Genomic DNA, 57,671 nt, shown 5'->3' on the forward strand with positions numbered 1-57,671 from the left:
CCCAGGGTGGTGTTGTCGATCACCGAGCGCCACGGGAACAGCAGATCCCTCTGCGGCATGTGGGCGCACGTCGGCGCTGCCACGGTCCCGGAGTCCGGGGGCTCGAGGCCCGCGACGATCGAGAACACGGTGCTCTTGCCGCACCCGCTGGGACCGATCACCGACACGAATTCGCCGGGACGGACCGCGAACTCGATGCCGTCGAGGACGCGGCGTGTGCCGAACGACTTGGTGACGTCCGACAGTTCGACGATCGGCCGCTCAGCCACGACGCGACTCCTGGGACCAGCTCGGCTGTGCGATCCACGGCGCCACGACACGTTCGATCGCGAACGTGCACAGGTACAGCGCGACGCTGATCGCCGCCGTCACCAGGACGGCGGCGAGCACCAGGTCGGTGCGGAACGAGTTCTTCTGGATGCTCATGTAGATGCCCAGACCGGAAGTGGCGCCGACGTATTCGGCGAACACCGCACCCACCACGGCGTAGGTGACGCCGATGCGCAGCGCCGTGAAGAACCGGGGGAGGGCGGACGGTAGCCGCACGTAGCGGAACTGCTGCCACCGGGAGGCACCCATGCTGCGCAGCAGCGCACCGGCCTCCCGGTCGGTCGAGGCGAACCCCTCGATCAACCCGATCGCCATGGGAAAGAACGTGGCCAGCGCGATCACCAGGATCTTCGGCAGCAGGCCGAACCCGAACCAGATGATCATCAGAGGCGCGATCGCGATGATCGGGAGGGTCTGCGAGATCACGAACAGGGGAACGAAAGCCCTGCGCAGCCACGGCGAGAAGTCGACGACGATCGCGAGCGCCCACGCCACCGCGAGGGACACCGCGAACCCGACGAGCGTCACCTGCAGCGTGGACCACGCGTGGACGGCGATGTCGTCGCGGTGCGCCCAGCCCTGTTCGAGGACCCGCGCCGGTGACGGCAGCACCTGCGGGCGGATCCCGCTCGCCGCGACATAGGCCTGCCATGCCGCGACGAGCGCGATCACCACGACGATCGCCGGCAGTAGCCGGCGCACCGCACCGTACATCGTGTGCGCTCCGTGACGGCGCCCATCGAGCGCTCCGCGCTTACGGCGCTGCGAGGTACTCATCGGTGAAGTACGTCGACCAGTCCGGCTCGGTGGTGAGTGGCTTGCCGTCGGGGCCTGCGAGCAGACCGTGCTCGAACAGGAAGCGGGAGTACCCCGACCACTGCTCGAGCGTCTGCGTGCCGACGCGCCCCGATGCGTCCTTCATGTAGTTGGCGGCCAGCATCCGCTGGCTCTCGAACACCAACTCCTCGTCGCTGAACACGCCCGGATTCGCGGCGATCAGTGCCTTGGCGCCACGGTCCGGATCGTCGGCGGCCACCTGGTAGCCGCGCTGCAGCGCCTGCACGAACTTGCGGGCCTGCTCGGGATGTGCGGCCAGCCACTCCTCGTTCCCGTTCACCACGATCGCGTACGCGTCCGGGAAGCCGTAGTCGGTGTAGTGGAAGTAGCGCATCGGGGTGCCGCGGCGGGCGGCCTCGACGCCCTCCCACGCGAAGTACGACACCGTGAAGTCGGCCTGCCCGCCGTACACCGCCTCGTACGCCGATGTTCCCAGCACGACCGTCTCGAAATCACCTGTTCCGCCGTCGTTTCGAATGACCTGACGGAGGATCTCGCGTTCGCCGGGGTCGCCGAACCCGGCGTAGGTCTTCCCGTCGAGGTCCTTCGGGCCGGCGAGATCGGCGCGGTCCGCCTTCACGCCGATGCCCGTCGCCCAGTGCTGCAACGGCGCCAGCACGGAGACGGTCTGCGCGCCCGCGGCACGCGAGAACGTCGCAGAATCCTGGAAGCTGGAACCGAATTCGGCGTTGCCCGAGTCGACGAGCGTGTCGGGGGACGTGTTGTTGTACGGCAGCACCTGGACGTCGAGTCCCGCGTCCGCGAAGAACCCCTCCTGCAACGCGACGTACAACCCGGTGTGGTTGGTGTTCGGTGTCCAGTCGAGGGCGAAGCGGATGGTGTCTCCGGAGTCGTCGCTGCCGCACCCGGTGAGGACGCTCAGTGCCGACGCGACGATCGCGGACGTCGCGAGGACCCTGCGCAGCCGGGACATCGACGTCACGACGCGGGCCAGGGCTGCGGGTTCAGGGCGGTGTCCCAGAACATGAACTCGTAGCGCGTGGCGATCACGAACGCGCGCGCCATCGCCTCCCGCTGCGCGGACGTCGTTGCCGCTGCCGCGACGTCGACCAGTCGGCGCGCGGTCTCGACGGACTCCTGGAACTCGGGGGCGTCGTACGTGGTGACCCACTGGGCGTACGGATGCGACGGGTCCGCCGCCAGCACCTCCGCGGCGCTCGCGGCGAGCTTGCGGCCCACCTCGCCGTAGATCCAGAAGCACGGCAACACCGCGGCGGCGGCCACGGCATACGACTCGGTGGCGGCGGTGGCCGTCAGGTACGACACATACCCGAGGCAGGCCTGCGAGTGTTCCGGCGTGGAGTCGCTCGCGGGCAGGACGCCGCCGGCGAGCAGGCTCTCGTGGAGTTCGGTCTCGACCACCGCGGCCGTCGACGCCGATGTGGCCCAGAACGCCGCGGTGTGCGGATCGGGGGACTTGGCGGCGAGCAGCGCGAGTGCCTTCGCGTACTCGGCCAGGTAGAGAGCGTCCTGTTCGACGTACGTGCGGAACACGTCGAGCGGCAGTGTGCCGTCGCCGAGACGACGCAGGAACTCCATGTCGTCGATCGCGCCGCGCAGGACCGCGGTGCGATCCCACAGGTGATCGGTGAAGCGCGCGTCGGCCGGTGCGGCGTCGTCGCTGGTGTGGACAGATTTGTCGTGGACAGGCGTGGTCATCGCCGTGACATCCCTTCGTCAGCATTACCTGATGCAGGTTCCCGGGTGTGATCTCAGCCCCGCCCGTGCGGAGCACCCCGTGTCAATGAACGAGCCGACCTTAGCACCGCCGGATTGGTACGTTGGCAGTCGGCTGTCAGCCTCGGTCGGCTGGCGGTCGAAGGTGAGGAGGGCCGCGTGATGGAAGCCGTGGAGATCGTCGAGACACAGGCACCCGACACACTCGTGGTGGAGACGCCGCTCGGTCCGATACGCGGATATGCCGACGGCTCGGTTTTCTCGTGGAAGGGGATTCCGTATTCGGCGCCGCCGACCGGTGAGCGCCGCTTCCGGCGCCCGAGTGCGCCGCAGCCGTGGACCGAGATCCGCGACGGCAGGGTGTTCGGTCCCATGGCGCCGCAGGGCCACGACACGTCGGTGCCGATCGACCCGGACCTGCGGATCGACGAGGACTGCCTGACCGTCAACGTGTGGGCGCCGCGGCCGGATGGGACGCCGCGGCCGGTGATGGTGTGGATCCACGGCGGCGCGTACTGCCTGGGGTCGTCGGCCCAGCCCATCTACGACGGCCGCCTGCTCGCCGAGCGTGGCGACGTCGTCCTGGTGACCTTCAACTACCGGTTGGGCACTCTCGGCTTCCTGGATCTGTCGTCGTTCACCACTCCCGAGCGGACGTTCGAGTCGAACCTGGGTCTCCGCGACCAGATTGCTGCCCTCGAGTGGGTGCGCGACAACATCCAGGCCTTCGGGGGTGACCCCGGTGAGGTGACGTTGTTCGGCGAGTCCTCCGGTGGCGGTTCGATCACGACACTGATGACGGTGCCCCGCGCGGAAGGCCTGTTCCACCGCGCGATCGCGCAGAGCCCGCCGTCGACGTCGGTGTACGGCGCGGAGCGGGCCGCGTCCGTCGCGGCACGGTTCCTCGAGATCCTCGATCTGCCGGCGGAACGGGTCGCCGAGCTCTGCGACATGCCGTTCGAACGCTTGGTGAAGGCGGGCGACCTCCTCGTCAACGAGGTGCCGACGAAGGTGCCGGGCACGCTGGCGATGGCGCCGGTCGTGGACCGCGACCTGGTCCCGCACTACCCGGTCGCCGCCTTCCAGAAGGGGTACTCGCACCGGATCCCGCTCATCATCGGCTCCAACAAGGACGAGGCGTCGATCTTCAAGTTCATGCGCTCACCGCTGCTGCCGGTCAGCGCCGAGGCGGTCCAGCAGATGTTCGCCGGACTCGCGCAGGACAATCCGGGCCTGTCGGCGCTGCGGCTCGCCGAGATCGTCGCCGCCTACCCGGACGGCGCGAAACCGCGGGGCGCCCTGGCAATCTCACGGGACGCGGCGTTCCGGATGCCCGCGCTGTGGGTCGCCGACGCGCACAGCCGCCACTCGCCCACGTGGGTCTACCGGTTCGATCACGCCGCTCCGATGCTCAAGGCGGCCCGCGTGGGCGCCGGGCACGCCACCGAATTGCCCTACGTGTTCGGCAATTTCGGGACACTCAACCCGGACCCGACCTTCTGGCTCGGCGGCCGCAAGACGGCGCTCGAGGTGGCGGGGCGGGTGCAGCGACGCTGGTTGGCCTTCGCGCGCCACGCGGTGCCGGCGGCCCTCGACGGTTCCAAGCACTGGGCGCCGTACATCGAGGAGACCCGATCCACCCTGCTGATCGACAGCCACGACAGCCTGGTGGCGGATCCCGACCACGCGATGCGCATCGCGTGGGGTGACGAGGTGATGGGGTTCAGCTAGTCGGGCTGGGTCACGCCTTCTTGACGACGCTCGACTTGAGCTGCATGGGGCCGATCCCGTCGACCTTGCAGTCGATGTCGTGGTCGCCGACGCCCTGGACCAGTCGGATGTTGCGGACCTTCGTGCCGGCCTTGATACCGGTGGGGCTGCCCTTGACCTTGAGGCTCTTGATCACCGTGACGGTGTCACCGTCGGCGAGGACGTTGCCGACGGAGTCCCGGACAACCCCGTCCGCGACGTCGTCCGATCCACCGTCGGAGGGGGTCCATTCGTGTGCGCACTCCGGGCAGATCAGGAGGGCGCCCATCTCGTAGGTGTACTCACACGAGCAGTTGGGGCAGGGCGGCAGGGGAGTGTCCACGTCGCGATCGTAGTGGGTGGGAGCGGATCAGCGGTGGTCTGGTTCGACGTCCGACAGGAAGCAGGCCGGGGTCGCCCGGGCTACGAACTCGTCGGCTGCGCGAGCATCCTGCCGAGCTTGCGCAGCTGCGATGTTGCGCCCCCGAGTGCGAACTCCGCCCGCTTGGCCGCGACGAAGTACCGATGAACTGGGTAGTCGAGAAAGATCCCGATGCTCGCGTGCACGTGAACCACAGTGTGAGCGAGGCGATGGCCAGCCTCCGCAGCCCAGAACTTGGCAGCGGCGATTTCGGCGTCTGCGGACAACTCCTCGGATTCGCGCCACGCTGCCTGCCACAGTGTCATCCGAATCGCCTCGACATCGATGTAGGCATCCGCCAGCCTCTGCCGGACGGCCTGGAACGAGCCGATCGGCTTGTCGAACTGCTTTCGGGTACAGGCGTAGTCGCTCGTCAGCTCCAGTGCCTGTTCGACGACACCGAGCTGGTAGGCGCATGTGGCGATGGTCGCGCGTCGGTGTGCCCACTGTGCGCCGCCGTCGCCCGGTGTACCGATGACAGCCGTGTGGTCGACAGTCACATCCTCCATTTCGAGCAGGGCGGCATCGGTGCCGTCGACCACGTGCTGCGCGCTGACCCGGACTCCGTCGATGTCGTGATCGACGACCACCAACATCGAGCCGTCTTCGGTGGTTGCCTCAACCAGAAAGGCATCGGCGAATGAACCTGAAGGAACAACGCTTCGTGATCCTCTCAGACACCAGCCGGCAGCCTTCTTCTCGGCGACGAACCTGTCATCCTCGGTGGCCAATGCCGGCGCGATGACCACGCTGCCGTCCGCGACCGCGCCTACCCACCGCTGGACTTGGGCGCTGTCACCGAACTGTGCGATTGCGGACGCCGCGACCGCGACGCTGGACAAGTATGGAACCGCAGCGACCGCCCGGCCGATCTCGATCAGTATCGAGCACTGTTCTAGCAGCCCGAATCCACCACCGACCGGAGCGGGTAGTGCTGCATCGAGCAACCCGGCCCGCATCATCGCCTGCCACAGTGGCCGGTCGAAACTGTTGCGGTCGACGGCACTTGTGGTGGCCGAACTCGTCAGCAGGTCACGAGTCAGACGCGACAGGTCGTTCTGCGCTTCGGTGAGACTGAAGTCCATGGATATCACACTCCTCGAGTAGGTCAGCGAGTGATGGGGAGTCCGAGCGCAGCTTTGGCGATGATGTCGCGCTGGACTTCATTCGTGCCGCCGCCGAAAGTCAGGATGAGCGACGAGCGGTGGAACCGTTCGATCCGGCCACGCAGCAACGCCGCAGGGGAGTTCGTCCGCACGATCGCGGAGTCGCCCAGTACCTCCATGAGTAGCCGGTATGCCTCGGTTGCGAGTTCTGTACCGAATATCTTTGTCGCCGAGGCCTCCGCGGGTCCGAGTTCGCCAGAGTCGGCTGCCCATGCGATTCGCCAGTTGCGAAGCTTGAGGTACTCGACGTGTGCGTGAACACGCGCCAGATGCAGTTGTGCCCACTCCGCATCGATCACCCGCGAGCCGTCGGCACGTTTGGTGTGGCGTGCCCACTCCAATACCTGGCGCAGCGACTCCTGAAGGGGAGCGGCCGATGTCAGCGCCACTCGCTCGTGGTTGAGCTGATTGGTGATCAACGGCCAGCCACCGTGTAGGTCGCCGACGACGTTGGACGCGGGCACCCGCACGTCGGAGTAGAAGGTCGCGCTCGTTCCCGGTCCCGCCATAGTACGAATCTTCGTCCAGGAGAAGCCCTCCGCCGAGGCAGGGACGATCAAGATCGACAGCCCGCGATGCTTGGTGGCCTCCTGATCGGTACGTGCCGCCAGCCACACATAGTCGGCGTACTCGATCAGGCTGGTCCAGGCCTTCTCGCCATTGATGACGTAACTGTCTCCGTCCTGACGGGCCGTGGTCCGCAACGATGCCAAGTCGGTGCCGGCCTCCGGCTCGGAATATCCAATCGAAAAGTGCAATTCGCCCTTCGCGATCTTTGGAAGGAAGAACGCCTTCTGCTCGTCGGTTCCGAATCGCATGATGGTCGGACCTACGGTGTTCACCGTCAGAAATGGGAAGGGGACCCCGGCCGCGGCAGCCTCATCGGTGAAGATCAGTTGATCCAGCATCGGGCGGTCCCGACCGCCGAACTCTTCCGGCCAGCCGACCGTCAGCCACCCGTCGTGTCCCAGCCGGCGAACAACCTCCTTGTAGGCGCTCGCATCACCGTATTCACCGCCCGGTCCGGCCAGGGCCTCCCGCAGTTCGGCGGTCATGAGTTCGGAGAAGTACCCACGAAGTTGCTTACGCAACTGTCCCTGCTCTTCGGTGAAGCTTATGTGCATCGGACCCTCGGCTCCTCCGTTGATTGGTCTCCGCATGCACCACGGCCAAACCCGGTGATGCGGCTTTCGAGACCAAAACTAGGACAGGTTGCAGGTATTGGTGAAGGCTTGTGCGGGGCAGGAAGATGCCGATCTCTTGGCAGCGAATTACCAGCGCGAAGGTTCGCCTGTGAGGCGTATCACTTGCGTTGACTTCGTCTCGGGTGGATCGCACTCTGTCAACTGGGGCGATCCGCGCGAATTCCGGGGGTGGGGAAATGACACACGACGGCATGATTGGTTCTTTCCATACAGAGAATCGCGAAGCGGGTGAGACGCAGGTTGACGTCAGTTGGTTACTCGCTGAGTCGCGCAGGTTGCTCGATCGCGCGATCGTCGAACACGACACGCGGAGGCAGGGTGGCTTCATTCGCATCTGTCCGGACGACCGTTGGGAACGCAACCTGCAGCATCTACTTCAGCGTGTCCGTGAGGAAGCCGTTCTGGCAGTGGCCTGCCCCCTACGAATGAAACCCAGCTACCAGGCGAGTCATCAGCTCGTCTCGGAGCATCTGGAAGCAGGCAAGCAGATTCGGCTGCTGTACTCGCCGGGTTATGCCGAAACACGTGACCATCGGTCGCTGGTTCAACAGACCACGCTCGAAGCGCAGATCAAGGTGGCCAATGCCGACTTTCACAACATGGTCATCGTCGACAGGAAGATTGCGGCAATCTGGGGCGATGAAGGTCGACAGCACCCCTATGGGTTCGTGATCAGCGATCCGGATCTGCTCAGGGCGATTCACCAGTTCGCAACTCTCATTTGGGCCTCGGCGCCTAGGTTGTCGGCGCATCTGGGCTTGCGTCGCGAGGGGTTCGACGAAATGTCACTGGCCGTATTGCGTGCGCTCAACCTGGGTCTCAAAGACGAAGTAGCGGCGCGCCGGCTGTTGGTGTCGCTGCGTACTTATCGTCGACATGTCGCCGGCATCATGGTCAGGCTCGGCGTCACCACCCGATTTCAAATCGGAGCCCGAGCGGCCGAACTCGGTCTTCTGTCATCGGGCGCAACCGCTTTCGACCCCAGTCGGACGTAGAGCGTGTGTTCGTGATCGGCCTCAGCGCGGCACCCGTGGCAGGCCTAGCCCATTCACGGCGATCAACTCGCGCTGGACCTCGTTCACCCCGCCGCCGAAGGTCAGAACCAGATTGCGCTTCGCCTGGACGTCAAGCCAGGTTGCCAACTCTGCTGTCGCCGGATCGGCGAGATCCCCATGCAGGGCAACGATCTGCTCGAGCTGATCGTAGAGTCGCTGAATTCGCTCGGACCCGAACACTTTCGTCGCCGAAGCATCGGCCGCACCGATCGGTGCGTTCGCCTCCGCGGCGGCGACCTGCCAGTTCAGTAGCTCATTGATCCGCTCGGTGGCCCGAGTCTCGATCAATGCCGAACGCACGTCCGGAATGTCGAGCCGGTCGTGTTGGGCGGCCCAAGCGTGGACCTGGTCGAACAGTCCACCGATCCTTCCCGCGGGACCGAGCATCACCCGTTCGTAGTTGAGCTGTGTGACGATCAATTGCCATCCCTGATTCTCCTCGCCGACAATCATTTGCGCTGGAACACGAACGTCGGAGTAATACGTCACATCGACGTGGTGTGCACCATCGGCAGTGATGATCGGTGTCCAGGTGAAGCCCGGATCGCGTGTGTCGACGATGAGTATCGAGATGCCTTTGTGCTTGGGCGCGTCGGGATCGGTTCGAACCGCGAGCCAGATGTAGTCAGCCGCATGGCCTCCCGTGGTGAACGTCTTCTGGCCGTTGACGACGTAGTGGTCGCCCACTCGAACCGCGGTGGTGCGAAGTGACGCGAGATCGGTCCCGTAGTCGGGTTCGGAGTATCCGATTGCAAAGTGGAGATCGCCGGACAAGATCTTGGGCAGGAAGAACGCCTTCTGCTCGTCGGTCCCGAACGCCTGCAGCGTCGGCCCGACGGTCTGCAATGTGACAGACGGTAGTTGAACGTCGGCGCGGTGAGCCTCGTTGACGAAGATGTGTTGCTCGATCGAACCGAAGCCGCGACCGCCGAATTCCTTTGGCCAGCCGACTCCGAGCCAGCCGTCGCGACCCATCCGACGGACCACGTCTCGGTAGACGGGGCCGTGCCGGTCGACAAGTGTCGTTGCCCGCTCATCGGGCGTCATCAACTGCTGGAAGTAGCGGCGCAACTCGTCCTGCAACGCGCGCTGAGGTGGTGTGAGTTCGATGAACGTTCCCTGGGCTGTGGCCTTCTCCGCGGGCTCTCGCTCGCTATCCGTGTCCAACCCGAGGACGTGGCGCGTATGTTCCGACCCGCCCAAGAATCGGCTCAGATCCTTGAGCGTGGAGTAGTGCCTATGCAGGGGGTAGGTGATGTCTGCCCCCATCCCTCCATGCAGGTGGTGACAAGTCCGAAGGGCGCTCAGCGCCTCGGAGGTCAACCAGTGACAAGCGAGTGCGAGGCTCTGATCGGAACTCAAACCGGCGGTGACGCGCCATGCGCCGGCCGAGGCCGCCAGATGCATGGTGCGCGCGGCAATGTACACATCGGCGATCTGCTGCGATACAGCTTGGAAGCTGGCGAGTGGCTTGCCGAACTGATGGCGTGTCCGGACGTGCCTGGTGGTCAATGTGAGCGCGCCGGTCAGTGCACCGTCTCCGATCGCGACCGCGCCTACAAGAGCGAAGGTACGCAGCGAGGCCACGGAGGCTCCGCTGAAGTCGTTGCCCAGTACCGCCGAATCATCGACCTGCACACCGGACAATCGAATCGTGTAGTCGGGTTGTCCGGATGCAGTGGGAGTCGGTACGAGCTCGACGCCATGGGCTGCCGGGTCGACGAGGAACACTGCAGTGCCGTCGGGGGTTGTGGCCGGTATCAGCACTCGTGTGGCTTGTGCGGCGAATGGTACCGCGATCTTCAGCCCATCGAGTTCCCAACCGCTGGTGGTGCGGATCGCCGTGGTCCGGGGTGTGTCGGTCAGGGGATCGCTCAGTTCGCTCGGGGCTCCGGTGATCAGGCTGTCGCCGGTGGCCAGGGCCGGCAACAATTCGGCCCGCTGCGCAACGGTGCCGTGGGTGGCGAGGGGCAGTACTCCGAGCGCGAGAGCTGCGAAGGCGGGAACACGAGCACCGTGGGCTGAGACTTCGTGTAAGACGGCAGCCACCTCGGCGGCACCCAATCCGTCACCACCGAGGTCTACCGGAAGTGCCAACGACAGCAGACCGACGTCGGCGAGCGAGGCCCACACCCGCGGGTCGTAGCCGAGCTGCGGATCCAGGTCGACTCGGCTCAGAGGGTTGGTCTTCTCCAGCACCTCGTTCGTCAGCTCGGCTATATCTCGATGAACGTCGTTCGGGGTGAAATCCACGCCAGCTCCTCGGTGGGAATTGCAACTGACCCCGTTCTACTTCCGCATCAGCCGGCGTCTGGCGATCTGGCAGGAAGATGCCAGTTTCCGATGCTCTCCTTTGAGCGACTGCAGATTACGAACGCAGAAATCACCGTGACGAATTACCGTGCTATCGGTCAGTGAGAATCCGGTTCGACGCCCAGCTTCTCGCACGCGGCCTGGTACAGCGCGACCACCTCGGTGCGGATCGAGGCGCGGTCGGTGACCGTGCCGACCCAGGGCACCCGCACGGTGCGCTCGGTGCCGTCGACGTCGGCGGACCATTCGCCGGCCTCGGTGTCCAGCCCGGTCATGCGGGCACCGGTGGCGGCGGGTTCCGCGAACGCGCGGACGATCATCAGGTTGTCGGCGGCGTGATCGCCGTTCATGTGGCCGGTCACGGCGGCGACGACGGCGGCGTCGAAGGAGGTCATGGGCGCGATCCTAGCTCCACCGTCGGAGGCTGCCGGTCGGCGTCCAACTCACGCAGGACCGGCAGCGTGAAGCACACGAGCGCCACCACGAGCACCGGTACCGCCAGGACGAAGAACGTGGTCTGGACGCCGACCTGATCGATCAGCGGGCCGGCCAACAGGAAGCCGAGCGGCCCGGCGGCGTACGCGGTGGAGGTCATCACTCCGACGACGCGGCCACGCATGTGCTCGGGACTGCGGGTCTGCATGGCCCAGTTGGCGATCGGACCCACCGGCCCGTACACCAGGCCGATCACGACGGACAGGCCGAGCAGCACCCACAGCGGTGGCAGGAACGCCATGCCGAGCATCGACAATCCGAGGCCGCTGACCGCGATCAGCATCAGGTTCCGGCGTTTCAGGTACGGCGCGAGCGCCCCGTAGGCGAGGGCGCCGACCAGTCCGCCGATGCTCATCGCCATCAACACCCAGCCCAATTGGGCGGGCTGGCCCTGATCAGTGAAGTACTTGGGGAACAACACCGACTCGATCGGCAGATACAGCGCCACGATCACCATGTCGACCAGTGCGAGCGTGCGCAGCAGGCGGTCGTTCCACACGAACCGCAGCCCCTCGAGCGTGCCCGTCCACATCGACGCAGGCCGGGTGGCGTGGTCGGGGCGGCCGGCGTGCTCGAGGCGCAGGAACGCGATCGTCACGATCGACAGGACGAAGCAGACCGCGGTGACCCACAGGGTGCTCTCCGGGCCGACCAACGCGATCAGGACACCGCCGATGCCGGGACCGACGAGGTAGGCGACGTTGTAGTTGGCCTCGTACAGGCTGTTGACGCGGTCGAGTTTCCATCCCGCCGCCCTCGTCGCGGCCGGCAGCATCGATTCGCGCGCCGAGATCCCGGCCGGGTCGAACGTCGCACCGAGCGCGGCCAGCAGCGCGAGCACCGGCACCGACAGACCGATGGTGCCCGCGACGACCGGGATCGCGGCCACCGACAGCGCGGAGAGTGCGTCCGACACCAGCGACGTGGGGCGGCGGCCGAACCGGTCGACGACGGTGCCCGAGAACAGGCTCGCCAGCAGCAGCGGAACGGTTGCCGCGCCCGCCACGATCGCGGCGTCGGTGGCCCGGCCGGTCTGCTCGAGCACCAGCCACGGCAGCGCGACGATGACGATGCCGTTGCCGGTCGCCGACAGCAGCGTTGCGATGTTGAGCAGAATCAACGGCCCGAATCGTCGGGTGGTGGTCACGTTCGGGGCGGTCACGTCGGCAGGCCTCTGCTTGCGGGGGCGGGGTGGTTCGAAGCTAACAGTGCGGCCGGGGACCGCGCGAACGGTTTTCAAGCGGCACCAGCCCCGGCCGCACCACGTCGCTACTCGCGGGTGCCGATGGCCTCGACCGGGTCCTGGCGCAGCGCGGTCCGCGTCGGAAGCGCGATCGCGCACAGCCCCAGCAGGACGGTGACCGCGATGATGCCGCCGTAGACGACGGGGGAGACACTCGGGATCGGCGTACCCGATACGGCCGCCGCGATGCCGGCGAGCGGGGGGATCGCGATGAGCGTGCCGACCACCGCGGCGACCGACACCACGATCACCGACTCCGTCCGCATCATCCGGTGCACCTGCCGCTTGCTCGCGCCGACCAGGCGCAGCAGCGCGAACTCCCGGCCGCGTTCGGCGGTCGCCAGCACGAGCGTGTTGACGACGGCGACCGCGAGGTAGCCGAGCAGGACCGCCAGGGCCACGATGCTCACCCACGACTGGGTGCGCCGCTGGTCCTGACCGGCGGCGGCGAACTCGGCGCGGTCCGCGACGGCGATCCCGGGCGTCATCTGCAGCGCCTGACGAAGTTCGTCGACCCGACCGGGCTCCGCGGTGACCAGGACGACGTCGGCGGTGCCCGCGGTGGTGTGCTCCCGAACCTGCGCGGCCGGCAGCGTGACATCACCGAATCCGAGACCGCGGCCGTACGTCGCCACGACGGTCGGGGTGATCAGCGTCCCGTCGCCGAGTCGCAGCGGCACCACCTCGCCCACGCCGGCGCCCATGTCGAAGGCGGCGTCGAGACTGAGCGCGACGGTGCCGTCCCGCAGCTGTCCCAGATCACCTTCGCGCACATCGAGATCGAGCGTCGACGATGTGGCGGCGGGATCGATGCCCTGCACCGCGTGGGGCTCGGTGGTGGGGGCCTCGCTGTCGGCGCTGGTGAACAGTGCCTGACTGCGGGTGATCGGATTTGCCGCGCGCACAGCCGGTTCGGCGGCGATGGCGTCGACCAGTCCCGGCGCCAGCCCCGCGGCACCGCTCACGACGAGGTCGGCGGTGATGCCGCTGCGGGACTGGTCGTCGGCCGCCGCGGAGATGGTGCTCTGGGTGAACAGCTGCACCGACCCGATCGCGATGGCCAGGGCCAGCGGGGTGATCGCCGCGGCCAGCCGCCGCGCCCGCGCTCCGGTGTTGGCGGCCGCGAGGACGAGGGCCGGTGACGAACTGCGTCGCATCGGTCCGCCGAAGCGGGCGATCGCGGTCGATACCAGGGCGGGGCCGAGGAGTGCCGCCGAGATCACCAGCAGCACAGCCGAACTCCCCGCGCCGGCGAGAGCGGCCTGACCCGGCAGGACGGCGGGCAGCAGCGACGTCGCCAGACCGCCGGCGGCGAACACGAGTCCGGTCACGAGCCGGCCGCGCCCGATGGTGGCGGGTTCGACCGCGGACTCGCGCAGCGCCTCGGTGGGATCGAGCCGGGCCGGACGGCGGGCGGCGATCGCGGCCGCGATCCGCGCGGTGCCGACGGCCAGTAGCACGCCCACCACGGCCGGCAGCGGTCCGTACGCCAGCGCGAAGTCCGACGGGAGCACCCCGGCCTCGGTGAACTGCGCCCGCAGCATGCCGGCGACGGCGAACCCCGGCCACACGCCGAGCACCGCGGCGAGCCCGGCCACCAGCAGTACCTCGCTGCCGACCAGGCGGTGGATCTGGCCGGGGGTCGCGCCCATCGCGCGCAGCAACGCGAACTCGCGGCGGCGCTGCCGGATCGACAGCGACAGCGTGCTCGCGACCACGAACATCGCGATCAGGATCGCCAGGCCGGCGAACGACCCGCACAGCATGATCAGTTCGCTGCGGGCCGCGCCCGCGTCCAGGTACTCGACGTCGCCGCGGGCGTCGCCGGTGTAGGTGCGCACATCGCCGTCGGCGAGCGCGCCGCGGGCGCGGGCGGCCAGTGACGATGCGTCGAACCCCTGCTCGGCGAGCAGCCCCACCGTCGCGACGCGATCGGCGTGCGGCCACAGTTCCTGCGCCCGGGCGTCGGAGAGGAACACCGCCGCCGGGCGTTCGGTCGGTTCGGACGTCGGCGCGGCCGCCACGCCCACGACGGTGTAGGTGTCACCGATGCCGCCGTGCCGCAACGTGATCCGATCGCCCGGGGCCGCGCCACCGGTGACGACCGCCTCCGTCGCGGACGCGGGGGCGCGTCCGGCGGTGAGGGAATACGGCGCGAGGACGGCCGATCCCCAGCCGTGACCGTCGAGCAGCGTGCCGTCGTCGGTGGTCAGTGGCACGCTCACATCGCCCACCGCGGTACGCACGCCCGGGAGCGCGGCCAACTCGTCGACGGCCGCGGCCGGCAACAGTGCACGCTCGGCGAACGGCTGGTCGATGTCCTCCTTCACCTCGAGTGTCTGGGGCGCACCGACGACGACGTCGGCCCCGGCGTACCGGTGCGGGGTGACGCCGCCGCGGATCCCGGACTCGAACAGCACCCCGAGCGCGCAGGTGAGCAGTGCCGCGCAGAACACCGCGACGAACATCGCCGCGAAGCCGCCGCGTTGTGCGCGGATGTTGGCGCGGGCGAGGGCCCGCAGTCTCGACCTGCGCATCGTCACCACTCCCCGAGGTGGGTCATGTGGTCGGCGACCGCGGCCGCGGTGGGGGAGTCCATCCGGCCGACGAGGCGTCCGTCGGCGAGGAACAACACCCGGTCGGCGTGCGCGGCGGCGACCGGATCGTGGGTCACCATGACGATGGTCTGCCCCAGTTCGGTGGTGGTGCGGCGCAACAGGTCGAGCACCTGGCGGCCGGTGCGGCTGTCGAGTGCTCCGGTGGGCTCGTCCGCGAACACCGCGTGGGGCTGCGTGATGAGCGCGCGGGCGATCGCGACGCGCTGCTGTTGGCCGCCCGACATCTCGGCCGGGCGACGGTCGCGCTTGCCGTCGAGCCCGACCGCGTTCAGGACGTAGTCGAGGTGCGCCCGGTCGGCGGCGCGGCCGGCCAGCAGCAGCGGCAGCGTTACGTTCTGCTCCACCGTCAGCGCCGACATGAGGTTGTACGCCTGGAACACGAAGCCGATGTGGTCGCGCCGGAACACCGTGCGGGCCTTGGGCTCGAGTGAGCTGAGCTCGGTGTCGCCCAGCCACACCGAACCCCGCGTCGGCTGATCCAGCCCGGCGGCGCAGTGCAGGAACGTGCTCTTGCCCGAGCCGGACGGCCCCATGACGGCGGTGAAACTGCCGGGCGCGAGTGTGAGGCTGACGTTGTCGAGCGCGGTGACCTCGGCCCGGCCGGAGCCGTACGACTTGGTGACGGCGTCGAGTCGGACGGCGGCCCGAGGCGGGCTCTCGATGAGCGGGGGCGTTGCGGTGAAGGAGGACATGCCCGAAACGCTATGGACGGTGGCGTGCGCGAACCATCCCGTGCGGTACCCGATCGATGGTGTAGCGGGCTATACCGACAGCGGCCCGGTCGTGCGGCATGCTGGAGCGGTGCAGTGGACCGAACGCCTGAACGAGCGGTGGCGCGCCGTCCGCTTCCTCGCGGTCGAGGCCGGCGCCGCCGTCGTCTCGCTCTGCTTCCTCGTGGTCGGGCTGGTGATCGGGGCGATGCTGATCCTGATCGTCGGCTGGCTCGCGGTGCCCGCGTACGTGCGCGCGCTGCGGTGGTGGGCGGGCCGGGCGCGGGTGCGGGCCGGGCGGTACACGGGGACCGTGGTGGGCGAGCGGTATCCGCAGATCACGGACCATCCGGGCTTCGACGATCTACGGCGGCTGCTGACCGCACAGTCCACGCGACGCGACTTTGCGTGGGTCGCCGTGCACTCGATCGCGGCGCTCACGGCGGGTCTGCTGGCGATAGGACTGCCGGCGGCGGCGCTGAATTCGCTGGCGATCCCGTTCTACTGGTGGGCGCTGCCGCCCGACGAGCCGGTGAGCAGCATCTATCCGGTCACGTCGTGGTGGGGTGCGGCGCCGATGCCGCTCGTCGCCGTCGGCTACGTGCTGCTGGGGTGGTGGACGATCCCCGCGATGGCCCGGGGCATCAGCGGGCTCGCGTCCCGGCTGCTCGCGCCGCGGCGGGAAACCGAACTGTCCGAACGGGTCTCGGCCCTGACCGCGAGCCGTGCCGCCGCCCTCGACGCGCACGCCGCGGAGCTGCGGCGGATCGAACGGGACCTGCACGACGGTGCCCAGAATCGGTTGGTCGCGGTGGTGATGATGCTCGGTCTCGCCGAACGCTCGCTGCGGGTGGACCCGGATCAGGCTCTGCCGCAGCTGCTTCGGGCGCAGGACGCCGCGTCGGACGCGCTGTCGGAGCTGCGGACGCTGGTCCACGACATCTATCCGCCGATCCTCGACGAGCTCGGGCTGGGCGGTGCCGTGTCGGCGCTGGCGGGACGCTGCACGGTGCCGTGCGTGCTCGACGTCGACGGCCTGCGCCGGGCGCCCGCCGCGGTGGAGGCGGCCGCGTACTTCGTCGTCGCCGAGGCCCTCACCAACGTCGTCAAGCACAGCGGTGCCGAGCGCGTGCAGCTCACGATCGGCACCCGCGACGACGCGGCGGGGGCGACCATGGTGATCGACGTCCTCGACGACGGGCACGGCGGTGCGGTGGAGACCGCGGGCAGCGGATTGGCCGGGATCCGGCGCCGCGTGGCAGCGTTCGAGGGAACTATGACCGTGCAGAGCCCGCTCGGCGGGCCGACGAGACTCGAGGTGACACTGCCGTGCGGATTCTGATCGCCGAGGACGACGCTCTGCTCCGGGAGGGGCTCGCGCTCCTGCTGCGCAGCGTCGGGATCGAGGTGACGGCTGCGGTCGACGACGCCGAGAAGTTCCTCGCGGCGTTCGAGGCGGATCCGCCGGACGGTGCCGTGCTGGACGTGCGCATGCCGCCGACGTTCACCAACGAGGGCCTGAAGGCGGCGATCGAGGCGCGGCGGCGTCGGCCCGGATTCCCGGTCCTGGTGCTCTCGGCATACGTCGAGGACCGGTACGCGGGGGAGCTGCTGTCGGGTGGCGCGTCCGGCGTCGGCTACCTGCTCAAGGAGCGGGTCGGCAAGGTCGAGGAGTTCGTCGACGCGCTGCGCCGGGTGGTCGACGGCGGGACGGTGATGGATCCCGAGGTGATCTCGCAGCTCATGAGCCGGCGCCGGGCCGACGATCCCATCCGCACCCTCACCCCGCGCGAATCGGAGGTGTTGGGACTGATGGCGGAGGGGCTCGGCAACGCGGACATCGCCCGCAAACTCGTGGTCAGCGACACCGCGGTGAGCAAGCACATCGGTAACATCTTCGCGAAGCTCGGACTGTCAGCGTCGGATACCGGACACCGGCGGGTGCTCGCGGTGCTCGCCCACCTGCGCTCCTGATCAGGCGCTCTCGAGCGCCTCGCCGACCTCCTGCAGCGCGCGGTGGTGCTGATCGGCGGCCAGCGCGTGCCCGGCGGCGATCGCGAGAGCCACGGGCCAGTCGATCAGCTCGAACGCCGCGAGCAGCCCGAGGGCGGCGAAATATGCCAGCTGTTCGGGCCGGGGCACCCCGATGTCCCCGACGAGCGGGAGCCGGATCGCGAAGCGCGAGCCCTGGTCGATCTGTTCGAGCGCGGCCTGGTGCGAATCGAGTCGGTGCTGAAGGTCCATGGTTGTTTCGGTCATCGTTCGCCCTGCCCATCCTCGTCGTTCACCTGCCGGACACCTACGGCCGCCATCGTGGGAGCCGTGATCGTTTCGTTACCTGCACTGTCTGCGTTCGCATCGGCTCTCGCTCCCTCGCGGACCGATCCGTTGACCGGTGCCGTCGCCGCAGTTCTGACCCCGCCGCTGCGCCACACGTACGCCGTGCTGCTGCGCGCGGGAGTGCTGATCGTCGACTGATTCGGCGCGGTGCTGCGTGTCTGCCACCATGTGAGTACCCGGGGTGCCACCGCGGCGGCCGCGGTGGCACCGGCGGCGGACCCGAGGGCCTGCGTCCATCCGACGGGGCCGAGTGGGGTGCAACCGAGGAACTGGCTGACCCCGGGCGTGCTGACCACCGCGCCGAGCACCGCCAGCGAGCCCACGGCCGTCGTCACGACCAGCGGGCTGCGGGAATCGATCAGCGTCTGCCCCAACTGGGCCCCGACGAGCGCGACGAGTCCCACCGTCGACGCCCTGCGCGGGCGGCCGGTGACCGAGGCCAGACCCCACGCGACGCCCGCACCGGCCGCGGTCGCCGCGCCCCGCACGGCGACCGTCCGCCACAGTGCGGCCGTGTCCGGCCCGCGGCCGTCGTAGGCGCGGTCCGGGTTGGGTGGGCTCACCGCGAGCGCCGCCGCCGGTAGCGCGTCGGTGAGCAGATTGACTAGCAGCAGTTGTCTCGCATTGAGGGGGGCGCGCCCGCTGATCGCGCTCCCGATCAGCGCGAACGCAACCTCGCCGGCGTTGCCACCGAGCAGCACCGACACCGCCGACTGCACCCGCTGCCACAGCTGCCGTCCCTCGTCGATCGCGTCCAGGATCGCGTCGACGTGGCCGTCGAGCAGCAGGATGTCGGCCGCGCTGCGGGCCGGGTGGCTGCCGTGCGACGCGACGCCGATCCCGATGCTCGCGGCCCGGATCGCGGCGGCGTCGTTCGCGCCGTCCCCGACCATCGCGCAGACGTGCCCGGTGCGTTCGAGGGTCTGCACGATCTGTACCTTCTGCTCCGGCGACATCCGCGCGAACACCTGGCGCTCGCGCACCGCGGTCTCCTGCCGCCGGTGCGACAGCGCCTCCCATTCGGTGCCGGTCAGCACGTCGCCCGCGTCGAGTTCGAGGCCCAGGTCCCGGGCGATCGCGGCGGCGGTGACGGGGTGATCGCCGGTGATCAGCCGCACCGAGACGTCCCGCTCCTCGAGGGCGGGGAGCAGCCCGGCGGCCTCGGGTCGGGCGGTGTCGGACAGCCCCAGCAGGCCGAGCGGCTCCAGCCCCCGGCGGCACAGGGATTCGATCGCGTCGGGATCGTCCGCGGCCCGCGCCGCCTGGTCCGCGGTGAGGGTGCGGCGGGCCACCGCGATCACGCGCAGGCCCTGCTCGGCCATCGTCTGCACCTCGTCGACGATCGTCTCGAGCGGTGCGGGCGAGGTGCCGGTGCAGGCGGCCAGCATTACCTCGGGTGCGCCCTTGACCACCAGGTCGGTGCCGGTGATCGCGGCGGCGTACGGGCGGCCGGACCGGAACGGAAGCAGCAGGTCGGCGGTGTCGACGCTGCCCGACCTCTCCCTGGCCTCCACCACGGCGCGGTCGGTGGCGTGCGCGGCCGCCTTCCCGTCCGCGGTGATCGATGTCCGTGCTGCGGCGTCGACGACGTCGTCGTGGTCGTGCGAGCCGAGGGGCCGGACCGCGGTGACCCGCAGGCGGTCCTCGCTGAGCGTGCCCGTCTTGTCGAAGCACACGACGTCGACCCGGCCGAGTGCCTCGACCGAACGGGGCGCGCGTACCAGCGCCGACGAATGCGTGAGCCGGCGCGCTGCGGCTTGCTGGGCGAGGGTCGCGACGAGGGGCAGGCCCTCGGGCACGGCCGCCACCGCCACGGCGACGCCGCTCGTGATCGCGGCCTGGAGCCCTCCGCCGCGCAGCATCGAGGTGAGGGTGACCAGCGCACCACCGCCGACGCTGACCGGCAGAACCCGCCGGGTCAACTCGCCCAGCTGGGCCTGCAGCCCTGTCCGGCCGACCGGTGTCGGCGACAGCGCGGATGCGCGGCCCGTCTCGGTGGCGGCGCCGACGGCGGTCACCACGGCGGTTGCGGTGCCGGTCAGGACGGTGGTGCCCGAGTAGAGCATGCAGCTGCGTTCGGCGAGGGGGACGCCCGGCGTCGCCTCGGTCTGCTTGTCGACCGGGAGGGATTCCCCGGTCAGGGAGGACTCGTCCGCCTCGACGCCGTCCGCCTCGATCAGGCGGCCGTCGGCAGGCACCACCTCACCCGGCCGTACCTCGATCACCTCGCCCGCGCGGAGCAGTCCGGCGGCCACGGCCTCGTGTCCGCCCTGTCCGCCGCCGACCACGCGAGCCGGGGTGTCCTGCACCGCGAGGAGCCGCCGCAGCAGCCGCTCCGCGTGCAGGCGCTGGACGGCGGACAGTGCGGCGTTGCCGACGAGGACGGATCCGACGAGGATCGCGTCGACGGGGGAGCCGAGCACGGCACTCGCGGCCGAGCCCGTGGCGAGGATCGGCGTCAGCGGGTCGGACAGCTCGGTCCGCAGCGAGCGCCCGAAATCCCAGGTGGCCTCCACGGGACGCCGCATCCAGGTCGCCGTCGCGATCAGGCGGCCCGCCCCGGCCGTCTCCGACCGCGGTCCGGGCGTGCCGAGCATGGCGCGGACACGGTCGACGGGCATCGAATGCCAGTCGTGCTGTGGATCCGGCAGGGGTGTCGCGGCGCGCAGAACCTGTCGAGCCAGCCGGTGGCCGGTCCACAGTGCGGCGCCGGCCCCGGCGCTGACGGGTCCCGGGCCGCGGCCGTGCGTCCCGGGCAGCATCAGGAGCGATCCGAGAAGTGAAGCGCCGGTGGCAATCTCGATACCGCGGCGACTGGCGGTCCGGGCCGCCGGGACGGCGCGCACCACCCGCCATGCGGCCGCCAGGTCGGGGACGAGGAGGTCGCAGTCGGTGGGCGGCGGGGCGCCGCTGCGCACGAGCCCGATCCCGACGTCCGCGGTCGCGAGTGCCCGCGGACAGTCCGCGGCGAGAACCGCCACCGACGCGCCACCGTCCCGCAGGTTCAGTGCCATCTCCAGAAGGTCGGAATCGACTGCGCCGGTGGGCTTCCGGAGCTCGTCGAACGCCGAGCGCAGGGTTCCGAGGGCGTCGTCGTCGATCGAGTGGACGGTCATGGCGGACCGTCGAATCTGTTCGAGCAGGCCACCGGCCAGGGGATCGCGAACGGGCGCGACCAGCACCGCGGCGTCGGGGTCGTCGGCGACGTCTGCCACCTCCGACAGTTCCGCGAGTCGATGCCAGCCCTGCCCGAGCACTCCGTCGTCGACGGCGGTGCGGGCCACGTCCCAGACGCGCGCCCGACGGTCCTCCGCAACGCCCCGGATCCGGCTCACCCGCAGATCAGTGGTCAACAGCGCACGCGGGTCGACGACCAGCGCGGTCACGCAGTCGATCCGACGCAGCACGTCAGGGCCGCGGCACAGCACGCGGTGATCGGTGACCAGTCCGCGACCGAGCGCGCTCGCGAAGGACTCACGTGCGGTGCGGGCCGCCTTCGGGGCCGTCACCAGAGCCGTCGTCCCGGCCGTGCGGAGACTGCCGGTGGCGGCACCGACGGCCACCGAGCCCGCGAGCTGTACCCACGCGGCCCGCTCGAGATGGCGATCGACCGCGCCGCTGGGGGGAGCGGTGTCGGCGGGCGTGCTCCGGGGGAGGGGACTGCGCTGCCACGCGCGCCGGTTGGCGACCACCTCGCCCACCACCGACGCCCGCAGCAGCGCCTCGACCGCGAGAGGGGCCGGCGCCTGCGCGGCCGCGAAGCCGGCGGCCGTCGCGGTCGACAGGACCAGGTCGGTGCCGACGCGACCGAGCCCGGCCTCCAGGAGCCGGCGCAGCCGCGGTTGGTAGTCGAGGACCGTCACCGGCGCGGCCAGCGCGAGGGGAAGCCGCGGCAACGTCAGGATCCGTCCCGCCGTCGCGAATCCGAACCCGACGGAGTGGGCGGCGAGCGCGGCCACACGGGCGCGGAGCACGGCATCGTCCCAGGCCGGCGGCGGTGGACGATCGGTGCCGGGGGAGTCGGCCTGTCGAGGCGCGAGCAGCGCGGTCAGCACACCCGCGGTCGCGGCGGTGCCGACGACCGCCGTCGTCAGTGCCGTGTCCAGGCTCCGGCGGGGCAGTGCGCGTGCCTGCCCCAGTAGTGCCCCGACCCCCGCGATCCTCACCGAGTGGTACGCCCCCGTGGCCGGGAGGTCGTGCTCTTCTTCGTCGTCTTCTTCGCAGTTGCCTTCTTGGTGTTCGCGGTGCGGTCGGGACCCGCTCGGGTGGGCTTGGCGGGCGCGCTCGCGGGGGCGGCGGCCATCGCAGCCTCCGGGTGCGCGCCGCGCTCGTGGAGTTGCCTCAACACGAGCGCGGCGCCCCCGACGGTCAGGACCACCGGCCATTCGACGAGCCCCACCGCGCCCGCGGCGGCCATGGTCAGTACGGCGGCCGGTGTGGAGTGGCTCCCGGTTTCGACGCCTCTGCGCATTCCGTCGGCTATTCCGCCGACCGCGCCCCGGACGCCCCCGACGACGGTCCCGACAGCCGCGCCGCCGACCGCGCCGATCGAGGCGGTGGTCACCTCCGCGATCCCGGAGACGGTCCGCACGGCTCCGTCGGCGAACGACATTCGGCCGTTGCCGGATCTGTGACCGTTGTGCGAGGTGTTCCCTGTCTGTTCCATCGAACGCCCATCGTCGGATTCGCAGTCGCAGTGGGGCTGCAGTCGTCGGGGATCGGGTTACCACTCGCAGCCGAGTCTAAACCCGACCACCTGCCTTGTGAACCTTTCGGACGTTCGATCGGCACGAATCACCCGGTGTGTCAAGCGTTGTATTCAGCCAAACGGCAACCCGTGGCATTGCGACCGTCCGGTCCTAACGTTGTTCTCTGTCACCCCATCCCGTTGCGCCCCCGATCCGAGTGCGGCGCACGGATTTTCCGTCCCATTGCAACCCAGGAGTCCTCGATGTTCCGTATGCGCCGTCTGCCCCGAGCTGCTCTCGCTCTCGCGCTCGTTCCCCTGGCAGGGCTGGCGGTTGCATGTGGCGGTTCGGACGCCGCGGCGTCCGACGCCGCGACCGATCAGTTCACCCTCAAGGTCTACGACCCGGGCAACTCCGGAGCGATTGCGGTCGGGAAGCGTGACGGTGACTTCGACCGAGCGCTCGCACCGCTCGGAGCGAAGATCGAATGGGTCAAGACCACACCGGGATTCAGTTCCAACCTCAAACTGTTCAACACCGGGGAACTGGATATCCAGACTGGCGCCTACAGCCCCGTCGTGGGCGCGCTGTCGAAGGACGTCGGCGTCCGGATCTTCGCGACGTCCGACCCGTACAACAAGGACCAGAGTGGCATCATCGCCACACCCGGGTCGGGCATCGAGAAGCTCGAGGACCTCGCGGGCAAGCGGGTCGCCGTCAATCCGGCGGCCAAGGGCGAGTACATCGTCCTCAAGGCGCTGACCGCGGCGCGCATCCCTATCGATTCGGTGGCGCGGGTACCGCTGCAGCAGACCGATGCGGCGTCCGCGTTCTCCACCGGGCAGGTGGATGCGTGGGCCTCCTTCCTTGCTCCTTACCAGGAGGCGAAAGTGAAGGGTGCCAAGGAGATCGCCACCGAGGGCAGCATCGACTCGGTCGATAACACGATCATCGCCGGCCGCACCGCGGTGCTGCAGGAACATCCCGAGGCGGTGCAGAAGTTCCTCGAGGTCACCCAGGACCTCACTCGCCGGCAGTGGGAGAATCCGGCCGCGTTCGAGAACGTCTTCGAACAGGCCGGTCCGCGGGCGCTGACCGGGCAGCGGCTCGACGACGCGATCGCGCTCGGCGGCAAGGTCACCGACTTCCGCTACCCGACCGCCGCCGACGAGGCGGATCTGCAGTCCGTGGCCGACCTGTTCTACGACAACGGCGTCATCCAGCGGCAGATCGCGGCCTCCGACCTCACGTTCGACCTGCAGGGCGCGGTGGCCGACAAGCAGGCGGCACGGCGATGACGGTCACCGCACAACCTGCCGCCGACATCAGGGTGACGGAGTCCCTGGCGCTCGAGGAGCCCCGCTACCGGAGGACGCGCAGCAGGCCGGCGTGGCTGTCGCTGCCGCTGCGACTGCTCGCGAGGTGCTCTCCGGCCACGGGATCTGCCGGCTTCGTCACCGGCTACGCCGAGGTCTTCCGCCGGCACCCCGAGATCACGTCCATCGTGCACGTGCACACGCCGTGGCTCGGTGGCTGGGCGCAGACCCACCGCACGTTGCGGATCAAGTACGCCGCCTCGCAGCGCCTGACGCTGTCCCGGGACATCCCGCCGCACATCGACCGCAGCCAGTCACCGGGCAACTTCATCCTCGATCGCCTGGTCGACGACCCGGACCTCGTCGCGACCTTCGAGGCGAACGGCGGTGTCAACGTCATCGGCCGCGACGGGCTGCTCGAGCTCGCCAAGTTCGTCGTCCTGCTCGAGGAGGGCGCCCAGTACCAGGCGCTCGGCGAGCTCGTCGGCGGCACCGTCGACTTCGACAAGACCAACCTCGTCGCCCAGTGGGGCCGCAGCGGCCTGCTCGACGAGGCCCGCCGCCGCGGACTCGTCTGAGCCCGAACCGATTTCAGGAGGACTTCCGTGACCATCCGTGTCGGGTACTTCCCGAACAACAACTCCCTGTTCGCGCTGCGCCACAACGGCCTGCTCGAACTCCGTCTCCCCGACGTCGAGTGGGTCGACCTGCGCGACCTGCCGTCGACGCGACGGGTCGATCCCCGGCACGGGTTGCCGACGCTGCACTCGGACTGGCTGTTCGAGGACGGCGGCTACGACGTCATCGGGACCGGGTTCACCCCGCCGATCACCGCCCTCGGTCAGGGCCGCGACCTGGTCTACGTCGGCATCTCCGGCCCTCGGGTGGAGAACGGCCGGCTGGTGACCCTCGCCGACTCGGGTATCCGCACCGCCGCGGACCTGCGCGGCAAGCGGATCGGGATCACGCACGGGTCGTGGCAGACCACGCTCGCGCTGCTCGCCCTCGACCGCGAGGGCCTGACGTGGTCGGATGTCGTGCCGGTGGATGTCGATGTGAACGAGGGCGGCGGGGCACTGCTGCGCGGTGACCTCGACGCCTGGGTAGGCGCCTATCCGGGGCTGGCCGACGTGGAGGCTGCCGCCCGGCTGCACACCCTCGTCGACACCGACGGGCTGTTCAGTCATCCGTCACTGTGGTTCGTGCGCCGCGACTTCGCCGAGAACCACCGCGCCGAGCTCGAGGCGGTCATCGCCGCGCTGCAGGAATCCGACGCGTGGATCGTCGCGAATCCTCGTGAAGCGGCGAGATTCTTCGTCGAGGACGCCGAAAGGCGCGGGGGCACCGCAGATCTGAACCGTTAGGAGGAGGCACTGCGCAGCCGGCCATTCGGGATCGGTCCGGTCACCGAGGAGTTCCTCGACGAGCAGCAGCGCGCCGCGGACCTGCTGTATGCCAACGGTCTGCTGCCGAAGCCGGTGGCGGTGCGCGGCGCGGTCCTGCCGTGGATCGGCGGGGTGGTCGAGACGACCCGGCCCGGCGCCGCGGTGTGATCGGTCGGCCGGCACCGGCTACCCTGGTCGTCGAGTGTTCGCGTTCGTGGCGGCACACGTGAGCAGCAGGGATGGCGTCGATGGGCAGGCAGCGGGGCGGCCGCAGAACCGAGGGGCGCACTCCTCGCGGTGACGAGGGAAGACCCGTCGCAGGGGCCTACGAGATCGACACCGGGATGTGCGAACTCGAGGAGGATCCGTTCGATCCGCAGAGCTGGATCGTGAAGATCAACGGTGAACCGAGTTCGCACATCGACCTCGCCGATCCGCAGACCCTCGCTTTCGACTACATGCGGTGGATATCCGAACTGTCTCGTTCCCAATGGGATTCGCAGACCAAGCTGCGGGTGCTCCACCTCGGCGGCGGCGCCTGCACGCTGGCCCGCAGCTTCGCATCCGTGTACTCGGAGGCGCGTCAGGTGGTCGTCGAGCTGGACGGCCGCCTCGCCGTGCTGGTCCGCGAGTGGTTCGACCTGCCGCGCGCGCCGCTACTGCGGGTTCGGGTGGGGGAGGCGCGCGCGGTCACCGAGACGCTCACCGACGACAGCCGGGACCTGATCATCCGGGACGTGTTCGCCGGACGCAGCACGCCTCGGCCGCTCACCACGCTCGAGTTCACCAGGCAGGCACGCCGCGTGCTGTCCCCGGGCGGCATCTACTTGGTGAACTGCGGCGATACCCCGGATCTGCGCGGCGCGCGCGCCGAGGCGGCGACGATCGGCGCGGTGTTCGAGCACACCGCGATCATCGCGGACCCCGCGATGCTCAAGGGCAAGCGTGACGGCAACATCGTCATCGCCGGCAGCGATGTCCCGATCGGAACGTCCCCGACACTTGCCAGTCGCGTCCTCGGAGGCGGCACCCCGGCCCACGTGTGGCAGGACGCCCAGGTCCGGCGGTTCGCCGAGTCGGCGAAGGTACTGCGCGACAAGGGCACGCCGACCGAGGGGTGACAAGGATGCTTGACATCTGGGTGTCAAGCATCTTTAACTCTTCCTGTGACCGGTACACCACGCGGCAACCGGGTGCGCGAGCATCGCAAACAGGCCGGGATAACGCAGGCCGAACTGGCACGTGCGGGCGGTGTGAGCCGTCAGAGCATCGTGTCGGTGGAGGGCGGCGACTACGCGCCGAGCGTCTATCTCGCGCTGCGTCTGGCGCGGGCGCTGGACGCGAGTGTCGAGACGCTGTTCCCGTTGGACGAGGAGGGGTGACGATGAGTGTCTTCGTGAACGCCATGCGGGTCGTGGGAGATCGCCGTCGCGGTCTACGTGATCGGCGCGGCCGGAATTGTCGCCCGCCTGCTGGTGTCGAACAGCGACAGCGCGTCGTCGACGTGGGCGGGCGTGATTGTCGGGGCGGCGATCGGCGGCGCCGCTGCCGTCGTCGGCGTCCGGAACAAGCGGCGGCGCCGGGCGCGGTTCGAGGCGGCCGACGACTAGGGCGTGGCGCGCCACTGTCAACCGGTGGCGTCACAGCAGTTCCCGGTTCCGGTTCGGTGCGCGGATGCCCTTCGGCTTCCGTTGTCCTGCAGGGCGATCAATGCGCACATCGCCGCGCAATGTGCTGCTGCGCGAACAGTAGGGTGCATGGCTATCGCCCATGCTCGTCGGGCTGTCGATGACATCTTGCCTTCCATTTCGTCGGTGGGGTTGTTCGTCTACGTCGTTGCTGTGGAACAGATTCGGCGTCGTCGGGTCAGTGGCTGTGGTGACCGGATGCCTGCTCGGGTACCGGTGTAGTCGCGTTGTCGGCAGTCACGGTGAACTCGGCGGTACGCACCACTCCCTCGTGTCGGAAGTCCAAGAACAAGCGGTAGGCCCCGACGCTCGGCATGCCGGCGTAGAAGTTGATGGCGGGCCCAGCCGGTGTAACGCCGTCACCGGGATGGCCGTCCGGGTGGACGTGGAGATACGTGAGGTCGGAGGCGTGTAACGCGACCAGATGGCCGTACGCGCCCAGATAGGGCTGCAGGTCCGTTACGGGTTGCTTGTCGCGGCTGACCGAGAGCGTGAGCTTCGATGTTCGGCCTGCGTGGGCCGCCCCGTCGAGGGAGACGGTGTAACTGTCGACCGTCGCAGTGGCGGTCGCGAGGGGCAATGGCCGCGGCTCGTAGGTGCCTGCGACGTGCACGTCCGCACCCAGCGTGATTCCGTCGCCGCCGTCCGGGGTGAAGTCGGCGAAGATTCGATAGTCGCCGGCGTGATCGAAATCGACTGGCACATGCCAGGTTCCGGACGAATCCAGTTCGGGGTGCACGTGCTGGAATCCGGTCAGGTCGTGGCCGACCACGATCAGATGCAGTTGCTTCTCGTGGGCGTCGGTGTACCGGGTCAGTGGGATTCCGGTCGAATCGACGATCCGGAACTGCAGGGGTACCCGGCTCCCGACGGTCGTCTCCGACGCTGCCAGTTCCAGTGTGTAGCCGCTCTCGCTGAACATCAGTCCTCCAAGTGGTAGGGCGGTGGCAGCTTCCGTATCGGAAGGGCTGCGGTTGTCGTGCGTCTCGGGGTTGCGTACTGCGATGCCGCAGGCCGCATTGCAATTTGTACTATACCCCCCTAGGGTATCGATCGGTGAGACAATCACCGACGGGAGATCTGATGTGCCCCTGTGGTGGGCGCCGATCGAGGATGTTCGAGTATTGCCTGTTTGGCGGGCATTTCGCGTCCGTGCGGGCCAGTGTTCGCCGTGGCTTGATCGTCCAGATCGCCCTTGATCGTCCGTTTCATCGCCCATACCCCGTACAGGTAAGGAAGGGGCAGTATGTCCACGCAAGCACAATCCACCCGAAAGTGGTGGGCGTTGGCGTTGATAGCCGCCGCGCAGTTCATGGTCATCATGGACACCTCCATCATCGGTGTCGCTCTTCCCCAGATGCAGAGTGATCTGGGCTTCTCCCAGGAGGGCCTGACGTGGGTGTTCAACGCCTACGTCATCGCATTCGGTGGGCTGCTCCTACTCGGTGGGCGCCTCTCGGATCTGTTCGGTGCCCGCCGAGTGTTCACCGCCGGCTGGCTGATCCTGCTGGCCGGTTCCGTCGTCGCCGGTGCCGCCGGCAACGTCGCCGTCGAGCTCACGGGCCGCGCAGTCCAGGGCGCCGGTGCGGCACTCATCGCGCCGTCGGCCCTCACCCTGTTGATGATGCTGTTCGGCAGCACGCAGAAGGAGATGACCAAGGTGCTGTCCATCTACGGTGCTGCGGCCCCGGCCGGCGGCACCGCCGGGGTGTTCCTCGGCGGCGTCATCACCCAGTACGCCAGCTGGCCGTGGGTCTTCTATCTCAACATCCCCATCGCCGTCATCGCACTGATCGCCACGCCCTTCCTGATGCCGAACGCACCGGCGCGCACCGGATCGATCGATCTTCTCGGTGCACTCGCGGTCACGGCAGGCCTCGCCGTCGGAGTCTTCGGCATCGTCAGGGCACCCGACGTCGGCTGGGGATCGGGGCAGACGTGGCTTGCGCTCGCGGTATCGGCCGCATTGTTGGGCGCCTTCGTGATGATCCAGTCCAAGCGCCGCGAACCATTGGTACGACTCGGAATCTTCAAGGCACCCAACCTCGCCCCCGCCAACATCGCTCAGCTGGTCCTCGGTGCGGCGTGGATACCGATGTGGTTCTTCCTGAACCTGTACCTGCAGCAAGTGCTCGGTTACAGCGCCTTCCCGGCCGGTGCGGCTCTGCTGCCGATGACAATGCTCGTCATGCTCGGCATGATCGTTGTCGCTCCCAGGGCCATGCAGCGGTTCGGGGCCAAGACGATGATCGTGGCAGGGTTGCTGGTTCTCGGAATCGGGTTGGGGTGGATGTCGTTGGTGCGGCCCACCGGCAACTTCTGGGTCGATGTGCTGCCGGCGTCGCTGGTGGCAGCGGCAGGCATGACGCTGGCGTTCATTCCCTCACTGGGGACGGCGATTTCGGCCGCACGCCCCGAGGAGGGCGGATTGGCGTCCGGCATCGTCAATGTCAGTTACCAGGTCGGCTCTGCTGTCGGGCTGGCCGTGATGACGGCAATCGCAACCGTGTTCGGTGCTGACCAGCTCGGTGACCTGACGGAGCTGACGAACGGGTTCTCCGCAGTCTTCATCGGTGCGGCAGTCATTGCGCTGGTGGGCGCGGGTATCACCGCGGTAGCGATGCGATCGACCAAGGTTGCCCCGGAGCCTGTGAACGCCTGACCCGCAAAGCTTCGAATCGAACAGGAAGGCTCAACCCATGCCCACCGATCGCACCTACCTCGTCGCCGGAATGACCTGCGGAAGCTGCGCGGGAAAGGTCACCAGGCACGTCGAGCGGATTCCCGGAATCATCGGCGTCGACATCGACCTCGCCACCGGCGGAATCACTCTCACCAGCGAGGGTCCGGTCAGCGACGCCGATGTCCGGCAGGCCGTCGAGAACGCCGGGTACAAGCTCACCACCAACTGAGCAACCGCACATACAGGTCGACTTCGCCGCCCGTCCCGGCCACCCCCACCGGCGGTAAGCCGGGACGGGCGGGGAGCCGACCGCTCACGAAACCACAGAGGACTGCTATGCCTCGTTTCACACCTCTCACCCCGGACACCGCTGTCGGTGCATCACGGGATCTTCTCTCCGACCTGGTCTCCCGTCATGGACAGGTTGGCGACATGGTCTCCACGATGGCGCACTCGCCCGCCGTGCTGGGCGGCTATCTGCAGCTCAGTCGGGCCATGAAGCGCGCGAAACTGAGCCGCAGGATCGGCGAGCGAATCTCGATCGCGGTCCAGGCCCGGCAGGGTTGCGCCGCCTGCCTCGAAGCCCACATCGCCGCCGCGCACGCCCACGGTGTCGAGACCGCCGAGATCGACCGTGCCCGAGAGGGCACCTCGGCCGATCTCGCCATCGCGGCGATGATCGATCTCGGCCTTCGCGTCTACCGGGAACCGACCTCGATCACCGATGAACACGTCGCGGACCTTCGCGGGCACGGCTACAGCGACCGCGAGATCGCCGATGTCGTCGGCATCGTCGCCCTCAACCTCCTGACCGGCGCCTTCAACGTCCTCGCGGGAGTGAAGACTACCGACGGCTAGGCCGGTTCGGGTTCGGAGTCCAGCGGGACCTCCCGTGCGGCGCGGATGCCGATCCAGGCGCCGATGAGGGTGAAGCCCAGCAGGCAGCCGGCCCCCACACTGCCGAGCACCGTCAGCCAGGTCTCCGACAGCGGGGCGAGGGCGCCGAATCCGGTGAGGATCGAGCAGTAGCCACCGATCTGCATCGTGCGGCTCCCGGCTCGGTGGGCGGTGGTCCACGCCTCGTCGCTCACCATCGTCGACGGTGTCCGAATGCCGGCGTACGGGTTTCGCTTCAGACGGCCGCTGGCCGCGGCCCGCGACGCCCACACGACCGCGACCCCCGCGATGGTGAAAGTCAGCCACAGCAGCACCCGCAACCCGATCGACTCCATGGGACTCACGCTAGATCATGAGCACGACACACACTCATGCTCCGGCGGGCAACGTGCTGAAGTCGGCCGGTCGGCCCTCCGCGAAGGCGGCCAGCGCCTCCCTGTTCGCGGGCCCGCCCAGCATCTCGCGGAAGCACGCGTTCTCCCGTTCGCGCGCGGCGGCGATCTCGGCGCGCAGCGGCTCGGTCATCGTCCGTTTGACAGCGATCAGGCTCGAGATCGGCTTGGCTGCCAGGGTTTCGGCGTGGGCACGGGCAACGTTCATGAGCTCGTCCGGCGCGCACACCCGCCACACCAGGCCCATCTCCTGGGCTTGGTCCGCGTCGATCCACTCCGAACTCATCAGCACCCATGCCGCGTTCTGCCGGCCGATCAGCTTCGGCATCAGGTAGCTCGACGCGGCCTCCGGTGCCACGCCGAGATCGGTGAACGGGCACTTGAGCCGCGCCTGGCTGGACATGAACGTTAGATCCGCGAACCCGAGGATGGTGGCACCGGCACCCAGCCCGAGTCCGTTCACCGCGCAGATCAGCGGCTTGGGAAAGTTCACGAGTGCGTCGATCAGGCCATTGAAGCCGTGCTTGCCGCGCTGGTAGTTCGGATCGGTTGTGAGCGCCTGCATCTCGCGCAGATCGGTACCCGCGCTGAACGCGCGTCCGTTGCCGGTGAGCAGCACCACCGCGACTTCCGGGTCGTCGGCGGCGGCCAGCAGCGCCTCGGTGGTGGCGTCGTACAGCGCCTCGCTGAACGCGTTGAGTGCGTCGGGCCGATCGAGCGTCAGTGTCCGTACGCGGGCGCGGTCGTCGATGAGAATGCTCATGCCAGCACAGTAGAACGTGTTGCAGCTTCAGGGGTGCGTATCCCGTTCAGGAGGACGCAGGGTGCCGCCGATTCACCGTTTGCTTAAAAACTGATATCACTTTAATATCTGTTTTGATGGTGCGCGACGGACTGCGCCACGCTGACGAGAGGGCACCCATGACTGCCGGGACATCCGGGACATCCGCAATCGAATCCGTTCCGATCGAGGCCACGGGGGTGGAGGAGCGTCCCGGCTGGTCCGCGAACGGCTGGCCCTTCGCGATCGGCGGGCTGCTGGCGATCGTCGCCGGCGCCGGTCTGATCGCCGCCGGGATCCTGCTCGGGTCGGGGATCAACATTCCGCTCGTCGTCGCCGGGGGAGTGTTCCTCTTCGGCGCGCTCGACGCCCTGGTGGGGCTCGTGCTCGTCGAGCCGGGGCAGGCACGGGTGCTTCAGCTGCTGCAGGGCTCCTACTCGGGGACGCTGCGGCAGGACGGACTGCGCTGGGTCAACCCGCTGAACACACGCCGGGCCATCTCCACCAGGATTCGCAACCACGACACCGGGAAGGCGAAGGTCAACGACGCGGACGGCAATCCGATCGAGATCTCCGCCGTGATCGTCTGGCAGGTCCGCGACACCGCTCGCGCCATGTTCGACGTCGACGATTTCGAGGAGTTCGTGGCGGTCCAGACCGAGGCCGCAGTGCGGCACATCGCCGGCAGCTACCCCTACGACGGCGGCGGGGAGTCGATCTCTTTGCGGCAGAACGCGGACGAGATCACCTCGAAGCTGTCCGACGAGGTGGGTGAGCGTGTTCGGTCCGCGGGCGTGCAGGTGATCGAGTCGCGCATCAATCAGCTCGCGTACGCCCCGGAGATCGCGCAGGCGATGCTGCGGCGCCAGCAGGCCGGTGCCGTCATTGCGGCGCGCGAGCAGATCGTGCAGGGTGCGGTCGGCATGGTCGCCTCCGCGCTGGACCGGCTCGAGCGCGAGCACACCGTCGAACTCGACGAGGAGCGCAAGGCGGCGATGGTCTCGAATCTGCTGGTGGTGCTCTGTGGCGACCAGGGCGCCCAGCCGGTCGTCAACACCGGAACCCTCTACCAGTAGGCTGCGCCGTCATGGTCGAACGCAAGAAGGTGCTGTTGCGCCTCGACCCGGCCGTGCACGACGCCCTCGCGCGATGGGCCGCCGACGACCTGCGCAGTACCAACGCGCAGATCGAGTTCCTGCTGCGACGTGCGCTGGACGACGCGGGACGGGCGCCCTCGAACGCCGAGAAGATGCGGCGACCGGGACGCCCGCGCAAGGACGACGAGTGATGCGGCGCGGGCCGGGTGGATCTCCACCCGGCCCGCGCCGCATGTAGCTCAGTTCCGGGCGAACCGCGCCGGCTCGGTGTTCGGCACCCGCGAGACCTGCCCGCGCGCCACCAGGTGGCGCAGGTGCGCGGCGGCCTCGGACAGCGCCATCCCCTTGGCCATCGGGTGGAACTTCCCCCACGGCCGGTACCACTTCATCCGCTCGGCCACCTGCCACACGGTGATCTCGTCGGTGCCGAACGCCTCGTACAGGTGGTCGAGGCGTTCCTCGTGGTGATCGATCAACTCACCGGCACGGCCCGCCACATCGACGATCGGAAGACCGTGCGCGCCGAGCCCGCGGGTGACGTCCATCTTCTGCACGCGGCGCAGCGACTCCATGAACTCGGCGAGCGCGTCACGCTCCTCGAGCGGGTACACGAAGTTGCCGATGTGCGGGGTGGTCTTCTGCAACACGTGGTCGCCGGTGAACATGACGTCGGCATCCTCGAGATAGAAGCACACGTGGCCGGGGGTGTGACCCGGAGTGAACACCGCCCGCAGGTTCCGTCCGCTCAGTCCGATCAGCTCGTCGTCGACCAGGACGCGGTCGGGTGCCGATTCCGGACCCACCGGGGGATCGCCCTGCGCTGCCTTCTCGAACGCCTCCCGGTCGGTCAACGACGCGCCGGCGCGCTCGAGGTTGGACAGCTGGAAGTCCATCCACTCCTCGTTGCGGCCCGACGACATCTTCTCGAACATGTCGTGGTCGGCCTCGTGCATCGCGATCCACGCGCCTGACGCCTCACGCACCCGGCCGCACAGGCCCGTGTGGTCGGGGTGGAAGTGCGTGAGCACGACGCCCTCGACCTCGGACACCGAATGCCCGATCGACTCGAGGCCCGACGTCAATCCCTCCCAGCCCTCGTCGCCGTCCCAGCCGGCGTCGACGAGGATCACCCCGCCCGGCGACTCCATCGCGTAGACGAGGGTGCTGCCCAGCGGATTGTGGGACATGGGAACAGAAATCTGGAAGATGCCATCACCGATGGCAGAAGCACCTGACATTTGCGCAACCTCGTTGGCTAGATGAAGAACCCGCTCTACCTATGCCTTCATAGTTACTCTTCGGGTTTCGGGGCGGCGTGACCGGTCCCACTTAGCGGAAAATGGCGGCTATGCAACCAGGTCTGCGTACTCGGGGTGCGACGCGACGTACTTCTCGACGTACGAGCACGACGGCACGATCTTGAAGCCCTGTTCGCGGGAGGTGTCGAGGGCGGCCTTGACCACCTGGCCGGCCAGGCCCTGGCCGCGGAAGTCCGGGTTGGTGACGGTATGTCCGAAGTCGCGGACGCCGTTCGTCTCGATGTAGTCGGCATAGCCGGCGAGGGCGTCGTCGACGTAGATCTCGAAGCGGTTCTCTCCCGCGTTGTGCTCGATCCTGTTCGCCACGGCCGGGCTCCTTTCGTTTGCTTACGAACGCACGTTACCCGGGTACAGCGCCGGATCGAGGGCGTGTATTCCGTGCCGGTCTGGATCCGGAGCGGTTCCCGGACGACAGCGAGCCGACGACCGCGTTCGGCCGCGGCGCCGTCTACACCCGCACCTGCGCTGGTTCGCGGCTGCGTGCCGAGCCGTACCCGCACGCCGGCGTCCCGTGGGGTGGTGAACACGCGGCTAGCGATTTCCTTGCTGCTTGATCTCTTCAAATCTCGCTCTGAGCAACGGAATGAAGGCAACGGCATCAAAGTCTTGGAAGCGGTCCCTGTACCTCATGAGGACTTGCTCGAGATGGCTCACGATATCGGCGCAAAGCTGTGTCCTCGTCTCCCCTTCCGATAGGTCCTCATACTCGTCTACGACGAGCATCTGATCGACCAGGAGCTTGTCGTCCTTCTTGATGTACCGAACAAGCGACCTCAGGTTGCCCTTCTCGACATTGGTCTTGTGATAGAACCGCAGGATCAGGCCGAGCGCAATGTGGCTGAACTGGGCATCAAGGTTCCGCAATTGGGAAGCAATTCGATCCTGCCAGGCGTAGTCATTCAGGCTATTGAGAATGTCGTCCAGGATGTCCTGGTTTGTAGTGGCCTTTTCCGCCGTTTTCCCTCCTTGTGAATCATAAGTGATCTTCAGGAAGATACCCATAATCAAGACGCCATTCTTCTTCTTCTTCTTCTTCTTCTTCGCGGCCTACTACGAACCGCGCGCAGAAACGCGGTGAACCCTGTCGACCACTCCAGCACCTCTGACTGCGCAGAGAATCAAATACCACAACAGTCGTTGTAGTAGTCGTTGCAGTACTAGATCAGGTCCAGGGGCTCCCCGAACCGGTCGTAGTAGACCTCGTAAGCGAGCCCGCCAAGATTGGCTGGATCACCGACGTCGATGTGTGCCGGCATCCGGCTCGGCTCTGTGAGAACCGCTTCGTATCTCACCCGCCCCTGGCTGACGACCCACTGCGCTGCATCTTCCAGGCCATCCTCGGACTCATCGGGCCCCAGATAGGACCGATATGGCTCGTCCTGCAGCTCGGCGGCGAAGTCCAAGAACAGATCTTGGAACTTGTAGACGGCGTCCTTCGGCAGTCGTCCAAGAATTTCGCGAAGGCGTTCACGGCTCCTCGCGGACTCCTCTACAACGTCCCAGAACCAGTCGACGTCCGGACCCTCGTCGTGACGAACAGCGTCAGCCAAAGCCTCTCCCAATCTTGCAGACGAGCAGACCTACCGGCATCCCATCGGCGATGAGGCCGGCCCGACCGCAACCGCGCGCGATCACTTCATCCCAGCACACGCTTGGAGACCATGCCTTGTCGGAGACGCCCTAACGGGATGTCGACCCTTCCGGCTCCTCTGGCTTCTCCGTGTCCGCGGTGTCCTCCGCCTCCTCCGGGCCCTCTGGGGCGCCGGCGGCGTCCTCCACCTGTGGAGTGCGGGTCGGCCGGATGAGGATCTCCAGTGCGAGAAGCGCGACCAGGGCAATGACGACGATCCAGAACACGACCAGTCCGGTCGGGTACCGCCAGAACACCAACAGCAGGGCGGCGACCCCGATGATGAAGCACCGCAATGGCACTCGAGCCTGACCTGCCCACCGTTCCACGTTGGTGGGGGTCCGGTCGGTGCGTGGGTGTCGCACGAGGTCCAACGACTTCCCGTATCCGCGGCGTATGGCCATGGCCGAGGACGAGCCACCGATCAGGTACGCGCCGAGCGCGATAACCAGGCCCACCACCGCGACGGCACGCAGACTCGTCCGCAGTGGCACGGCGACGGTGTCGATGACGGCGGTCGCCGCGTCCGGGGACAGCACGTCTGCCGGAACCGCGTCGAGGTAGAACGCGCGTCCGACCAGGATTCCCACTGCCAGAACGAACATTCCGACGGCGACGGCCAGACCCGCGAGGGACAGGGTGTGCAGCCGTCGGCCGCGGGGCGCGATGCCGACCGCAGCGGCGGCGCAGGCGATCCCCAGCCACGGAAGTATCGCCGAGGCCTTGTCGAGCGCGTTGACCGCGCGCTGGGCCTTGACCAGGTCGGGGGATTGGAACAGCACGAACTGCTTGTCCACCGTCGGGATGTTCTCGGCGAAGGAGAATCCCCGATCCGTCAGTTCGGTGCGCACGTTGTCGATGATCGTCGCCAAGGAGATGCTGACGGTGCCGCTCTGATCGACCTCCACGGAGTTGGGGCCGTAGTTTCCGGTCACGACCGCCACGAGCGCGTTGTGCGCGGTTCGGTTCGCCTGGATCCAGAGGTCCTGGAACTGTTGGGATTCGACGAAGGACAGCACGGTCTCGTGGACGAAGCTCTTCGCCTGTCCCGCGATCACCGGCGCCAGGCCGACGACTGCCTGATCGACGCGGGGTGCCTTCTCGTTCAGGTTCGAGACATCGACCAGCGCGTTCAGTGCGTCGGCGGTGAGTGCCTCGATGTCGACCCGCGAGAAGATCTCGTCGGTGACCTGATTGGTGATCTCCGATTGGACGGCAGGGTCCTCGGCCAGCGGTGCGACGGTGGTGACGTAGCGATCGGTATCGAGGATCTGACTGCGGGTGAATCGGGAGGTCACCGACACGATGGCGAGGAGGGCGACCAGGATCAGCAGGATCGTGACCGCCGTCCAACGCAGCCAGTGATGCGGAGTCCGCGGCGCCGCTCCGGCAGCGCCAGCGGTGTCGGATTCCCGAGCACGCAAAGTCGCGACCTCGGAGCGCAATCGGAGTAGTTCCGAACGCTCGTCGCTGTCGAGGGGGCGGTCGTTCGTGCCCTCGTCCATCACGCTCCAATCCGATACGGGCGGTCGTCGTGCGAGTCAGGCCTCCCGGGGGTTCCAGGTGGCCACCGCCCAGATCACGACTGTGTTGAGCGCGACCAGCAGGATGGCCCACAGCGGGTAGTAGGGCAACCACATGAAGTTGACGAGAATCGACAGCGAGCAGATCACCATCGCGGCGACCCGAGCCCAGGTCGCACCGGTGAAGAGGACGGCGCCGACCAGCGCGATGATCACGCCGAGCACGAGATGGATCCATCCCCAAGTGGTGACGTTGAACTTGTAGACGTACTCGAGTCCGACGACGAACACCTCGTCCTTCGCCACCGCGGAAATCCCTTGGAGGAACTCGAGCACACCGATGGTGACCAGCAGGACTGCCGCCCCCATCGACGTCCCTTTTGCTACACCCTGCTTGACCACATCGTCGGACATGACCTCGTCCCTTCACTGGAGGGTGAAACCGGCCTGGTGCGACTTATTCTCCTCCGAGAGGACGCATCACGGCACCGATTTCATCTTCCCTTTTCCTCGGGGCTCACCATGCGGACAGAATGGGCGCTCCATGGTCGTGATCCGCGCCCGCGAGACGGTCATTCACTACCTGTCGCGCGGTGATCCGGCAGTTCGATCGCGGTCGCTTCGTCGAACAGCGTCGGTTCGGTGGGGTTGCCGAACAGTTCCATCTGACGCGGCTTGATGGCGTGCGGTATCGGTCGACCAGGATCGGGCAGCGCGACGACGCGCAGTGCCGATCGCAGCGCCTCGTGGGTCTGCGCCCACGCCCTCGCCTCGTGGTCGCACACGTCGGCCTCCTCCGAATCACCATCGGCACGGGCCTGTTCCGCGGACTCGCGCCAGCTGATCTCCTGCTCCGACGTGGTTCGCAGATAGTCGAGGAGCGCGTCGCGGTCGTGACCGCACACCTCCGCGACCTCCTCCGCGGTGAGGACACCGGCGCCGTGTGGATCGAGATGGAGCAGCGTCAACAGCGCCGCAGGCAGGTCGTCGTCGGTGTCCACGGAATCGAGGGGATCCGGGTTCTCGGCGTCGGGGGACTCGACACCCGAGTGGTCGTCCGCGAACCGCGACCCGTCGAATCGGGCCGCGAATCGTGCATCGACGGTGGGCAGGAACTTCCCGATCACGTCGATCGCGTCGACGAGATGACGCGGAACGAAGGGATTGCCGGAGATGTCGATCGACGCGTTCAGCCGATCCTCGTCGAGGGTGAACCGGATACCGGGCCACTGTTTGGTGAGGTCGCAGATGTTCTCGGCCGCCCGCGTGCGTCCCGCGACCGCGTGCAGCAGCGGAATCCACAGTCGCACGAGGGGCTTGTCCGGGTGGGCGATGACGAACACGGGCTGACTGCCGAGGGTGAGGACGACGTCGCCGTCATCGTCGAGCTGCGGCACGAAGCCCAGCGCCTGATCGACCGTGCGCGAGATCAGTTCCCGGAGTTCGGACGGGTCGCGGGGTGCCACCGCGGCGGTCTCGTCGAGCGTCGACGATGCCGGTCGCGCTCCGTCGGGGGCGTCGGGTGTATCGGCACCGAGGAGATCGGTGCCCTCGAGTGTGCCGATGATCTCGGGGTTCAGAAAACTCGGATGGGGGACGCTCCAGACCTCTCGCAGCGTGGTGACGGTCATCGCGGCGAGCTGGTCGGCCCAGCGCTGTTCCTTGTCGACGAAGAACGCGGGCGATCCCTCGTCGGGTTCCTCGTCCGGCAGGCGGGTGGGCCGCTCCCATCCCAGCGCACACAGGCGGTCCTCGGACTCCGGCGACAGCGTGTGTCGCGGCGCGAGATACGCGTTGGACGACACCTCGCTCCGCACGTACTCGTCGTCCCACACCAGGAACTGCACCCACGGTGTGAATCCGTCCACCGTGGTCTCCTCGATCCAGTCGAGAATCAGGATGTCGTCGTTCCGCATCGCGGAGAGATGGTCGGCGAGTCGACTCTGGAATCGCGTCCAGGACCGGTCGATCGCGTGGTCGAAGCTGTCGAAATCGAACATGAGCCCCCCTGTCCTTCGGGATGGAGCGTCACTCGGGAGGCGCCCCGCGGGGCCCTCCGTGTCGTGCTGTCATCAAGGTAGCGCGGACCTCCGACAAGTTCGGGAACGGCCGGTCCGGCGCGTGTTCGTCAGTTCGCGAGCAGTGCCGCGGCGCCGGCGGGCAGCTCGGATCCGGGGCGGCGTCGGAAGAGCTCCGCGGGCCGGCCGGTCCCGCTGCTCGACATCCGCCCGGTCGTCTCGAGCGAGTCGATGACCGTCCGCCGGAACGAGTCCTTCGGCAGTGCGTGCCCGTGGATCGCCTCGTACAGGCGCCTCAGTTCGAGGACGGTGAACACCTCGGGCAGCAGTCCGGACGGGTCGACGCGGTGCGCGTAGCGGGTGCGCAGATCGTCGACCGCGTGCGACACCATTTCCGTGTGGTCGAACGCGAGTGGTTCGGTGACCACGCGGCCCTCGATGCGAACGAGTCTCGCGCCGTGTGGAAGTCGGCCCAGCGGGAGGGCCGCGCCGTGCGCCATCGACAGCACCCATCCGCGGTCGTCGCGATCGGGGGCGTCGAACATCGCGAGCTGATGGAAGTCGGTGCCGGTGAGACCCGCTTTGGTCTGCAGCGCGCGCTCGGCGGCGTCGGACAACCGCTCGGCCGGGCGCAGGAACGAACCGGGCAGGGCGAGTCCGCGCGGGCCCTCGACCACCAGGACGTTCAGCTCCCCGGCGTCGACGGTGAGCACCGCGACGTCGACGGCGACGGACGGACGGGGATAGTCGGTGAGGGCCTTGCCGGCCGTGTCGGACCACGTCGTCTTCGCTGCTCGTTTCGTCACCCTTGCAGATTAGCGCAGTGATGATCTAATGTTTAGCGCAGAATCGATCTAAAAGGGGGTTCGGGTGGAGCTGAACGAACGGACGGCCGACCGCGCGGCGGGCGTGCTGCTCGCGACCGCGGCCGGCGACGCACTCGGTGCGGGATACGAATTCACCACTCCCGGAACGGGAACGGTGATCGACATGATCGGCGGGGGGATCGGCGCGTTCGCGCCCGGCGAGTGGACCGACGACACCTCGATGGCGCTCGCGATCGCGGAGGTCGCGGCCTCGGGTCTCGACATCGGCAGTGGCCCCGGGCTGGATGCCGTTGCTGCACAGTTCGTCCGGTGGTTCGACTCCGATCCGGCGGACATCGGGAACCAGACGTCCGCGGTGCTGTCCCGGCGGCCGGTGTCGGCGTCCGAGATGGCCGAGGTGGCGTGGGCGGTGCCGGGCCGTAAGGGCGGCAACGGCTCGCTGATGCGGACCGCGCCGGTGGCGCTGGCCTACCTCGACGACGTCGACGGGTGTGTGCGGGCGGCGCGCGCGATCGGATTGCTCACCCACCACGACACCCGTGCGGTCGAGGCGTGCGAGATGTGGACGTACGCGATCCGGCATGCCGTGCTGCACGGGACCTTCGACGGTGTCCGTGGCTACCTCGACGGTGCGCCGCGGCCGACGCGTGAGTACTGGGCGCCGCTGCTCGACACGGCCGAACGCGGCGGTCCGGCGGACTTCCCGAACAACGGCTGGGTCGTCGACGCCCTGCTCACCGCGTGGTGGGCGATCACCACCACCGGCCCGTCCGGTCCCGAGCATCTGCCGCGGGCGCTCGAGCAGGCCGTGCGCGCCGGACACGACACCGACACCACCGCCGCCATCGCCGGTGGCCTGCTCGGCGCGCGGTGGGGTGCGTCGGCGGTGCCGGACCGGTGGCGGCGGATGCTGCACGGCTGGCCGGGTTACCGCGGCGAGGACCTCGCCCGCATCGGCGTGCGGATCGCGTCGGGGCGCACGGTAACCGCCACTACTCTTAACGGGGAGAACGCATGACAGTCATCGACATCGCCGAGGGCGACATCACCACGATGCGGGCGGACGCGATCGTCAACGCCGCGAACTCGTCGCTGCTCGGTGGTGGGGGAGTCGACGGTGCGATCCACCGCCGCGGCGGACCCGCCATCCTCGCGGCGTGCCGGAAGTTGCGTGCGACGACGCTGCCGGACGGGTTGGCGGAGGGGGCGGCCGTCGCGACCACCGCGGGCAGCCTGGCCGCGACGTGGGTGATCCACACCGTCGGCCCGCGCTACTCGCGCCACGAGGATCGCACCGCGTTGCTGCGGTCGTGTTATCGGAGCGGTCTCGCGGTCGCGGACGACCTCGGTGCGGCCACCGTCGCGTTCCCGCTGATCTCGGCGGGCGCCTTCGGCTGGCCCACCGACGACGCGGTGATGCAGGCGGTGTCGTCGATCCGGGCGACCCGCACGAACGTCGGCGTCGTCACGCTCGTCGCCTACGATCCCGCGGTGGCGGCGACGATGCGTCGCGCGGTCGGCTAGAGCGTGTTTCGCGATCGGCGAGATGTCTGTGCCATCCGCGGACCGCCGAGGGGGCGCGCCGGCTCGGCACTTGCGCGAGATTGTCGTAGCGGCGGTGCCGCTGTCGGATCGTCTGCCACGGACCGAATTCCGCTGGCACGTCACGCCCCGCGATACCGGCCCTGGAGCGGCAGCTGATGCCTTCGAACACCCGGCTTGGATCGGCGGATCCTACTGCACTACTTCTGTTCTCGCCGATCGAACAGGTCGCGGCGTGTCAACGTCCGTTTGATCGACGTGGCGCCTTATCGTCGGTTCGTCAAATTCGCGCATGTGCGCCCGCTGGCTGTCGGGTGATGGAGGTCGGGGTTCCTATGGTGGATACGAGCACGCTCAACGGTCGGTACGGCGACGTGGTTTTCGCTCATGGGCGCAGTGACGAGCGTGATCGCCTGGACGCGCTCACCCGTTCACTCGATGAGATCTCGTTCGCGCGGCTCGACACGCTGCCCATTCGGCCGGACTCGCGGTGTTTGGATATCGGCGCGGGTACCGGAACGGTTGCCGCGTCTCTCGCCGACCGTGTCGCTTCGGGACACGTCATTGCTCTCGATCGCAGTATTGCTCTTCTGGATCCGAATGCCCGCGAGAACCTCGAGGTGGTGGAGGCGGATATCACCACGGCGGAGTTCCCGCCCGGGAGTTTCGATGTGATCCATGCACGGTTGGTCCTCCAGCACCTCTCCGATCGGGAAGAGGTCATCGGTCGTGCGGTGTCGTGGTTGGCGCCGGGCGGCTGGATCCTGTTGAGCGAAGGCATCGACCCGTTCAGTGCCACCTCTCCGAACGACCTTTACAGCAGGCTGATGGCTGGTTTCGTTGACGCCCTCTATCGGACGATGGGCACGGATATGAACTGCGCACGCAGCTACCCGGCAGTACTCGCCGAGAACGGGATCGTGAACATTGGTATCGATGCGCACGTGCCGCCGGTCACTGGCGGCAGCCCGACGGCAGAGTTCTTTCGTCTGAGCTGCGGTCAGCTGCGTGAGCCGATCGTTGCTGCGGGCCACCTCGACAACGACGAGTTCGACGCAGCTATGGCGCTGCTCGACGACCCGACCTTCGTTGATCTTGCGACGGGAATGATGTCGGTGTGGGGGCAGCGGGGCTGACCATCAGCGCATCCGGGTTGCGTCGGCACTGGGCATCGCGAGACAGCCCACCACCGTCGCCGACGCTCCGGAAGACGAACTGCGGCAGTGGAGGGGCGGCGGTGCAGTCAGTCGCCGCCGCGCACGCCCTCGTAGTAGCCGCGGATGTGGTCGACGATGCGTCGTTCCGCGAGCGGGGCGTCGCCGGCGGTCACCGCCTCGACCAGTCCGCGGTGCTCGTGCCGCAGTCGGGTGCACGTTGTGGGCCAGGCGGCGATGTCGACGCCGCCGACGACGTACGACTCGATCGACGCGCGGAGTCCGGCCATCATCGCGGCGATCACCTGATTGCCGGCGGCGTCGGCCATCGCCACGTGGAACTGGGCGTCGAGGACGAGGAATTCGTCGGCGGTCAGCGTCGGCTCGTCCATCGAGTCGAGCAGTTCGACCGCCGCCGTCAGATCCGCCGATGCTTTCTGCGCGAGCGCGCGCATCACTTCCGACTCGAGCACGAGACGGGTCTGCACGACGTCGGAGACGGGAAACCCGTGCGCCGCCACCTGCATCCGCATCAGCATCGTCATGCCGCCCGTCGGGCGGGCGACGATCATGGCGCCGGCCGTCGGGCCGGACCCGGTCTGCGCCTTGAGTAGACCGAGCGCCTCCATCACGCGCAGCGCCTCCCGGACGGACGACCGCCCGACGCCGAGATCGGCGGCGAGGGTGCGTTCGCCCGGGAGACGCTGGCCGGGTAGGAGTTCTCCCGAGACCATCATCTCCTCGACCTTGCTGAGCACGTGCTCCCACGCGCGCGGGTGCGCCGCGATCGGCAGGTCGGGGGACGAGAACTCGGAGGACATGACAGGTCAGCCTAGGCGCAGTGCCCGGGTCGTCCGAGTGCCCGGTGTGCCGCCGATGATCATGGGAGCATCCAGTTGAGCACCGGCGTGGACTGCAGGTACACCAGAACACACAGGATGGCGAGCATGCCGAGGCTGTAGCCGATGACCTTGCGGAGCAGGATCGGCTCGCTGCCGGCCTGACCCACCGCGGTCGCCGCGATCGTCAGGTTCTGCGGGCTCACCAGCTTGCCGACCACGCCGCCGGACGTGTTGGCGGCCACCAGCAGTGTCGGATCGATGCCGGCGGTCTGTCCGGCGGTCTGCTGCAGCTTCGCGAACAGCGCGTTCGCCGACGTGTCGGATCCGGTGACGGCGGTGCCGAGCCAGCCGAGGATCGGGGAGAAGAACGCGAAGATCGATCCGGTCGCGGCGAGCCACGTACCGATCGCGACGGTCTGACCCGACTGGTTCATCACGTAGCTCAGGCCCAGGACCGTCGCGACGGTCGCGATCGGCAGGCGCATCTTCACCACGGTCACGCCGAACGTGGTGACCGAGTCGCGGGCGGTGAGCCTGAAGCGTCCGTCGTTCGTCCAGATCGCGTAGACGATCGTGACGATGATGCCGCAGATCAGCAGGAGAGTGCCGGGGTTCGACAGCCATGAGAAGTTGAAGATCGCGCTGGACGCGGGATCGCCGCTGCCGGTGAGCAGGTTGCCGTACAGGCCGGGCCACTCCACCTTCCGGTCGGTGCGCGCGAGCCAGGCGGGCACATCGAAGCCGAGGGTCCACAGCTTCGCGATGCCGAACACGACGACCACGAGCAGGTACGGGAACAGGGACAGGAACACGCGCGACGGGCCGAGGCGCTCGGCCTCGACGTGCGAGCGCTGATCCTCGGGGGTCTTCGGGGCCCAGAACTGCAGCATGATCACCGCGGCGGCGAGTCCGGCGAGCGCGGCGACGACGTCGGTGAGCTCGTACGAGAAGTGGCTCGAGCACCAGAACTGGGCCAGGGCGAACACGGCGCCGGTGACGAGCGCGATCGGCCAGGCCTGCTTCATGCCGCGGCGGCCGTCGACCAGGAACAGCAGCAGCAGCGGCACGAACAGCGCGAGGAGCGGGGTCTGGCGTCCGACCACGGCGGCGATCTCGGTGGCCGGGATGTCGGTGAGGTTGCCGGCGGTGGTGATCGGAATCGCCATGGCGCCGAAGGCAACCGGTGCGGTGTTGGCGACCAGCACGGTGACGGCGGCCCGGATCGGGGGCATGCCGAGCGCGATCAGCATCGCGCCGGTGATCGCGACGGGAGCGCCGAATCCGGCGAGCGCCTCGAGCATGCCGCCGAAGCAGAAGGCGATCAGCATGGCCTGCACGCGCATGTCGCCGCGGCCGATCGAGTTGAACACCCGGCGCAGATCCTCGAACCGGCCGCTGACGACGGTCAGTTCGTAGAACCAGATCGCGGTGACGACGATCCACATCACCGGGAACAGGCCGAAGGCGATGCCCTGTAGGGCGGACAGCCCGGTCAGCGACGCCGGCATGTCGAAGCCGATGATCGCGACCAGGGCCGCGACTGCGAGCGCGCCGAGCCCGGCGTACCAGGCCTTGAGTTTGAAACCGGCCAACAACACGAAGAAGGTGGCCAGCGGGACGAGGCCGACCAGCGCCGAGGCGGTGAGGCTGCCGCCGACGGCATCGGTCGCGGGGGTGAAGGTCACCGCGAGAAGCTCGGTTTCCACATGTAACTCCTGGTTCGCGCCGGGGTGACGGCGACTCGGGGACAGGCCGGATATGACCGCTGTGTGGTCAGACCACAGGGACCGTACACGATGACCCCGATCACATTCGAGGTCTGGACGAAACTTGGTGCAGAACTCCGTCTTGTGTGCGTCGGGCCGTTGACCATGCGTTACTGTGGTCTGACCACACCGTCGGACGATTCCGGAGATCCGCAATGCGAATCGCGATTTTCGCCACGTGCATGGGGGACACGATGTTCCCGAATGCCCCCCGAGCGACCGCCCTCCTGCTGACTCGGCTGGGGCACGAAGTCGTGTTTCCGCCAGCGCAGACGTGCTGCGGGCAGATGCACGTCAACACGGGTTACCAGCCCGACGCGCTGCCGCTCGTGGAGAACTACGCCGACACGTTCGGCGACACCTCGATCGACGCGGTCGTCGCGCCGTCCGGTTCCTGCGTCGGCTCGGTGCGCCACCAGCATGAGATCGTGGCCTCCCGCTACGGCAGCGCGGGGCTGTGCGGACGGGTCGACACGGTCAAGGCCAAGACCTACGAGCTGTCCGAGCTGTTGGTCGACGTCCTGGGCGTCACCGACGTCGGCGCGTACTACCCGCATCGGGTCACCTACCACCCGACCTGCCACTCGCTGCGCATGCTCGGTGTCGGCGACAAGCCGTTGCAGCTGCTGCGGGCGGTCCGCGAGATCGACCTCGTGGAGCTGCCCGAGGCCGACTCCTGCTGCGGGTTCGGTGGCACCTTCGCGATCAAGAACGCCGAGACGTCGACGGCGATGCTCGCCGACAAGATCCGCAACATCGGCGACACCGGTGCCGAATTCTGTTGCGCCAGCGACTCGTCCTGTCTGATGCACATCGGTGGCGGGATGTCCCGGTTGCAGATGGGTGCCCGGACGGTGCATCTGGCCGAGATCCTCGCCTCCGTCGAGTCCGATGTGGAGGTGTCCGCATGAGCGGCGTTGCGCTCGGACTGCCGGCGTTCCCGCCCCGCGCGCCCAAGGGTGTCGGGTTCCTGCGCGGCACCGAGAAGTTCCCGGCGGCCGCGCACCACGAGCTGGCCAACACGCAGCTGCGCAGCAACATCGGCAAGGCCACCCACACCATTCGCGCCAAGCGGCTGAACGTGACCGGCGAGCTGCCCGACTGGGAGGACCTGCGCGACGCCGGGTCCGCGATCAAGACCGACGTGATGAATCGGCTGCCCGAGCTGCTCGTGCAGCTCGAGGCGGCGGTCACCGCGCGCGGCGGGACCGTGCACTGGGCGGCCGACGCGAACGAGGCCAACGAGATCGTCACCCGTCTGGTCCGGGAGACCGGCTCCGGCGAGGTCATCAAGGTCAAGTCGATGGCCACGCAGGAGATCGAGCTCAACGAGCACCTCGAGGCGAACGGCATCCACGCGTACGAGACCGACCTGGCCGAGCTGATCGTCCAGCTCGGCCACGACAAGCCGTCGCACATCCTCGTCCCGGCGATCCACCGCAACCGCGCGGAGATCCGGGAGATCTTCCTGCGCGAGATGGCCGACGTCGACCCCGCACTCGACGACGACCCCAGGCACCTCGCTGCCGCGGCGCGGAAGTTCCTGCGGCACAAGTTCATGACCGTGCCGGTCGCGATCTCGGGCGCCAACTTCGGTGTCGCCGAGACCGGCACGCTCGGTGTCGTCGAGTCCGAGGGCAACGGGCGCATGTGCCTCACGCTGCCGCAGACCCTGATCACCGTGATGGGCATCGAGAAGGTGGTCCCCACGTACCGGGACCTCGAGGTGTTCCTGCAGCTGCTGCCGCGGTCGTCGACCGGTGAGCGGATGAATCCGTACACCTCGATGTGGACCGGCGTCACGCCCGGTGACGGCCCGCAGGACTTCCACCTGGTGCTGCTCGACAACGGCCGCACCGCCGCCCTCGCCGACAGCATCGGCCGGCAGGCCCTCAACTGCATCCGCTGCTCGGCGTGTCTGAACGTGTGCCCGGTCTACGAGCGCACCGGCGGTCACGCTTACGGCTCCACCTATCCGGGTCCCATCGGCGCGGTCCTCACCCCGCAGCTCGCGGGCATGGACGGCAAGGACGACCCCAACTCGACGCTGCCGTTCGCGTCGAGCCTGTGCGGCGCGTGCTTCGACGCCTGCCCCGTCAAGATCGACATCCCGTCGCTGCTCGTGGAACTACGGCACCAGAAGGTGGAGCAGTCGCGGTTCGGTGCCGAGGCGGCCGCGATGAAGGCGGCGTCCGTGGTGATGTCGTCGGCCAAGCGATTCACGTTGGCGCAGAAGGCGGCCGGCCTGGGTCGGGTGATGGCGGGTAAGAAGGGCAAGATCTCGACGTTGCCGCCGCCACTGAGCGGGTGGACCGCCGCCCGGGACATTCCTGCTCCGCCGAAGCAGACGTTCCGGCAGTGGTGGGATTCGGCCGAGGGCCGCGCCGCGATCGCGGATGCACGAAAGGACGGTCAGTGATGAGTTCGCGTGACGTGATCATGGGCCGGATCCGGGACGCGCTGACGCTCGCCCCACCGGTCCCGCAGGAGATTCCGCGCACCTACCGGACCGGACGCACGATGCCCGACGCCGAACGCGTCGAGCTGCTGGTGGACCGGCTGGTCGACTACAAGGCCGTGGTGCACCGCAGCTCGGTGGCCGAGCTGCCCGAGGTGCTCGCACGGGTGCTCGGTGATGTCGGAGCGCGCCGTGTCGGTGTGCCTGCCGGACTGGATGATTCGTGGCTGTCGCAGTTCGGCGGCGAGATCGTCGTCGACTCCGCGGACATTCCGGCACCGGAGCTGTCCGACCTGGACGGCGTCGTCACCGCGTCCGCCGTGTCCTGCGCCGAGACCGGCACCATCTTCCTCGACGCCCGCCCGGATCAGGGCCGTCGCGCACTGACCCTGGTGCCCGACCTGCACGTGTGCGTCGTGACCGTCGACAGCATCGAGGTGGGCGTCCCCGAGGCCATGGCGCGCCTGGTGCCGGAGCGGCCCACCACCATGATCAGCGGGCCGTCGGCGACCTCGGACATCGAACTCGAACGCGTCGAGGGCGTCCACGGGCCCCGGAACCTGCACGTGGTGATCGTGGGCTGAGCGGTTCTCAGCGTTTGTACGGCGGACCTGCGGATTCTCTCGTTCTCGGCAATCCGGTCCGCGAAAGCCCCACGGTAGTTGGACGACTGTCTGTATAAAGGTGCCCGTGCGTGATTCGTATCGCGCACGGGCACCGCTTTCGCTGGGCTCCTGCAGTCACATGCTGCGGGAATGTGCTTGATCGAACGGAGATCTGTGTGGCCCGATCCGCAGTCTGTCGTATCGCCGCCCCGACCGCTCCGACACCCAGCGCAGGGCCACTCAACCAACGGTGCGACCTCGATGTCGGCGGTCGCGACACCAGCGAGCAAAGGAAACACATGACATCACGAGCGATGACGCGTGGCATCGCCGTCGGCGCGGCAACGACACTGACGGCTGGTGCATTCGCCCTCCTCGGCGCAGGTGTCGCCGGCGCAGCCCCCGGGTCGATCACCTGGGACGACGGAAGCTCCCGTTTCACCCGCACCGTCAGCAACACCGCCCCCGCGGTCGGCGACACGATCACCGTGACGACGAAGTTCGACCGGACCAGTTGGGTCGACGAGTTCATCTACAACGTCAAGGACCGGCACCCGTCCTGCCTGGCCTACGTCCCGGGCTCGGCCAAGATGATCGGCCAGAGCGAATACCCTGTCTCCAATCCCGAGGTCGTCGCCGACGAGGGCAACGGGACCGGCTACGTCCGCGCTTCCTGGGGCGTCACCGACTGGGTGGTCCAGAATCGCCCCGGTTTCTTCCGGAACCCCGTCTTCAGCGTCAGCTACAAGGTCGGCCAGAACTGCGCCCGTGATACCGCCCTGGCCACCGGCATGGACTACGGCGGATCGCTCGGCAGCGGGAACTACGGCACCAAGGGCCCGTCGATCACGATGGCCAAGACCGCCACCACGACCACCCTCGACCCCGTCGCCGGCGCCCGCGTCGGCGTGCCGAGCACGCTGACCGCCACCGTCACCGGCGGCGCGGCGGGTGACACCGTCGAATTCCGCGACGGCGCAACCGTAATCGGCCAGGCCGCCATCGATGCCGGCGGAACCGCGACCCTCGCCTGGACGCCCACGCTGCGTGGCAGCCACGCACTCTCCGCGGGCTTCCTCGACACCGCGTTCTCCACCGCGTCCCAGTCGGGGACGATCACCGTGCAGGTCGCCGAGCAGAACATCACCTCGACGATCGCGCTTGCGCCGGTGACCGGCGCCCAGGTCGGCCGCGCCTCCACCGTCACCGCCACGGTCAGCCCCACCGCGGCAGGTGGCACCGTCGAACTCCGCGACGGCACCACGACACTGGCGACCTTGCCGGTCGGCAACGACGGGAAGGTCACCTACCAGTGGGTGCCCACGGTGGCCGGCAGCCACACCCTCACCGCCACCTTCTCCGGCCGTGACGGCGTCACCGGATCGGGCACCACCGTGCAGGTCAACGTCGCCGAGGCACCCGTCTCCACCACCGACTCGACCACCACTCTCAACCCGATCGGCAGCGTCGCCGTCGGCACGGCCACGACCCTGACGGCGAAGGTCAACCCCGCCAACGCCGGCGGTACCGTCACCTTCAAGGATGGCGGCACCGTCATCGGCACCGGCCAGGTCGGATCCGACGGGACTGCCACCACCGCGTGGACCCCGGCCACCGCCGGCCAGCGGACCGTCACCGCCGAGTACTCGGGCCAGGGCACCGTCAACGCCTCCTCCGATCAGGTGTCCGTGATCGTCGCGCCCGGCGGCGACCCCGGAGGCCCCGGAACCGGTGGAACCGGCAGCCTCGGCTCGCTCGGCGGCTTCGGATCCGGCAACTAGCAAGTAGCGCGCAGCCACCGACAACGACGGGGTCTGTTCCCGGCCGACAACGGCCCGGGAACAGACCCCGCTCGACCTGGTGCCGAGAATGTTCTGGCGGGAACCGGGAAGACCTGAGGCCTGTCGATTCCGCAGGGTCTGGTTTTGTACAAAACTCTGTCGTGCCCCGAGGTGTGCTGGCGGCTCGGACCGACGGCCCTCCGGATAGGCTGAGTTGTCCGGAGCATGTGATACTCCTAGGCCCTGGAATTGCCCGACGACACGGTGCAGGGACGCCGAGGGGGTACGGAATTTGCTGACGCTGCACCGCGCGGAGAGCGCTGGAACACTCGCGTCCGCGCTCGCCGATGTGCTGGTCAGGCCCCTCTCGGATCCGTTCCAGCGCGAGGTGGTCGCGGTGCCCGCGAAGGGCGTCGAGCGGTGGCTCACACAGCGGCTGTCCCGCGTCCTCGGCGCGGTCGACGGCGACGGGATCGCCGCCAACATCGACTTCCCGTCCCCGACGCGATTGGTGGACGGGGCGCTGGCCGCGGCCACCGGCTACGACATCGACAGCGACCCCTGGCATCCCTCGCGCATGCTGTGGACGCTGCTGGCCGTCATCGACGACTGCGTGGACGAATCCTGGTGCTCGGTACTCGCGCGGCACCTCGGCCACGGTAGCGACGATCACCGTGCGGGGCGCCGCTACGGCACGGCCGCGCAACTGGCCGAGTTGTTCCGCTCCTACGGCGCGCAGCGTCCCGCGATGCTCGTCGACTGGGCTGCCGGCCGCGACACCGACGGCACCGGCGCCCTGGACGACGACCTGTTGTGGCAGCCGCAGTTGTGGCGTCGACTGCGCGAGCGCATCGGCAGCCCCAGCCCGGCCGAGCGACTCGACCACGCGTGCGCGCGGCTGCGCACCGAACCCGGGCTGCTGGACCTGCCCGAGCGTCTGTCCCTGTTCGGTCCCACCCGGCTCGGCACGGACCAGATCGCGGTGCTCTCCGCGATCGGCGCGAATCGCGATGTGCACCTGTGGACTCCGCATCCCAGTCTCGAGATGTGGGGTGGGATGGCCGACACCGATCCGCCGCGGCGCCGCGTGGACGACCACCGCGCGCTCGAGGTGGCGCATCCCCTGCTCGGCAGCCTCGCCCGTGACGTGCGTGAGCTGCAGTCCCGGCTCGGCGCCACCGATATGGTCGACGTCCACCACCCCGGACCGCCGCGGCCCCCGACGCTGCTCGGCCGGCTCCAGTCCGACATCGCGGCCGACCGCGTGCCGTCCGCGTGGACGCACGACGACACCGTCGAGATCCACGCCTGCCACGGGCCCGCCCGCCAGGTCGAGGCGGTGCGTGAGCGCCTGCTGCACCTGTTTCAGAACGACCCGACGCTCGAGCCCCGCGACGTGCTCGTCATGTGCCCCGACGTCGAGACCTACGCGCCGCTGGTGCGGGCCGCGTTCGGGCAGGGTGTGCAGGGGCAGCTCAGCCATCCCGGGCACCGGCTGCGGGTGCGGCTCGCGGACCGGGCGCTGCACCAGACCAACCCGGTCCTCGGTGTCGTCGCGACGCTGCTGGACCTCGCCGACTCCCGGGTCACCGTCAGCCAGGTCCTCGACCTCGCCGCGACCGCGCCGGTGCGCCGCCGGTTCACGTTCGACGACGACAACCTCGAGCGGATGCGCGAGTGGACCACCTCGGCGGGTGCCCGCTGGGGCATCGGCCGTCGTGAACGCGGAACCTTCGGGCTGGCCGACTTCGAGCAGAACACCCTCAGGGCGGCGCTCGACCGCATCCTGCTCGGTGCCGCGGCCGACGACATCGACGACGAATGGCTTTCGCTCGCACTGCCTCTCGACGACGTCGAGAGCAACGACATCGGCCTCACCGGACGGCTCGCCGAGTACGTCGACCGGCTCGACGTCGCGCTGCGCGGGCTCACCGGCCCGCAGTCCGGGGAGCAGTGGTCGGCGGCGCTGGGTCGGGCGCTGGACCTGCTGGTCGACGTGCCGGAGGCGGACGCCTGGCAGCTGGGGCAGGCCCGGCGGGAGCTGGCCGCCGCCGTCGAGCACGGCGGTGACGCGCAGCTGCGGCTCGCCGACGTCCGCGCGATGCTGCGCTCCCGCCTCGCGGGCCGACCCACCCGGGCAAACTTCCGCACCGGCGAGCTCACCGTCTGCACGATGGTGCCGATGCGGTCCGTGCCGCACCGCGTCGTGGTGTTGCTCGGGCTCGACGACGACGTGTTCCCGCGCGGTACCAACATCGACGGCGACGACGTGCTCGCCCGCGATCCGCTGCTCGGGGAGCGGGATCCGCGCAGCGAGGATCGGCAGTTGCTGCTCGACGCGATCATGTCCGCGACCGGGCGTCTGCTGCTGTTCTACACCGGTGCCGACCCGGTGAACGGCACCCCGCGCCCGCCGGCGGTGCCGCTGAGCGAGCTGCGGGACGTGCTCGAGGCGATGGCGGGATCGGACGCCGTCACGCGACATCCCCTGCAGCCGTTCGATCCCCGCAACTTCGATCCGGATCGACCGCGGAGCTTCGACCGCGCCGCGCTCGCCGGTGCCCGGGCCGCGCAGCAGCCGCCGCTGCCGCTGCCGGACTTCCTGCCGGAGCCGTTGACGCCGCTCGAACCGGGCGATGTGAACCTCGCCGAGCTGATCTCGTTCCTGGAGAACCCGATCCAGGGCTTCCTGCGCCAGCGACTCGGATTCCGGGTGCCGGATCTCGACGAGGACGTCGCCGACGCCCTCGACCTCGAACTGGATCCGTTGGCGCGGTGGGGGATCGGTGAGCGCATGCTCGCCGCACGCCTGGCGGGCATCGACCCCGCGGCGTTCCGGGCCGCGGAGTGGCGGCGCGGCACCCTGCCGCCCGCGAAGCTCGGCGACACCGCGCTGTCGGAGATCGAGTGGACGGTCGACTCCCTGGCCCGGTCCGCCGGGCCGGTGCACACCGGGCGATCGGAGGCCGTCGACATCGACGTCGACCTCGGCGGGCGTCGGCTCGTCGGCACCGTCGACGGGCTGCACGGCGACGTGCTCGCGCGCACCACGTTCTCCCGGTTGGCGCCCAAACACCGGATCGGCGCGTGGGTACGGCTGTTGGCGGTCGCATCGACGGGACGGGCCGAGAGCCTCACCGCCGTGACCACCGGCCGCGGCAGCGGCCGCACCCCCGTCATGCGTTCGTCGCTCGCGGCGCCGGAGGACCCGGTGGAGATCCTGGCGCGGCTGGTGGCGATGCGCGACCGGGGCCTGGTCTCACCGCTGCCCGTGACGCTGGGCGCGTCGGCGGCCTACGCCGACCAGCGGTTCCGGGGTCGGTCGATCGAACTGGCGCTGGTCGCGGCCGAACGCGCATGGGGTGGCGACTTCGGCGACGGCAAGGACCGTCACGTCCAGTTCGTGCACGGGTCCGGCGCGAGCCTGTCGGTGCTCACCGAACAGCCCGCGCCGCCCGGAGCGTACGAACCGACCTGCTTCGGCACCGAGGCCGCCGTGCTGTGGGGCCCGCTGCTCGCGGCCGAGACCCTGGGAGAGCCGTGACCGCTGGAATCGTCCCGACGGTGACGGACACCGCGTTCGACCTCTTCGCGCCGCTGCCCGCCGGCACCACCGTGCTCGAGGCCAGCGCCGGCACGGGCAAGACCTACGCCATCGTGGGGCTCGCCGCCCGGTTCGTCGCCGAGGAGGGCATCGACCTGTCGCAGCTGCTGCTGGTCACGTTCAGCCGCGCGGCCACGAAGGAACTCCGCGAACGGACCCGGGAGCGGTTCGCCTCGGCCGCAGCGGGATTGGCGGATCCCAGTGTTGCTCGGGCCAGCGGCGACCCGCTGGTCGCGCACCTCGCGGGTGCCGACGACGCCGAGGTGGCGGTGCGTCGGCGACGGCTGCTGCAGGCGCTGTCGGACTTCGACGCCGGCACCATCGTCACCACCCACAGCTTCTGCCAGCGGATGCTCGACGGCCTCGGCATCGCCGGGGAGCGGGACCCGGACGCGGTGCTGGTGGAGGAGGCCGAGGACCTCGTCTCCGAGGTGATCGCCGACCTGTTCCTGCAGCGCTTCGCACGGTCCGACTCGCCGACGCTCCGGCCGTCGGAGGCCCGCGCCGCCGCCCGGGCCGCGATCTTCGACCCGCAGTCGACGCTGGCCCCCGAGGGCGCCGACGGTGGCCGCGCCGGGGACGCCGTCGCGTTCGCGTCCGCGGTCCGGAGCGAGGCGCAGCGCCGCAAGCGGCTGGCGGGCATCCGCGACTTCGACGACCTGCCCGCGCTGCTGCACGGGGTGCTCACCGATCCCGATCCCGAGCACGGGGCGGCGGCGTGCCGGCGGGTGCGCGAGCGCTACCGGGTCGTGCTCGTCGACGAGTTCCAGGACACCGATCCGCAGCAGTGGGGGATTCTGCGGTCCGCGTTCCACGGGCACTCCACGCTGGTTCTGGTCGGGGATCCGAAGCAGGCCATCTACGCGTTCCGCGGCGCCGAGGTGCTCAGCTACCTCGACGCCGTCGGGGCCGCCGGCAGCCGCCAGGAACTGACCACCAACTGGCGCAGCGACGCGGAACTCGTTGCCGCGCTGGGGCATCTGCACGGTGGCGCCGCGCTCGGGCACCGCGACATCGTCGTGCACCCGGTCTCGGCGGCGAAGACGGGTTCCCGGCTGCACGGTGCCCCGCCGCTGCGTCTGCGGTATCTGTCCCGGGCCGGGGCCGGACGGCTCAACAACTCGGGCTACCCGGCGGTCGGCGCGCTGCGCACGCGTGTGGCCGCCGACGTGGCCGCCGACATCGCGCGGCTGCTCGACAGCGACGCCACCCTCGACCTGAACGGCGCGGCGCGTCCCGTCGAACCGGGGGACATCGCGATCCTCGCGGGCACCAACGCGCAGATCGCGTTGGTCCGCGAGGCCCTCGACCGGGCCGGGGTGCCGTCGGTGCTGGCCGGTGGCACCAGCGTGTTCGAGACCCCCGCCGCGCAGCATTGGCTGCAGGTGCTGCAGGCGCTCGAGCAGCCGCACCGACCCGATCGGGTGCGGCTCGCCGCGCTCACGCCGCTGCTCGGCTGGAGCGCCGAGGAGATCGACACGCGCAGCGACGAACTGGTCGCGCGCGTCGGCGGGCAGCTGCGGGAGCTGTCGGCGGTGTTCGCGCAGTCCGGGTTCGCGGCGCTGTTCGAGCGGCTGGCCGCCGACTCCGGTCTCGAGGCCCGATTGCTGACGATCGCGTCGGGGGAGCGCACCCTGACGGACCTGCGGCACATCGGGCAGCTGCTCGGTGCCGTCGCGGTCGACGAATCGCTCGGCCTGACCGCGCTCACCGGCTGGCTGGTCGACCGGATCAAGGACCCCAAGTCCGGTGGCGGCGACCGCAGCCGACGCCTCGACAGCGACGCCGCGGCCGTGCAGATCGCGACCGTCCACGCCAGCAAGGGGCTCGAGTACCCCATCGTGTACGTGCCGTTCGGGTGGAGCACCGGACGGTTCGCCGACCCCAACCGGCTGCTGCTGCACGACGACGAGGGCCGCCGGATCCTCGACATCGGCGGCGAGGGCAGCCCCGGCTACGGGGAGCGCCGACGCCGCCGCGATGCCGAGGCCGCGGGCGAGGACCTGCGGCTGCTGTACGTCGCGCTCACCCGGGCCCAGTGCCAGCTGGTGCTGTGGTGGGCGCCGGCGTACTCGACCAACGAGGCACCGCTGCACCGGATGTTGTTCGGGCGCGAACCGGGCGAGGGCGACGTCCCGCAGAAGGTGGGTGTGCCCGAGGATCCCGTTGTGGCGCAGCAGCTCACGGACTGGGCGGAGACAGCGCCGGTGACGATCGCGGTGGAGGCCGTCGGCGCCGACCCGGTCCCCGAGGTGTCGTGGACGCCGCCGCAGGAGGAGACCGGTGACCTGGCGGCCGCGGTGTTCGATCGGGTGCTCGACGCCGGATGGCGGCGCACGTCGTACTCGGCGCTCACCGCATCCGCGCACGAGCATCCCGGCGTCGGTAGCGAGGCCGAGGAACCCGAGACCGACGACGAACCGGCCGAGCCCGCGCTGATCGCCCCGGCCCCCGCACCCGGGCTCGCGTCGACCATGAACGAGATGCCCTACGGCGCGGTGTTCGGCACCCTGGTCCACGAGATCCTCGAACACGTCGACACCGCCGCCGACGACCTCGAGACCGAGCTCCGACGGCACTGCCGCGAGGCGGTCGCGGCCCGGATGTCGCAGGTGGATCCGGCGGCGCTGGCGGCCGCGCTGCTGCCGGTGCTGCGCACCCCGCTCGCCGGGGGCGGCACCCTCGCCGACGTCGCGCCCACCGACCGGCTGCCGGAGCTGGACTTCGAGCTGCCGCTCGCGGGCGGCGACGATCCCGCGTCGATCGCCGTGACACTGCACCGGATCGCCCGGCTGCTGCGCACGCACCTGCCCGCCGACGACGTGCTGGCCCCGTACGCGGACCGGCTCGCGACACTCGAGCCCACCCCGCTGCGCGGCTACCTCACCGGCAGCATCGACGCGGTGCTGCGTCTCGCCGGTATTTCCGGCCCCAGATTCGTGGTGGTGGACTACAAGACCAACCGCATCGCGCCCGGCGAGCTGACCACCGCCGACTTCACCCGCGACGCCATGGCGGGGGAGATGATGCGCTCGCACTATCCGCTGCAGGCGCTGCTGTATGCGGTTGCGCTGCACCGGTATCTGCGGTGGCGGCTGCCCGGCTACGACCCGGCGACGCATCTCGGGGGCGTGCAATACCTGTTCGTGCGCGGCATGGTCGGCCCCGACACCCCGGACGGTGCCGGGGTGTTCGACTGGGATCCACCGGCCGCGCTGGTGGTGGAGCTGTCGGATCTGTTGGCCGGCATCACCGATCGTGAGGGAGGCGCATGATCGAGGCGCGCGTCGCGCAGCGCGGCAAGGGTGTGCTGCGCGAGTTCAACGAGGCCGGGGTGCTCGAGGCCGCCGACGTGCATGTCGCGCTGCGGCTCGCGACGCTCGGCGGGGAGACCAGCGAGCCGGTGCACCTGGCGACCGCGCTCGCGGTGCGTGCCGTGCGATCGGGCTCGGTGTGCCTGGACCTCAGCCGGATTCGGGAGGTGACGGTCGACGA

General features: G+C 68.9%; 52 protein-coding genes, 3 pseudogenes and 1 riboswitch (2 of these 56 running past the window's edge). Of the genes and pseudogenes, 26 read left to right on the top strand and 29 right to left on the bottom strand.

The window, feature by feature from the left end:
* The 4 genes from HUN07_RS09260 to HUN07_RS09275 all read right to left on the bottom strand — a co-directional run.
* A protein-coding gene (locus HUN07_RS09260; protein WP_114724285.1) for an ABC transporter ATP-binding protein crosses the window boundary here: on the bottom strand, positions 1-269 show its 5' portion. The gene continues 493 nt to the left of window position 1, outside the view; 269 of the gene's 762 nt are visible here — the first part of the coding sequence; it begins with the start codon at positions 267-269; its stop codon lies beyond the left edge, outside the window.
* The gene (locus HUN07_RS09265; protein ID WP_174914568.1) at positions 262-1,044 is read right to left on the bottom strand and encodes an ABC transporter permease; all 783 of its coding nucleotides are present in this window, start codon (positions 1,042-1,044) and stop codon (positions 262-264) included. The genes HUN07_RS09260 and HUN07_RS09265 overlap by 8 nt, the downstream gene beginning before the upstream one ends.
* 40 nt (positions 1,045-1,084) lie before the next feature.
* Entirely contained in the window at positions 1,085-2,110 is a 1,026-nt protein-coding gene (locus HUN07_RS09270) for an ABC transporter substrate-binding protein (RefSeq protein WP_441346804.1), read from the bottom strand.
* The gene (locus HUN07_RS09275) at positions 2,107-2,847 is read right to left on the bottom strand and encodes a TenA family protein (protein WP_114724318.1); all 741 of its coding nucleotides are present in this window, start codon (positions 2,845-2,847) and stop codon (positions 2,107-2,109) included. The genes HUN07_RS09270 and HUN07_RS09275 overlap by 4 nt, the downstream gene beginning before the upstream one ends.
* Positions 2,841-2,937, bottom strand: a riboswitch (TPP riboswitch). Its footprint overlaps the gene before it by 7 nt.
* A 90-nt stretch (positions 2,938-3,027) precedes the next feature.
* Here HUN07_RS09275 and HUN07_RS09280 point away from each other — a divergent pair.
* Entirely contained in the window at positions 3,028-4,596 is a 1,569-nt protein-coding gene (locus HUN07_RS09280; protein ID WP_174914572.1) for a carboxylesterase/lipase family protein, read from the top strand.
* 10 nt (positions 4,597-4,606) lie between these two features.
* On the opposite strand, the gene HUN07_RS09285 is transcribed toward HUN07_RS09280, so the two are convergent.
* The 3 genes from HUN07_RS09285 to HUN07_RS09295 all read right to left on the bottom strand — a co-directional run bounded on the left by HUN07_RS09285 (position 4,607) and on the right by HUN07_RS09295 (position 7,325).
* A complete protein-coding gene (locus tag HUN07_RS09285) occupies positions 4,607-4,957 on the bottom strand; it encodes a zinc ribbon domain-containing protein YjdM (protein ID WP_174909267.1) in 351 nt (116 codons plus the stop codon).
* A gap of 80 nt (positions 4,958-5,037) precedes the next feature.
* Positions 5,038-6,120, bottom strand: a complete 1,083-nt coding sequence (locus HUN07_RS09290; protein WP_174909268.1) for an acyl-CoA dehydrogenase family protein — start codon at positions 6,118-6,120, stop codon at positions 5,038-5,040.
* A 23-nt stretch (positions 6,121-6,143) separates the two neighbouring features.
* Positions 6,144-7,325, bottom strand: coding sequence for an acyl-CoA dehydrogenase family protein (locus HUN07_RS09295; RefSeq protein WP_174914574.1), 1,182 nt, complete (start codon positions 7,323-7,325; stop codon positions 6,144-6,146).
* 257 nt (positions 7,326-7,582) lie between these two features.
* Between HUN07_RS09295 and HUN07_RS09300 the strand changes: the two genes are divergently transcribed.
* Positions 7,583-8,401: a hypothetical protein gene (locus HUN07_RS09300; protein WP_174909270.1), complete on the top strand. Its 819-nt coding sequence runs from the start codon at positions 7,583-7,585 to the stop codon at positions 8,399-8,401.
* Positions 8,402-8,422: 21 nt separating this feature from the next.
* Here the strand turns inward: HUN07_RS09300 and HUN07_RS27410 are convergent, their stop codons facing one another.
* The 6 genes and pseudogenes from HUN07_RS27410 to HUN07_RS09325 form a co-directional block, all read right to left on the bottom strand.
* Positions 8,423-9,628, bottom strand: coding sequence for an acyl-CoA dehydrogenase family protein (locus tag HUN07_RS27410; protein WP_368077047.1), 1,206 nt, complete (start codon positions 9,626-9,628; stop codon positions 8,423-8,425).
* A 24-nt stretch (positions 9,629-9,652) separates the two neighbouring features.
* A pseudogene (locus HUN07_RS27415) lies at positions 9,653-10,714 on the bottom strand (acyl-CoA dehydrogenase family protein); the annotation flags it as partial.
* A gap of 158 nt (positions 10,715-10,872) precedes the next feature.
* Complete coding sequence (locus HUN07_RS09310) at positions 10,873-11,169, bottom strand: DUF2470 domain-containing protein (RefSeq protein ID WP_114724290.1); 297 nt, start codon at positions 11,167-11,169, stop codon at positions 10,873-10,875.
* Positions 11,166-12,431: an MFS transporter gene (locus HUN07_RS09315; protein WP_174909274.1), complete on the bottom strand. Its 1,266-nt coding sequence runs from the start codon at positions 12,429-12,431 to the stop codon at positions 11,166-11,168. Before HUN07_RS09315 ends, HUN07_RS09310 begins: the two co-directional genes overlap by 4 nt.
* Positions 12,432-12,538: 107 nt before the next feature.
* On the bottom strand, positions 12,539-15,049 hold the full coding sequence (locus HUN07_RS09320) for an FtsX-like permease family protein (RefSeq protein ID WP_174909275.1): 2,511 nt from the start codon (positions 15,047-15,049) through the stop codon (positions 12,539-12,541).
* A 2-nt stretch (positions 15,050-15,051) separates the two neighbouring features.
* Entirely contained in the window at positions 15,052-15,822 is a 771-nt protein-coding gene (locus tag HUN07_RS09325) for an ABC transporter ATP-binding protein (RefSeq protein ID WP_174909277.1), read from the bottom strand.
* A gap of 109 nt (positions 15,823-15,931) precedes the next feature.
* Between HUN07_RS09325 and HUN07_RS09330 the strand changes: the two genes are divergently transcribed.
* Positions 15,932-17,182 (top strand): sensor histidine kinase, encoded by a 1,251-nt coding sequence (locus HUN07_RS09330; protein ID WP_174914576.1) that lies wholly within the window; start codon positions 15,932-15,934, stop codon positions 17,180-17,182.
* Entirely contained in the window at positions 17,170-17,814 is a 645-nt protein-coding gene (locus HUN07_RS09335; RefSeq protein WP_114724294.1) for a response regulator, read from the top strand. Before HUN07_RS09330 ends, HUN07_RS09335 begins: the two co-directional genes overlap by 13 nt.
* On the opposite strand, the gene HUN07_RS09340 is transcribed toward HUN07_RS09335, so the two are convergent.
* Positions 17,815-18,099, bottom strand: a complete 285-nt coding sequence (locus tag HUN07_RS09340; protein ID WP_114724295.1) for a hypothetical protein — start codon at positions 18,097-18,099, stop codon at positions 17,815-17,817. It abuts the gene before it with no gap.
* A gap of 63 nt (positions 18,100-18,162) precedes the next feature.
* On the opposite strand from HUN07_RS09340, the gene HUN07_RS27420 reads away from it, so the two are divergent.
* Positions 18,163-18,318 carry an Rv1535 domain-containing protein gene (locus HUN07_RS27420; protein WP_368077048.1) on the top strand — a complete coding sequence of 52 codons (156 nt, stop codon included), beginning with the start codon at positions 18,163-18,165 and terminating at the stop codon, positions 18,316-18,318.
* 113 nt (positions 18,319-18,431) lie between these two features.
* Here HUN07_RS27420 and HUN07_RS09345 read toward each other — a convergent pair.
* A pseudogene (locus HUN07_RS09345) lies at positions 18,432-21,296 on the bottom strand (cation-translocating P-type ATPase); the annotation flags it as partial.
* A 1,046-nt stretch (positions 21,297-22,342) separates the two neighbouring features.
* Entirely contained in the window at positions 22,343-22,846 is a 504-nt protein-coding gene (locus HUN07_RS09350) for a hypothetical protein (RefSeq protein WP_441346805.1), read from the bottom strand.
* A gap of 285 nt (positions 22,847-23,131) precedes the next feature.
* Here HUN07_RS09350 and HUN07_RS09355 point away from each other — a divergent pair, with 285 nt between their 5' ends.
* The 6 genes and pseudogenes from HUN07_RS09355 to HUN07_RS09385 all read left to right on the top strand — a co-directional run bounded on the left by HUN07_RS09355 (position 23,132) and on the right by HUN07_RS09385 (position 27,179).
* Positions 23,132-24,166: an NrtA/SsuA/CpmA family ABC transporter substrate-binding protein gene (locus HUN07_RS09355; protein WP_174909281.1), complete on the top strand. Its 1,035-nt coding sequence runs from the start codon at positions 23,132-23,134 to the stop codon at positions 24,164-24,166.
* Complete coding sequence (locus HUN07_RS09365; protein WP_254622868.1) at positions 24,163-24,762, top strand: class II aldolase/adducin family protein; 600 nt, start codon at positions 24,163-24,165, stop codon at positions 24,760-24,762. The genes HUN07_RS09355 and HUN07_RS09365 overlap by 4 nt, the downstream gene beginning before the upstream one ends.
* 27 nt (positions 24,763-24,789) lie before the next feature.
* Positions 24,790-25,737: pseudogene (locus tag HUN07_RS09370) on the top strand (ABC transporter substrate-binding protein).
* An 80-nt stretch (positions 25,738-25,817) separates the two neighbouring features.
* Positions 25,818-26,690: a spermidine synthase gene (locus HUN07_RS09375; RefSeq protein ID WP_174909283.1), complete on the top strand. Its 873-nt coding sequence runs from the start codon at positions 25,818-25,820 to the stop codon at positions 26,688-26,690.
* A 45-nt stretch (positions 26,691-26,735) separates the two neighbouring features.
* Entirely contained in the window at positions 26,736-26,951 is a 216-nt protein-coding gene (locus tag HUN07_RS09380) for a helix-turn-helix transcriptional regulator (RefSeq protein ID WP_174909285.1), read from the top strand.
* 57 nt (positions 26,952-27,008) lie between these two features.
* A complete protein-coding gene (locus HUN07_RS09385) occupies positions 27,009-27,179 on the top strand; it encodes a hypothetical protein (protein WP_174909287.1) in 171 nt (56 codons plus the stop codon).
* Positions 27,180-27,435: 256 nt separating this feature from the next.
* On the opposite strand, the gene HUN07_RS09390 is transcribed toward HUN07_RS09385, so the two are convergent.
* Positions 27,436-28,179, bottom strand: coding sequence for a hypothetical protein (locus HUN07_RS09390; protein ID WP_174909288.1), 744 nt, complete (start codon positions 28,177-28,179; stop codon positions 27,436-27,438).
* 324 nt (positions 28,180-28,503) lie between these two features.
* Between HUN07_RS09390 and HUN07_RS09395 the strand changes: the two genes are divergently transcribed.
* The 3 genes from HUN07_RS09395 (at position 28,504) to HUN07_RS09405 (ending at position 30,798) form a co-directional block, all read left to right on the top strand.
* On the top strand, positions 28,504-29,919 hold the full coding sequence (locus HUN07_RS09395; RefSeq protein ID WP_174909290.1) for an MFS transporter: 1,416 nt from the start codon (positions 28,504-28,506) through the stop codon (positions 29,917-29,919).
* A gap of 37 nt (positions 29,920-29,956) precedes the next feature.
* Positions 29,957-30,169: a heavy-metal-associated domain-containing protein gene (locus HUN07_RS09400; RefSeq protein WP_174909292.1), complete on the top strand. Its 213-nt coding sequence runs from the start codon at positions 29,957-29,959 to the stop codon at positions 30,167-30,169.
* 203 nt (positions 30,170-30,372) lie between these two features.
* A complete protein-coding gene (locus tag HUN07_RS09405; protein WP_254622869.1) occupies positions 30,373-30,798 on the top strand; it encodes a carboxymuconolactone decarboxylase family protein in 426 nt (141 codons plus the stop codon).
* Here the strand turns inward: HUN07_RS09405 and HUN07_RS09410 are convergent.
* Both HUN07_RS09410 and HUN07_RS09415 read right to left on the bottom strand, forming a co-directional pair.
* Complete coding sequence (locus HUN07_RS09410) at positions 30,795-31,172, bottom strand: SdpI family protein (RefSeq protein WP_114724305.1); 378 nt, start codon at positions 31,170-31,172, stop codon at positions 30,795-30,797. The genes HUN07_RS09405 and HUN07_RS09410 overlap by 4 nt on opposite strands.
* A 34-nt stretch (positions 31,173-31,206) precedes the next feature.
* Positions 31,207-31,992, bottom strand: coding sequence for an enoyl-CoA hydratase/isomerase family protein (locus HUN07_RS09415; RefSeq protein WP_114724306.1), 786 nt, complete (start codon positions 31,990-31,992; stop codon positions 31,207-31,209).
* A 158-nt stretch (positions 31,993-32,150) separates the two neighbouring features.
* Here HUN07_RS09415 and HUN07_RS09420 point away from each other — a divergent pair, with 158 nt between their 5' ends.
* Together HUN07_RS09420 and HUN07_RS09425 are read left to right on the top strand one after the other, a co-directional pair.
* Positions 32,151-33,086, top strand: coding sequence for an SPFH domain-containing protein (locus HUN07_RS09420; RefSeq protein WP_174909295.1), 936 nt, complete (start codon positions 32,151-32,153; stop codon positions 33,084-33,086).
* Between the two features lie 11 nt (positions 33,087-33,097).
* Positions 33,098-33,298 carry a hypothetical protein gene (locus HUN07_RS09425; RefSeq protein ID WP_114724307.1) on the top strand — a complete coding sequence of 67 codons (201 nt, stop codon included), beginning with the start codon at positions 33,098-33,100 and terminating at the stop codon, positions 33,296-33,298.
* A gap of 48 nt (positions 33,299-33,346) precedes the next feature.
* Here the strand turns inward: HUN07_RS09425 and HUN07_RS09430 are convergent, their stop codons facing one another.
* From HUN07_RS09430 to HUN07_RS09465, 8 genes are all read right to left on the bottom strand, one after another.
* On the bottom strand, positions 33,347-34,345 hold the full coding sequence (locus tag HUN07_RS09430) for an MBL fold metallo-hydrolase (RefSeq protein ID WP_174909297.1): 999 nt from the start codon (positions 34,343-34,345) through the stop codon (positions 33,347-33,349).
* A 108-nt stretch (positions 34,346-34,453) separates the two neighbouring features.
* Positions 34,454-34,732 (bottom strand): GNAT family N-acetyltransferase, encoded by a 279-nt coding sequence (locus tag HUN07_RS09435; protein ID WP_114724309.1) that lies wholly within the window; start codon positions 34,730-34,732, stop codon positions 34,454-34,456.
* Between the two features lie 225 nt (positions 34,733-34,957).
* Positions 34,958-35,428, bottom strand: a complete 471-nt coding sequence (locus tag HUN07_RS09440; protein WP_174909299.1) for a hypothetical protein — start codon at positions 35,426-35,428, stop codon at positions 34,958-34,960.
* A gap of 155 nt (positions 35,429-35,583) precedes the next feature.
* Entirely contained in the window at positions 35,584-35,976 is a 393-nt protein-coding gene (locus tag HUN07_RS09445; RefSeq protein ID WP_174909301.1) for a DUF4240 domain-containing protein, read from the bottom strand.
* A gap of 130 nt (positions 35,977-36,106) precedes the next feature.
* Positions 36,107-37,561 (bottom strand): hypothetical protein, encoded by a 1,455-nt coding sequence (locus HUN07_RS09450; protein ID WP_254622870.1) that lies wholly within the window; start codon positions 37,559-37,561, stop codon positions 36,107-36,109.
* Between the two features lie 36 nt (positions 37,562-37,597).
* On the bottom strand, positions 37,598-37,993 hold the full coding sequence (locus tag HUN07_RS09455) for a DUF7144 family membrane protein (RefSeq protein WP_114722303.1): 396 nt from the start codon (positions 37,991-37,993) through the stop codon (positions 37,598-37,600).
* A gap of 158 nt (positions 37,994-38,151) precedes the next feature.
* Positions 38,152-39,579 (bottom strand): T3SS (YopN, CesT) and YbjN peptide-binding chaperone 1, encoded by a 1,428-nt coding sequence (locus tag HUN07_RS09460; RefSeq protein WP_174909312.1) that lies wholly within the window; start codon positions 39,577-39,579, stop codon positions 38,152-38,154.
* 128 nt (positions 39,580-39,707) lie between these two features.
* Positions 39,708-40,403, bottom strand: a complete 696-nt coding sequence (locus HUN07_RS09465; RefSeq protein WP_174909314.1) for an NUDIX hydrolase — start codon at positions 40,401-40,403, stop codon at positions 39,708-39,710.
* Between the two features lie 64 nt (positions 40,404-40,467).
* On the opposite strand from HUN07_RS09465, the gene HUN07_RS09470 reads away from it, so the two are divergent.
* The 3 genes from HUN07_RS09470 (at position 40,468) to HUN07_RS09480 (ending at position 43,102) form a co-directional block, all read left to right on the top strand.
* The gene (locus HUN07_RS09470) at positions 40,468-41,442 is read left to right on the top strand and encodes an ADP-ribosylglycohydrolase family protein (RefSeq protein WP_174909316.1); all 975 of its coding nucleotides are present in this window, start codon (positions 40,468-40,470) and stop codon (positions 41,440-41,442) included.
* The gene (locus tag HUN07_RS09475; protein WP_174909317.1) at positions 41,439-41,948 is read left to right on the top strand and encodes an O-acetyl-ADP-ribose deacetylase; all 510 of its coding nucleotides are present in this window, start codon (positions 41,439-41,441) and stop codon (positions 41,946-41,948) included. Before HUN07_RS09470 ends, HUN07_RS09475 begins: the two co-directional genes overlap by 4 nt.
* Before the next feature lie 353 nt (positions 41,949-42,301).
* Positions 42,302-43,102, top strand: a complete 801-nt coding sequence (locus HUN07_RS09480; protein ID WP_174909319.1) for a class I SAM-dependent methyltransferase — start codon at positions 42,302-42,304, stop codon at positions 43,100-43,102.
* A gap of 107 nt (positions 43,103-43,209) precedes the next feature.
* On the opposite strand, the gene HUN07_RS09485 is transcribed toward HUN07_RS09480, so the two are convergent.
* Together HUN07_RS09485 and HUN07_RS09490 are read right to left on the bottom strand one after the other, a co-directional pair.
* On the bottom strand, positions 43,210-43,941 hold the full coding sequence (locus HUN07_RS09485) for a FadR/GntR family transcriptional regulator (RefSeq protein ID WP_174909321.1): 732 nt from the start codon (positions 43,939-43,941) through the stop codon (positions 43,210-43,212).
* Between the two features lie 59 nt (positions 43,942-44,000).
* Entirely contained in the window at positions 44,001-45,668 is a 1,668-nt protein-coding gene (locus HUN07_RS09490; protein WP_174909323.1) for an L-lactate permease, read from the bottom strand.
* 215 nt (positions 45,669-45,883) lie between these two features.
* Between HUN07_RS09490 and HUN07_RS09495 the strand changes: the two genes are divergently transcribed.
* From HUN07_RS09495 to recD, 7 genes are all read left to right on the top strand, one after another.
* The gene (locus HUN07_RS09495; protein ID WP_174909325.1) at positions 45,884-46,639 is read left to right on the top strand and encodes a (Fe-S)-binding protein; all 756 of its coding nucleotides are present in this window, start codon (positions 45,884-45,886) and stop codon (positions 46,637-46,639) included.
* Complete coding sequence (locus tag HUN07_RS09500) at positions 46,636-48,147, top strand: LutB/LldF family L-lactate oxidation iron-sulfur protein (protein ID WP_174909327.1); 1,512 nt, start codon at positions 46,636-46,638, stop codon at positions 48,145-48,147. Before HUN07_RS09495 ends, HUN07_RS09500 begins: the two co-directional genes overlap by 4 nt.
* A complete protein-coding gene (locus tag HUN07_RS09505) occupies positions 48,147-48,770 on the top strand; it encodes a LutC/YkgG family protein (protein ID WP_114722293.1) in 624 nt (207 codons plus the stop codon). Before HUN07_RS09500 ends, HUN07_RS09505 begins: the two co-directional genes overlap by 1 nt.
* A 320-nt stretch (positions 48,771-49,090) precedes the next feature.
* Entirely contained in the window at positions 49,091-50,572 is a 1,482-nt protein-coding gene (locus HUN07_RS09510; protein ID WP_174909329.1) for an Ig-like domain-containing protein, read from the top strand.
* 292 nt (positions 50,573-50,864) lie between these two features.
* Positions 50,865-54,116: an exodeoxyribonuclease V subunit gamma gene (gene recC / locus HUN07_RS09515; RefSeq protein WP_174909331.1), complete on the top strand. Its 3,252-nt coding sequence runs from the start codon at positions 50,865-50,867 to the stop codon at positions 54,114-54,116.
* Positions 54,113-57,451, top strand: coding sequence for a UvrD-helicase domain-containing protein (locus HUN07_RS09520; protein WP_254622871.1), 3,339 nt, complete (start codon positions 54,113-54,115; stop codon positions 57,449-57,451). Before recC ends, HUN07_RS09520 begins: the two co-directional genes overlap by 4 nt.
* A protein-coding gene (gene recD / locus HUN07_RS09525; RefSeq protein ID WP_174909335.1) for an exodeoxyribonuclease V subunit alpha crosses the window boundary here: on the top strand, positions 57,448-57,671 show its 5' portion. Its footprint extends 1,633 nt past the window's final position; the window shows 224 of its 1,857 coding nt (coding positions 1-224); it begins with the start codon at positions 57,448-57,450; its stop codon lies off the right edge, out of view. Before HUN07_RS09520 ends, recD begins: the two co-directional genes overlap by 4 nt.

It is taken from the genome of Rhodococcus sp. W8901, assembly GCF_013348805.1.
GTDB lineage: Bacteria > Actinomycetota > Actinomycetes > Mycobacteriales > Mycobacteriaceae > Prescottella.

Bases quoted from the DNA above. Each gene is read 5' to 3' on its own strand.
- HUN07_RS09265 (WP_174914568.1), bottom strand. From the start codon at position 1,044: ATGTACGGTGCGGTGCGCCGGCTACTGCCGGCGATCGTCGTGGTGATC.
- HUN07_RS09275 (WP_114724318.1), bottom strand. From the start codon at position 2,847: ATGACCACGCCTGTCCACGACAAATCTGTCCACACCAGCGACGACGCC.
- HUN07_RS09280 (WP_174914572.1), top strand. From the start codon at position 3,028: ATGGAAGCCGTGGAGATCGTCGAGACACAGGCACCCGACACACTCGTG.
- HUN07_RS09290 (WP_174909268.1), bottom strand. From the start codon at position 6,120: ATGGACTTCAGTCTCACCGAAGCGCAGAACGACCTGTCGCGTCTGACT.
- HUN07_RS09295 (WP_174914574.1), bottom strand. From the start codon at position 7,325: ATGCACATAAGCTTCACCGAAGAGCAGGGACAGTTGCGTAAGCAACTT.
- HUN07_RS09300 (WP_174909270.1), top strand. From the start codon at position 7,583: ATGACACACGACGGCATGATTGGTTCTTTCCATACAGAGAATCGCGAA.
- HUN07_RS09310 (WP_114724290.1), bottom strand. From the start codon at position 11,169: ATGACCTCCTTCGACGCCGCCGTCGTCGCCGCCGTGACCGGCCACATG.
- HUN07_RS09320 (WP_174909275.1), bottom strand. From the start codon at position 15,049: ATGCGCAGGTCGAGACTGCGGGCCCTCGCCCGCGCCAACATCCGCGCA.
- HUN07_RS09325 (WP_174909277.1), bottom strand. From the start codon at position 15,822: ATGTCCTCCTTCACCGCAACGCCCCCGCTCATCGAGAGCCCGCCTCGG.
- HUN07_RS09340 (WP_114724295.1), bottom strand. From the start codon at position 18,099: ATGACCGAAACAACCATGGACCTTCAGCACCGACTCGATTCGCACCAG.
- HUN07_RS09350 (WP_441346805.1), bottom strand. From the start codon at position 22,846: ATGGAACAGACAGGGAACACCTCGCACAACGGTCACAGATCCGGCAAC.
- HUN07_RS09355 (WP_174909281.1), top strand. From the start codon at position 23,132: ATGTTCCGTATGCGCCGTCTGCCCCGAGCTGCTCTCGCTCTCGCGCTC.
- HUN07_RS09365 (WP_254622868.1), top strand. From the start codon at position 24,163: ATGACGGTCACCGCACAACCTGCCGCCGACATCAGGGTGACGGAGTCC.
- HUN07_RS09375 (WP_174909283.1), top strand. From the start codon at position 25,818: ATGGGCAGGCAGCGGGGCGGCCGCAGAACCGAGGGGCGCACTCCTCGC.
- HUN07_RS09390 (WP_174909288.1), bottom strand. From the start codon at position 28,179: ATGTTCAGCGAGAGCGGCTACACACTGGAACTGGCAGCGTCGGAGACG.
- HUN07_RS09395 (WP_174909290.1), top strand. From the start codon at position 28,504: ATGTCCACGCAAGCACAATCCACCCGAAAGTGGTGGGCGTTGGCGTTG.
- HUN07_RS09400 (WP_174909292.1), top strand. From the start codon at position 29,957: ATGCCCACCGATCGCACCTACCTCGTCGCCGGAATGACCTGCGGAAGC.
- HUN07_RS09405 (WP_254622869.1), top strand. From the start codon at position 30,373: ATGGTCTCCACGATGGCGCACTCGCCCGCCGTGCTGGGCGGCTATCTG.
- HUN07_RS09410 (WP_114724305.1), bottom strand. From the start codon at position 31,172: ATGGAGTCGATCGGGTTGCGGGTGCTGCTGTGGCTGACTTTCACCATC.
- HUN07_RS09415 (WP_114724306.1), bottom strand. From the start codon at position 31,992: ATGAGCATTCTCATCGACGACCGCGCCCGCGTACGGACACTGACGCTC.
- HUN07_RS09420 (WP_174909295.1), top strand. From the start codon at position 32,151: ATGACTGCCGGGACATCCGGGACATCCGCAATCGAATCCGTTCCGATC.
- HUN07_RS09425 (WP_114724307.1), top strand. From the start codon at position 33,098: ATGGTCGAACGCAAGAAGGTGCTGTTGCGCCTCGACCCGGCCGTGCAC.
- HUN07_RS09430 (WP_174909297.1), bottom strand. From the start codon at position 34,345: ATGTCAGGTGCTTCTGCCATCGGTGATGGCATCTTCCAGATTTCTGTT.
- HUN07_RS09440 (WP_174909299.1), bottom strand. From the start codon at position 35,428: ATGGGTATCTTCCTGAAGATCACTTATGATTCACAAGGAGGGAAAACG.
- HUN07_RS09450 (WP_254622870.1), bottom strand. From the start codon at position 37,561: ATGGACGAGGGCACGAACGACCGCCCCCTCGACAGCGACGAGCGTTCG.
- HUN07_RS09455 (WP_114722303.1), bottom strand. From the start codon at position 37,993: ATGTCCGACGATGTGGTCAAGCAGGGTGTAGCAAAAGGGACGTCGATG.
- HUN07_RS09460 (WP_174909312.1), bottom strand. From the start codon at position 39,579: ATGTTCGATTTCGACAGCTTCGACCACGCGATCGACCGGTCCTGGACG.
- HUN07_RS09475 (WP_174909317.1), top strand. From the start codon at position 41,439: ATGACAGTCATCGACATCGCCGAGGGCGACATCACCACGATGCGGGCG.
- HUN07_RS09480 (WP_174909319.1), top strand. From the start codon at position 42,302: ATGGTGGATACGAGCACGCTCAACGGTCGGTACGGCGACGTGGTTTTC.
- HUN07_RS09485 (WP_174909321.1), bottom strand. From the start codon at position 43,941: ATGTCCTCCGAGTTCTCGTCCCCCGACCTGCCGATCGCGGCGCACCCG.
- HUN07_RS09495 (WP_174909325.1), top strand. From the start codon at position 45,884: ATGCGAATCGCGATTTTCGCCACGTGCATGGGGGACACGATGTTCCCG.
- HUN07_RS09500 (WP_174909327.1), top strand. From the start codon at position 46,636: ATGAGCGGCGTTGCGCTCGGACTGCCGGCGTTCCCGCCCCGCGCGCCC.
- HUN07_RS09505 (WP_114722293.1), top strand. From the start codon at position 48,147: ATGAGTTCGCGTGACGTGATCATGGGCCGGATCCGGGACGCGCTGACG.
- HUN07_RS09510 (WP_174909329.1), top strand. From the start codon at position 49,091: ATGACATCACGAGCGATGACGCGTGGCATCGCCGTCGGCGCGGCAACG.